Here is a 55,386-nt window from a genome sequence, read left to right as displayed (position 1 = left end):
CGAGTCGGCCTCACCGGCCGGTTCTGCGGCGGTTCGACGCATCAGACCCCCGGCCCTGATCTTCTCGACGCGCTCCAGCGCCTTCAGCGCACGGCTTACGGGGTCGGTGGGGCTCTGGGGTTCGGAACTCATGCAGGATTATCGTCGCTTGCGTATGACGTTAGGGCTTTTCCCTAACATGCCACCATAAAAACATCCCGGATTTGCGGTCAACCGCGGACGGTGCCTGCGGTGACGCCGGGCAATATTTGAGCGGGTCTACAGGTTGACGGTTGCGATGCGCGTCGGCATTTTGCCGCGCGATTCCGGGGGGGTACGCGGCCGCCAGAGGGCGATCATCCCTCGAACCCCCTGCCGGGTGGCAAGGTTCCGGGGACCCCGACGTCCCGCAATACCGAGGTCCATAAGTAATGAGTGTTGATCCGCGCGAGATGGCGAACGCCATCCGGGCCTTGTCGATGGACGCGGTCCAGCAGGCGAATTCCGGCCATCCGGGCATGCCGATGGGTATGGCCGATGTGGCGACCGTGCTGTTCTCGAAGCACCTGTCCTTCGACCCGCGCCGTCCCGACTGGCCCAACCGAGACCGCTTCGTGCTCAGCGCCGGCCACGGCTCGATGCTGCTCTATTCGCTGCTCTACCTGACGGGCTATGCGGACATGACCATCGACGAGCTGAAGAATTTCCGCCAGTTGGGCGCGCGGACGGCCGGCCATCCCGAATACGGCCACGCCACCGGCATCGAGACGACGACCGGCCCGCTGGGCCAGGGACTCGCCAACGCCGTCGGCATGGCGCTGGCCGAGCGCATTCTCGCCGCCCGTTTCGGCGACGAGGTCGTCGATCACTACACCTACGCGATCGCCGGCGACGGCTGTCTGATGGAAGGCATCAGCCAGGAGGCGCTGAGCCTCGCCGGGCATCTGAAGCTCGGGAAGCTGATCGTGCTCTGGGACGACAACGGCATCTCCATCGACGGCGCCGTGAACCTGGCCTGCTCCGACGACCAGATGGCGCGTTTCGCGGCCTCCGGCTGGCATGTGCTGGACTGCAACGGCCACGATCACAAGGCCATTGCCGACGCCATCAGCGCCGCCAAGAACGAGCCGCGGCCCTCGCTGATCGCCTGCAAGACGACCATCGGCTACGGCGCGCCCAACAAACAGGGCACGGCCGCCACCCACGGCGCACCGCTGGGCGACGAGGAGATCGAGGCGGCGCGCGAGCATCTCGGCTGGCCGCATGAACCCTTCACGGTGCCCGATGACATTCTCGACGCCTGGCGGCTGGTTGGCGCCCGCGGCGCCTCCAAGTCCGCGGCCTGGGATGTGCGTCTCGCCGAGATGGACCAGGAGCGGCACGAGAACTTCAAGCGGGCCATGAGCGGCCGTCTGCCGGAAGGCTGGACCAAGGGCCTGGACGCGCACATCTCCCACCTGCTGCAGGAGAAGTCGAACGTCGCCACCCGCAAGGCCTCGCAGATGGCGCTGGAAGCGATCCAGCCGGCCCTGCCGGAACTGATCGGCGGCTCGGCGGATCTGACCGGTTCCAACCTGACCCGGACCGGTTCCATGACGCCGGTGCAGGCCAACGACTACGCCGGATCCTACGTCTACTACGGCATCCGCGAGCACGGCATGGCGGCGGCCATGAACGGGATGGCGCTGCATGGCGGCGTGATTCCCTATGGCGGCACCTTCCTGGTCTTCACCGACTACTGCCGCCCGTCGATCCGTCTTTCGGCGCTGATGGGCAAGCGGGTGATCTACGTGATGACCCACGACTCCATCGGTCTTGGCGAGGACGGGCCGACGCATCAGCCGGTGGAGCATCTCGCCTCGCTGCGTGCGATGCCGAATGTGCTGGTCTTCCGGCCCTGCGACGCTATCGAGACGGCCGAATGCTGGCGCCTGGCGCTGGAGCACGAGACCGGCCCGTCGATCATGGCCCTCTCGCGTCAGGGCACGCCGCTCCTGCGCAAGGAAGCCAGGCCCCAGTCCCAGAAGGGCGCCTATGTCATCGATCAGGCCAATGACACCGCCAAGGTGGTGCTGATCGCCACGGGCACGGAAGTTGCGCTGGCCGTTGAGGCGAAGAAGCAGCTGCAGACCGACGGTGTGCCGACCAGCGTGGTCTCCATGCCCTGCGCCGAGCTGTTCGATCAGCAGGATGCGGACTACCGCAACTCGATCCTGCCGCCGGATGCCGTGAAGGTTGCCGTCGAAGCCGCTTCCACCTACGGCTGGGAGCGCTATGTCGGGGATACCGGTGCGGTAGTCGGCATGACCGGTTTCGGCGCTTCGGCGCCCGCGCCTCAGCTATATGACTTTTTCGGCATCACTGCCGCACAGGTGGTCAAGGCGGCGAAGGACTGCCTGGACAAGAAATAGAAGGAAGGAAGCATGACTCTACGTGTCGCTATCAACGGATTTGGCCGGATCGGCCGTCTGGTGCTGCGGGCCATGGCGGAAGCCGACCGCGACGATATCGAAGTCGTGGCGATCAACGATCTCGGCTCGATCGAGGCGAACGCCCATCTGTTGCAGTACGACACGGTCCATGGCCGTTTCCCGCACAAGGTGAAGGCCACGGACACCGGCATGGACTACGGCAAGGGCGAAATCCGCGTCCTCGCCGAGCGCGACCCTGCCAAGCTGCCCTGGGGCGAGATGGGCGTCGATATCGCCTTCGAATGCACCGGCATCTTCACGGCCCGCGACAAGGCGGCCATGCATCTGGACGCCGGCGCGAAGCGCGTTCTGGTCTCCGCGCCCGCCTCCGGCGCCGACCTGACCGTCGTCTACGGCGTCAACCATGACAAGCTGACCGCCGATCACACGGTCGTCTCCAACGCCTCCTGCACCACCAACTGCCTGGCGCCGGTCGCACAGGTGCTGAACGATACGGTTGGGCTGGAGAAGGGCTTCATGTCCACCATCCACGCCTATACCGGCGACCAGCGGACCGTGGACACGCTGCACAGCGACCTGCGCCGTGCCCGTGCCGCCGCGTCCTCGCTGATCCCGACCTCGACCGGCGCGGCGAAGGCCGTCGGCCTGGTGCTGCCGGAGCTGGCGGGCAAGCTGGACGGCACCGCGATCCGCGTGCCGACCAACAATGTGTCGCTGATCGACCTGAAGTTCACCTCGTCGCGTCCGACCACCGTCGAGGAGATCAACGAGGCGATGAAGGAAGCCGCAGCCGGCCGTCTGGCGGGCGTGCTGGAGGTGAATGACGAGCCGCTGGTCTCGATCGACTTCAACCACAATCCGGCCAGCTCGACCTTTGACCTGACCCAGACCCAGGTCATCGACGGCAACTTCGTGCGCGTGCTGAGCTGGTACGACAACGAGTGGGGCTTCTCCAACCGGATGAGCGACACCGCCCTGGCCATGGGCAAGCTGCTCTGATCCGGGACTGAGGCCTATGAGCGGTTTTCGAACTCTCGACGACGTCGCCGTCGCCGGACTGCGGGTGCTTGTCCGCGTCGATCTGAACGTGCCGATCCAGGATGGCGAAGCTGCCGACCTGATCCGGATCGAACGGGTGGCGCCGACCATTCTGGAGCTTTCCGACAAGGGCGCGCGGGTGATCCTGCTCGCCCATCTCGGACGTCCCAAGGGCGAGCGCAATCCGGAGATGTCCCTGAAGCCGGTGGCCCGAGCGGTTCAGAAGGTGGTCGGACGGCCGGTCGCGTTCGCCAGTGACTGTGTCGGCGATGCGGCCGAAAAGGAAGCCGCCAAGCTGGGCAATGGCGACATCCTGCTGCTGGAGAACACCCGTTTTCATGCCGGCGAGGAGAAGAACGACCCGAAGCTGGCGAAGGAGATGGCAGCGCTGGGCGACCTGTTCGTCAACGATGCCTTCTCCTGCTCCCACCGTGCCCATGTGTCGACCGAAGGGCTGTCGAAGCATCTGGAAGCTGTTGCCGGACGCTGCATGCAAGCGGAACTCGAGGCGCTGGAGCGGGCGCTGAGCAACCCGGAGCGGCCTGCCGCGGCGCTGGTCGGCGGCGCAAAGGTGTCGACCAAGCTGGACGTTCTCGACAATCTGACCGGCAAGGTCGACATGCTGATCATCGGCGGCGCGATGGCGAACACCTTCCTGCTGGCCATGGGCAAGCAGATCGGCAAGTCGCTGGCCGAACCCGATCTGGTGGCCACTGCACAACGCATCATGACCACTGCAAAGTCGAACGGTTGCGAGATCGTGCTGCCGGTTGATGCGGTCGTCGCGTCTGCGCTGGAAGCCGACGTCGAAACGGAGACCGTCGACATCGATTCCATGCCCGAGGACCGGATGATCCTGGACGTCGGCCGCCGCAGCATCGCCGAAGTCATCGCGCGGCTCGGCGAATGCCGGACGCTGATGTGGAACGGGCCCATGGGCGCCTTCGAGGTCCCGCCGTTCGACAAGGCGACCGTGGAGATCGCCAGGGCCGCCGCAGAGTTGACGAAAAAGGGTACACTGCTGTCCGTCGCCGGTGGCGGAGACACGGGCAGGGCGCTGAACCACGCCGGTGTCACGGACGGGTTTTCCTACGTCTCGACGGCCGGCGGCGCGTTTCTTGAGTGGATCGAGGGCAAGACGCTGCCGGGCGTTGCGGCCCTGCAGGACTGAGTATCAGCGGAGAGACTGACAGATGAGCGACCGTGACCTGAAAGCCATTGCCGAGAAGATCGTTGCCGACGGGCGCGGCGTTCTGGCCGCCGACGAATCCACCGGCACCATCAAGAAGCGCTTCGACCAGATCGGGGTCGACAACACCGAGGAAAACCGCCGCGACTACCGCGAGATGCTGTTCCGCGCCGCGGGCCACGGCAAGTACACCGGCGGGGTCATCCTGTTCGACGAGACGCTGCGCCAGTCGGCGGCCGACGGCACACCGCTGGTCGAGCTGCTCCGCGCCGAAGACGTCGTTCCGGGCATCAAGGTCGATCAGGGCGCCAAGCCGCTGGCCGGCGCGCCGGAGGAGACCGTCACCGAAGGGCTGGACGGGCTGCGCGAGCGCTTCGCCGAGTATCGTGGCCTGGGCGCCGACTTCGCCAAGTGGCGGGCGGTGATCAAGATCGGCGCGGACATCCCGAGCGACTACTGCATCGACGCCAACGCCCATGCGCTGGCCCGTTACGCGGCGCTGAGCCAGGAGGCCGGCATCGTCCCGATCGTCGAGCCCGAGGTGCTGATGGATGGCGATCACGATCTGGCGCGCTGCCAGGAGGTCACCGAGGACACGCTGGATGCGGTCTTCAACGCCCTCTACAGGCAGCGGGTCGAGCTGGAAGGCATCCTGCTGAAGCCGAACATGGTCATCTCCGGTCAGGACGCGTCCAGCCGGGCGGGCGTTCAGGATGTGGCGGCCGCCACGTTGGCGACGCTGAAGCGCTGCGTCCCCTCGGCGGTGCCGGGCATCGTGTTCCTCTCCGGCGGCCAGTCCGAGGAAGAGGCGACCGAGCATCTGGACGCCATGAACCGGATGGGCCCGCTGCCCTGGAAGCTCAGCTTCTCCTACGGCCGTGCCCTGCAGCAGTCGGCGCTGAAGGCCTGGTCGGGCAAGACGGAGAACGTGGCTGCCGGCCAGCGCGCCTATCTGCACCGCGCCCGCATGAACTGGGCCGCGGCCCGCGGCGAATGGGCCGCCGAGATGGAGAAGGCGGCCTAGAGACCGTCGATCTCGGCGATCGCCCAGGTTTCGGCGGCGGCGTCCTGCCGCCACTCCTGCATGTAGCTGTGGTCCCACACCGCGCCGCAATAGGCGCGGATGTCGTCGGGCATGCCGTCTCGATATGACAGGAAGCGGCTGACGACCGGCGCGTACATGGCGTCGGCCGCGCTCCAGGCCCCGAACAGGAAATTGCCGCCGGCGCCGAAGCGGTCCCGGCAGTCGCGCCAGATCGCGTCGATCCGGGCGATATCGGCCGAAGTCGCATCGTCCGGCGGCAGGGCCTGTCCCATGCGCTTCAGGTTCATCGGCCAGGCCCCGCGCAGCGCCTGGAAGCCGCTGTGCATCTCCGCCGAGACGGAGCGCGCCACGGACCGCGCCGCAAAGCCTGACGGCCAGATCCCCGCGCCTGGCGCCCGCTCGGCCAGATATTCGGCCATTGCCAGGCTGTCCCAGACCAGCAGGCCGTCATCGATCAGCAGCGGCACCTTGCCGGCCGGCGAATGGGCGCGGATCCGCGCGGAGGTGTCGGGCTGGCGCAGTGGTAAGACCTCGATCTCGAGCGGCAGACCGCTCTGCCGCGCCAGCAGCCAGCCGCGCAGCGACCATGACGAGTAGATCCGGTTCCCGATGACGAGTTTCATGCCGTGTCCCCTGCGAAAGTCCGGAAGATACCGCGTTGATTCGAAAGGGACAGTCTACATCCCGTATGCATCTCTGATTCGTTATCCACAAGATATTGTGTCTTCTGGCCAGAATCGCGTTGGCCCGACCTGCCCCTTCCCGTATCTTGTGGGTGCTGCAAATGCCTATCACGAAATGTGGATGGAGGGAGTGATGTCGGCAGGTTGGACAGACGAACGGGTGTCGCGCTTGAAGGAGCTTTGGGGCACTGGCATGACGGCGGCTCAGATCGCCGACGAGCTGGGCGATGTCACGCGCAACGCCGTCATCGGCAAGGCCAACCGGCTGGGGCTGTCGAAGCCCGGCCGACCGCGCGCGCCCAAGCCGAAACCGGCGCGGAACCGGACGCTGAACCGTCCGATCCAGCCCAGGCCCGAAGTCCGGGACGAGTTGCCGCCCGAGCCGCTCGCGCCGCCGCCGCCGCCGGGCGCGCTGCCGCAGCACCGCCGCTGCCAATTCCCGATCGGCCATCCGGGCGAGGACGATTTCCATTTCTGCGACCACGAGACCGAGACCGGCAAGCCCTACTGCGCCTATCACTGCCGGGTCGCCTACCGTCAGCGCGTCGCCGCGGCCTGACCTGTTGCTGCCGGCGCCGGGGTTTCACCTCCGGCGCCGGCGCTGCGACCGCCGGCCACATGGGCCGGCCGGGCCCACCGCGCCATTTTCCCGCGCATGGGAACACATGATTTCGCCGATCAGGAACCGCGCTCGATCCTGCAGTCGCTGGTGCGCGGGCTCAGCCGCCGCTGTCCCAGCTGCGGCGAAGGCCGCTTGCTCCACAGCTATGTGAAGGTGAACGATCATTGCCCGGCCTGTGGCGAGGCGATGCATCATCACCGTGCGGACGACATGCCGCCCTACCTGACGATCTTCATCGTCGGTCACCTGATCATACCCTTCGTGTTGATGACCGAGCAGGCCTACGCACCGCCGACCTGGGTGCACTGGATGCTCTGGATCCCGCTGGTCATCGTGCTGTCGCTCTGGCTGCTGCCGCGCCTGAAGGGCGCCGTCGTCGGGCTGCAATGGGCCAACCGCATGCACGGCTTCGGCGGCGAAGAGGACCTGCCGGTCGAGCCCTGACCCTGTGATCTAGTGGATGTCCGCGGGGCTGTGGTGGGTGTCCAGATCGCGGAAGATGGTGAATTCCGGCTCGAAGAAGACCTCCACCGTACCCGTCGGGCCATGGCGCTGCTTGCCGATGATGACCTCGGCGCGGTTGTAGATCTGCGCCATCTTCTCCTGCCACTTCTCGACCTCGGCGAAGTTCTCCTCGTCCGGCTTGTCCTTCTGGGCGTAGTAGGCCTCGCGGTAGACGAACATCACCACGTCCGCGTCCTGCTCGATCGAACCTGACTCTCTGAGGTCGGAGAGCTGCGGGCGCTTGTCGTCGCGCTGCTCGACCTGACGGGAGAGCTGGGAGAGCGCCAGCACCGGCACGTTCAGCTCCTTGGCCACGGCCTTCAGGCCCTGGGTGATCTCGGTGATTTCCTGCACCCGGTTCTCGACCCGCTTCTGTCCCGAGGGGCGCATCAGCTGGATGTAGTCGATGATGATCATGCCGAGGCCGTGCTGGCGCTTCAGCCGCCGTGCGCGGGAGCGGAGCTGGGCGATGGAGATGGCCGGCGTGTCGTCGATGTAGAGCGGCAGTTCGGTCAGTTCCTGCGTGGCGGGGACGACCTGGTTCATGAAGGCGTTCTTGTCGATCCGGCCGGTGCGCAGATCGTTGGAACTGATCCGCGTCTGCTCCGAGACGATACGGGTGGCCAGCTGTTCGCGGCTCATTTCCAGGCTGAAGACCCCGACGACGGCGCCCTCGGCGTCGACGATATCGCCGGCGTCGTTGTAGATGGGCCGGTAGGCGCGGGAGGCGTTCAGCGCGATGGTCATGGCGAGCGACGACTTGCCCATGCCCGGGCGGCCCGCGAGGATCACCAGATCGGTGCGGTGCATGCCGCCGAGACGCTGGTCCAGATCGCGCAGCCCGGTGGTGACGCCGACCAGCTGGCCCTCGCGCTTGTAGGCCGCCTCGATGCGGTCGAGGCTCTCGCCGATGGCGATGCGGAAGGATTTGAGATCGTTCTTGGCCTCGCCGGCCTCGGCGAGCGAATAGAGGCGGGACTCGGCGTCCTCGATCTGCGTCGTCGCGGTGTCGTCCAGGTCCGCGGTGCGGCTGCGGTCGGCCATCTCCTCGCTGAGCAGGATGATCTGCCGGCGGAGGAAGAGATCGTAGAGGATGCGGGCGTATTCCTCGGCCCGGATGATGGTCACCGCGCGAGCGGTCAGATCGATCAGATAGCCGGCGCCGCCCATCTCGGTCATTGCCTCGTCCTGTTCGAAGCGCATCTTCAGCGTCACCGGATTGGCCAGTTCGCCGCGTTCGATCAGGGTCAGGATGGCCTCGTAGATGCGGCCGTGGAGCGGCTGGAAGAAGTGCTCCGGTCTGAGAAAATCCAGCACCCGGGCCGCCGCGTCATTGTTGTAGAGCAGCGCGCCGAGCAACTGTTGCTCGGCCTCCAGATTGTGCGGCAGGACCTTGGGCGCGTCTTCGGCGGACTCGTCGCCGGTCGGCGCTTCGCCGGGGAAAGGTGCGATGTTGTCGGACATGCGATGACCCTACCATGAACCGGCTCGGCGGCCCCACCGCAAGCACATGGCCCCCGCCTGTGGAAAGCGGGGGCCATGTTATTCACCTGTGGAAAAACAGGGGGATAGATCGGCCGGATCAGGTCGAGGTGGCGTCCGGCTTGATCTCCTTCTTCTCGTCCTCGTCGAAGGTCTCGCGGACCGAAATCGACGGCGTCGCCGACGGCGTCCTTGAAGCTGTCCCAGGTCGAGGCGGTGGCCTCGCCAGCGTCCTCGAGGCGCTCGGCGATGGTGTCGCGCAGTTCCTTCAGCCGGGCCCGCTCGTCCTCGGTCGCGGCCCTGGCCTCGTCGGCCTGTTCCTCGGCCTCGGCGCCAAGCTCGTCGATCTTCCGGTCGATGGTGGCGATCAGGTCCTCGCCGGCCTCTACGGCGGCGTCCTTCTGCTCGATGGAGAAGTCCTTGAACTCTTCCCACGACTTCTCGACCTTTTCCGAGAAGGTCATCTCGCCATCCATCTTCGCGCCATGACTCTCCGCGGAGGCGGAGAGGGGCATGAGCAGGGCGGCGGCGATCGCGCCGGCGGCAAACGTGGTCTTCCGGTTCATCATCCTCTTGTTCCTTCTTGGTTACGATGACGATGTCCGGGATATGGTGGCGCACCCGCCCCTTTTGCAAGGTGCGGGCCGCCAACTTGTTGAAAGATTGAGGCTTTCTACTTGATCTTCTGCGCCGCGTAGATGCGGTTGTGGGTCGGGCTGATCACCAGCTCGTTGATGCAGACATGGGCCGGAAGAGCGGCCAGCCAGGCGATCACCTCGCCCATGTCGTCCATCTGCACCATCTTCTCCTTCTCCTCCATCGGCGGCGGCACCGGCAGGGCATCCATGATCGGCGTGTAGACCTCGCCGGGGCAGAGCGCGGTGCAGCGGATGCCGTTGGAGCCTTCCTCCATGTTGATCAGTTCGTTCATGGCGCTGACCGCGTGCTTGGCGGCGTTGTACGCCGCGCCGGCGAGATAGGCGGGCCAGCGGCCGGCCCAGGAAGAGACGTTGATGATCAGCCCGCCGCCCTGCGCGCGCATCATCGGCAGGACCGGATGCAGACACTGAAAGACGCCGTTCACGTCCACGTCGATGACCTTGCGCCAGTCGGCGACGCTGAGCACGTCGGTGTGCCGGTCCTTCACGTTCAGGCCCGCATTGTTGACCAGCACGTCGACCCGGCCGAGCTTGTCCCTGATGCGGGCGGCGACTGCCGCGCAGGCGTCCGGATCGGAAACGTCGAGTTGTTCGATGACGCAACTGCCGCCCGTTGCTTCGATCTTTGCCGCGGTGTCCTGCAGCGGTTCCATGCGGCGTCCGCTGGCGATGACGGCATAGCCTGCCGCGGCCAGCGCGACGGCGCCGGCCTGACCGATGCCCGTGCCCGCCCCGGTGACCCAGGCGGCCTTCTGCTGATTGTCGTTCATGCGATCCTCCCTCTGATCAGGGGAGGATATGTGGAAACCGCCTGCCGCGGCCAGCCGGTCAGAGATCGTAGATCAGATGCGGCAGCTCCCGGCCCGGGATCGACTGCGACGGCGTCATGCCCACAAGGCGCGCACCCATGCGCTGATAGAAATCCAGCGCATTCGGGTCGGCGTCGATGGTGAAGCGGGCCTCGCCCGTCTTTCGCGCCCGCTCGACGACGGCCTCGAAGAGCTTCCGGCCCAGACCGGTGCCGATCTCTGCCGGATCCACGAACATGTCGCAGAGCTCCATTTCGCCGTCCGTCCAGGCAAGTCCGGCCATGCCGGTCACACGGCCGTCGCGTTCGGCAACCAGCATGACCCGCTCGCCGATGATCTCCGGCGTCAGCGTCAGTTCGTCGACGCAGGCGGCCATGAACTCGGCGTCGTAGCCCCAGTGCGCCTTCGACGTCAGGGCGAGGGCGGTGAGGACGGCATGCTCGTCCGGGTGAGCATCTCGGATCATGACGGGACTCCCGTGGGGTCGATCGTGGCGCGTGGCCTCAGCCGGTGAAGATGGTTGCAAGGTCGGCCAGCAGCAAGCCGATACAGCTGATCGCGCCCGCGGCGGGGACCCAGGCCGGGACTGAAAATCCGGCCGGTCGGGCGCGGCCTTCGCCGAACTTGATCCGCAGCAGCGCGAGATTGGCGAGGGTGAACACGGTCAGCGCGATGCGCGATGTCCACTCCGCCAGGTGCTCCAGAGGGAAACCCAGCGCCAGCACCAGGACGCAGGCGGCGGCGGTGAAGGTGGCCGTCAGCGGCGTTCGCGTGCGGGCGTTGATGTTGCCGAACATGGCGGGCGCGCCTCCCTGCCGGGAGAGACCGTAGAGCACCCGGGACGCCATGATGATCTGGATGATGACGCCGTTCAGCGTGGCGACGATGGCGATGGCGGTCACCGCGGTCGGCGAGATGCCGGTGACACGGTCGAACAGCAGGCTGACCGGCGACCGCGACGCCGCCAGCTCGTCCAGCGGGAGCGACAGGACCGCGACCGTCGCGACCAGGAAGTAGATGGCCGTTGCAACCACGAGAGTGATGGCGATGGCCCAGGGCAGGGTGCGTTCCGGGCGCTTCACCTCCTCGGCCAGATTGACGATGTCCTCGAAGCCGATGAAGGCGAAGAAGGCCAGCAGTCCGGCCCCGGCTATGCCGATCCAGGGTGCGATGCTGTCGATCGGGGGAAGAACTGACGGCAGGCCGGACACGATCCCGGGCGACTGATCGAACCCGGCCCAGATGATCACGATCAGCGCGCCGGCCTCGACGAGGGTGAAGAGGCTCGCGAAAGCGACGGACTCGACGATGCCCCAGGCGGCGACGGCGGTGACGAAGACCACCACGGCGACGATCAGCAGGGGTTCCGGGACGCTGACGAATTCCAGGATGTAGCCGACGCTGCCGGCGGTGATGGCGGCCGACGAGACGATGCCGGAGCCGATGACGAGATAGCCTGTTACCGCCGACAGCGTCTGCGACCGAAGGCCCTCGCGGACATAGGCGGCTTCGCCGGCGCTGACTGGAAATCTGGCCGAGAGTTCGGCGAAGGATGCGGCGCTGAAGGCCATCACGACGGATGCGGCGACGAAGGCGAGAGGCGCATGGACGCCGGCCTCGGCGGCCGTCGCCGACAGCAGCACATAGATGCCGGCGCCGATGGTGACGCCCAAGCCGTACAGCACCACCAGCGGAAGTGACAGGGATCGTTTCAGTTCGGCCGTCACGCAACCCCTCCGGCCCTATCGTGGATGATGGTGGAAGGATGAGCCTCAGGCTGCCTGGCAATCAATCGGACGCCCTGTCACGCCGACCGGAAACGGAAAAGCCGCCGGCGTGAACCGGCGGCTTCCCGAAATCCCGAGGACGGCGGTCAGGTTCGACCAACCGCCCCAGGGGGTATCTGGCGTTGGCTACGCCGCGTTGTAGCCGAGCATGGCCTTGATCTCGAGGAACTCCTCGAGGCCGTGCTCGCCCCATTCGCGGCCATTGCCCGACTGCTTGTAGCCGCCGAAGGGCGCAAAGGTGTCCGGCATGGCGCCGTTGATGTGCACATTGCCGGTCCGGAGCTGGCTGGCGACGCGGGATGCGGCCTCCGGCGAACCCGAGACGTAGCCCGACAGGCCGTAGATGGTGTCGTTGGCGATGGACACTGCGTCTTCCTCGTCCTGGTAGCCCAGGATCGACAGGACCGGGCCGAAGATCTCCTCGCGCGCGATGGTCATGTCGTTGGTGACGTGGGTGAAGACGGTCGGCTTGGCGAAGTAGCCCTTGTTCAGCCCGTCCGGACGGCCCGGGCCGCCGGCGGCCAGCTTGGCGCCTTCTTCCATGCCCTTCTCGATCAGGGCCTGCACCTTGGTCCACTGCACGTCCGACGACAGCGGGCCCATGGTGGTGGCTTCGTCGGCCGGATCGCCGACCTTCACCTTGGCTGCGGCGGCTGCGGCGATCTCGCCGGCCTCGTCGATGCGGTCCATCGGCACCAGCATGCGGGTGGGCGCGTTGCACGACTGGCCGGTGTTGCCGAAGCAGGACATGGCGCCGCCGAAAACGGCCTTCTGGAAGTCGGCGTCCTCCAGAATGATGTTGGCCGACTTGCCGCCCAGCTCTTGCGCCACGCGCTTGACGGTCGGCGCGGCGTTCTGCGCCACCGAGATGCCGGCGCGGGTCGAGCCGGTGAAGGAGACCATGTCGATGTCGGGATGGCTGGAGATGGCCTCGCCGACGCCGGGACCGTCGCCATTGACCAGGTTGAAGACGCCGGCCGGCACACCCGCGTCATGCAGGATCTCGGCGAAGACCAGACCGCTCATCGGTGCGATCTCGGACGGCTTCAGCACCATGGTGCAGCCCGCGGCCAGCGCCGGGGCGACCTTGGCCGCGATCTGGTTCACCGGCCAGTTCCACGGCGTGATCAGGCCGCAGACGCCGATCGGCTCCTTGGCGAGACGGGTCGTGCCCTTGTCCTCGTTGAACTCGTAGTTGGCAAGGATCTTCGACACGGTCTTGAAGTGGCCGATGCCGGTCGCCGCCTGGACCTTCTCGGCCAGTGTCTTCGGCGCGCCCATCTCCATGCGGATGGCCTCGGCCATCTCGGCATAGTGCGCCTTGTAGCTCTCCAGGATCGCGGCGATCAGCTCCAGCCGCTCTTCCTTGGTGGTCTTCGAGAAGCTGGTGAAGGCCTTCTTCGCCGCCTGGACCGCCTTGTCGACGTCCTGCCCATTGCCCAGGGCGATGGAGGCGAAGGCTTCCTCGGTGGCGGGATTGACGACCTCGAGGGTCTTCAGCTCGACCGGATCGACCCAGGCGCCATTGATGTAGAACTGATGCTTCTCGATCATTCTCGTTCTCCCTGATCGGATGGGCGGGCATCCTCCCCGGATCCCGCCGGAAATCTTGCGCGGCGCGGGCGCGCCACCGTGGGCGCATGATTCCCAGAAAGCGCCGCGCGAGGCAAGGGCAGGGGCGGCATGCCATTGTTCGCTCTGGAACAGGGCTCGCCGGCTGCCTTCGGGCTATCATCGTTGCGCTGCACAGGAGGGGACCGATGAGCGCACCCGGCAATGCCATCCCGAACTCGGGCGTCGACCGCCTGATGCTCGGCTTTTCCAACCTGAGGGAGACCCGCGAGCGGCGTCCCATGGTGCTGGTGCAGGGCGAGGGCGTCTTCGTTGTCGACGAGGACGGACGGCGCTTTCTCGACGCCAGCGCCTCCTTCTACTGCGCCGCGCTGGGTTACTCGAACGAACGGCTGCGCGCGGCCGCCATGAAGCAGATGGGCGAGATGCCCTTCTATGTCTCGGCGCAGCAGCGCACCGTGCCGGCGGTGATCGAGCTGGCGGAACGGCTGGCGGCGCTGGCGCCTGTGGACGACGCCCATGTCGCCTTCGGCGCAACCGGTTCCGAGGCCAACGAGTTCGCCCTCAAATTCATGCGCTACCGCAACGTCTACCGCGGCAAGCCGGAGAAGCGGAAGGTGATCAGCCGGACCGGCAGCTATCACGGCGGGACGCTGATGACCGCCGGTCTCGGCGGTTCGAAGACGCTGCACGACGCCTTCGCCCTGCCGATGGAGGATCATCTGCTGGTCAGTCAGCCGGACTACTTCAACAACCGCCTCGACGGCGAGACCGAGGCCGAATTCACCGACCGCCTGATCGCGGAACTGGAGGATGTCATCGCCACGGCCGGGCCGGAGAGAATCGGCGCTTTCGTTGCCGAACCGCTCAGCTTTTCCGCCGGGCTGGTGATCCCGCCGGCGGGTTATTTCGACCGCGTCGCCGCCCTGCTGGCCGAGCACGACATCCTGTTTGTCGATGACGAGGTGATCACGGGCTATGGCCGCACGGGCCGCATGTACGGGGCCGAGACGCTTGGCTTCCGGCCCGACATCCTCTGTTCGGCCAAGGCGATGAGCGGCGCCTATTTCCCGATCTCCGCCACCATTGTCCAAGGTGGCATCTACCGCGATCTGGAAGCGCACAGCGACCTGCAGGGCATCTTCGCCCATGCGGGCACCTATGCGGGTCATCCGGTCGGGGCGGCGGTGGCGCTGGAGATGCTGAAGATTATCGAGGAGACCGACCTGCCCGGCGCGGTTCGGGCGAAGGCCCCGCATTTCGCCCGGCGCATCGAGGTGCTGGCGGATCACCCCGCGGTGGCGCAGGTGCGCACGATCGGGCTGGCTGGCGCAGTTCAGTTGCAATCATCCGAGAGCGGCACCGGCGCGGCAGGGGCGCTGGCGGAGACCGGCAAGAAGCTCGCGGCTGCGGCCGAGGCGCGCGGCCTCATCATCCGCGTCACCGGCCCCAGCGCGGTGATCGCCCCGCCGCTGATCATCTCCGAAGAAGAGATCGACCTGCTGTTCGACCGCTTCGCCGAAGCCCTGGACGAGGTGACGGCGGGCTGAAAGCCCTACCGGAACGCCGGGCCGTGTACCCAGGTGGTCATCGAGTAGCGGGAATGGCGCGTCATCGGGGTGACCCGGTGCGGCGTGAAGCTCGGGAACAGCGTGGCCGTGCCGAGCTTCCGGGAAACCGTCCGGGTCTGCCCGTCGGCGTTCAGTTCCAGGTTGCCGCCTTCGTAACTCTCGTCCGCGCTGAGCTGGACGACCAGGGTGAGCTTGCGCCGCGCGGCGAACTGGCCGTCGCCCATGTCGACATGCCAGTCGAAGTGGCCGCCCTGCCCGGCATCGTACCAGGCGACCTGGGCCTTCTCGGCGAACTCGGTGAGGTCGAAGCCGAAATGCTCCCGGTTCGCCGCGATGACCGTGTCGACCAGCCTGTCGAAGATCCAGACGGACTCGCCTTCCGAGTCCAGCCAGGCGATCCGCGCGCGGCGGATGTTGTCGTTCATCTCGCCCCGCACCAGGCCGGCGTCAGCGAAAAGGCGGCTCTCGACGACCCGGATGATCTCCCCGCATTCCTGCAGGTCGAAGACGTCGTCGATTTCAAGCGGTGTCAGCATTGTGGTCGAGCTTTCGAAGCCAGCCGCCGGCCGCCGCATGACGGGCCTGGAGGGAGCAAGGTCGGGTCCTATAGGCGATCGGGACGGGCCGCGCGCGTGCGCCAGCGACAGTTATGTCGTTTTTCGCCGCAAGCGTGCGGCGCAGCAGGCCTGGCGTGATACGTTGAGGCCATGACGGATTTTTCAGGACTGGCGCTGGTGACGGGCGCGGGTGACGGTATCGGCGCGATGCTGGCCCGGGGATTTGGCGGGCTCGGCATGCGGGTCGCGGTGCAGGACATCCGCACCGAGGCGGCCGAACGCGTCGCCGAAGAGATCGGCGGCGGCGCCTTCCCGCTCGTCTTCGACGTCAGCGACCGCGATGCCTGCGTGGCGGCGGCGGACGATCTGAAATCCCGGGGCGAGGCGCTCAACCTGCTCTGGATCAATGCCGGCGTCGGCGCGGGCGCGCCGCTGATCGGGGCGCGGCGAACATTGTCGAATGGGCCTTCTCGGTGAACGTGCTCGGCGCGATCTGGACCGCGCAGGCCTTCCGTCCGCTGATGGACGACGCTGCGGGGCTGCGCCATGTCGGCGTCACGGCCTCGGCGGCGGCGCTCAGACCGCCGGATGGCGATTTCCCGCTCTATGCGACGACCAAGCACGCGACCTTCGCCGTGGCCGAGACGCTGCGGGGCGAACTGGCGCGGGACGGGATCGGGACGACCATTCTCGGCCCCGGTCTTCTGAACACCGAAATCTGGGATGCGGCCCGCGCCCGGCCCGACCGTTTCGGCGGCGCCCGGAACCGCGACCCGGCCATCGCGGCACGCTGGCGGGAGGCGAAGTCACCCGATCTGATGTGGCCGCACATCGTCCGGACCATCGAGGCCGGCGGCGGCTACATCACGTGTCCGACCGACGGCGGTGAAACAGCCCGCATTTTCCGCGAACGTGCCGACGAGATCGCTGCGGGGATCGTCGAGATCTAGATGATGGTCCGGTGTCGCCGGGGCCGTCGGTTTACTTCTGGCCCTTCATCAGCCGTTCGAGCTGACGCTGCATCTCGTCGAGCTGGCCCTTGAGCTGGCCGATATCGTCCTCGCCCTTTTCCTCGGGCTTCTTCGGTTCCTGCTCGGTCGGGGAAGGTGTCGGAGCGCCCGGTGCGCCGGCCCGCGGGGCGAAGGGATTCCACATCGCCATCGCCTTCTCGAACATCTCCATGTTGCGGCGCGTCGCTTCCTCGAACTGCTTCATGGGCAGATCGACAGCATTGCCGAAGCGATCATGCATCTCCTCGCGGTTCCGCGCGAAGGCCTCCATCGACATGTCGAGATAGCTGGGTAGCAGGCCCTGCAGGCTGTCGCCGTAGAAGCTGATGAGTTGACGCAGGAAGTTCACGGGCAGGACATTCTGGCCCTTGCCCTCGGCCTCGAAGATGATCTGGGCCAGCACAGAGCGGGTGATGTCCTCGCCGGTCTTGGCGTCGTAGACGACGAAATCGACGTTGTCGCGCACCATCTCGGCGAGGTGGTCCAGCGTCACGTAGGATGACGACGCCGTATTGTACAATCGCCGGTTCGCGTACTTCTTGATGGTGACCGGCCCGTCGGTGTCGCGCTCGCGCTTCGCCATGCCTGACCCTTCGAAATTTGACGCAGCAATCTCTCACTATCGCCTTATCATGCTGCAACGCGCAACTTTTTTGCGCACCGCACATCAGGCGGACGGCTTGGCGTTTCTCATCCGCAATGGATAAACTGATCAGATGGAAGGCAGCGGAAACGAACCCGCCGACGCCCTGGCCCGGCGCTTCATCGAACTCTGGCAGAAGCAGGTCCGGCTGATGTCGGCGGATGGCTCCGCGGACGAACTGATGCGGCTTTGGGGCGGAACCGTCGATGGAGCAGGCAGCGCAGAAGGCGAACCGGCCGCCGCCGTTCCGGCAGATGGCGCCGCGCCCGCTCGGCCTGCATCTGGCGACGGCGATGACCGGCCTGAGCGGCGCAGCGGCGGCGGTGCCGCTGGCGCTTAGCGGCGGTCTGCCCTGGCACCCGTCGCTGAAGGACGAGGCCGGCGACCTTCTGGAAGAGATGCGGCGGGCCGGCGAACCGGTGATGTCCGCCGCCGTCTGGAACCGCGCGCACGCCATTCTCGGCGACATGATGACCGGCATCCGGCTCTATCAGGACCATCCCTACGTTCGACGTCTCGATCCGCCCGGAACCGTCTGGTCGCAGGGCTCGGCGAAGCTTTTCGACTATGGCGGCGGGGGACGGCCGGTGCTGTTCGTGCCGTCGCTGGTCAACCGCGGCTATGTCCTGGACCTCGAAGCCGACAACAGCCTGCTGCGCTGGCTGTCGGAGCGTGGCGGCGTCCGGCCCCTGCTGCTGGACTGGGGCGCGCCGGGCGACCGGGAACGGGCATTCGGACTGGGGGATTACGTCACCGGGCCGCTGGCCGAGGCGCTGGAAGCGGCCGGTGGCATCGCGGGCGCGCCGGTGCCGCTGGTCGGCTACTGCATGGGCGGCACGCTGGTCACTGCCGCGGCCCAGCTTTTCCCCGAGCGGGTCGCGGCGCTGGGGCTGCTGGCCGCGCCGTGGGACTTCCATGCCGAGATCTCCGCCCCGGCGAAAATGTTCGCCTCGACGGTGCCGACCTGGCGGCCGGTCCTCGACGCCTTCGGCGAGATGCCGCTGGACCTGCTGCAGAGCTTCTTCGCGGCCCTCGATCCCGGGCTGGCGCAGCGCAAGTTCTCGGCCTTCGCGACCATGGATCAGGACAGTGCGGCGGCCCGGCATTTCGTGGCGCTGGAGGACTGGCTGAACGACGGGGTGCCGCTGACCGCCCGTGTGGCGCTGGAGACCCTGGGCGGCTGGTTCGGTGAGAACCATCCGGCGACCGGCCACTGGCTGGTCGGCGGCCGGGTAATCGATCCGGCGGAGGTGCGGTGTCCGGCCTTCGTGGCCATTCCGTCGAGCGACCGCATCGTGCCGCCGCCCTCGGCCCGCGCACTGGCCGCGCGGCTGCCGGACGCCGAGGTCATCGAACCGCGGGCCGGCCATATCGGTATGGTCGTCGGCAGCAAGGCGCTGGACGGCCTGTGGCGGCCGCTGGAAACATGGTTAACGTCGCGGAGCTGAGTTATGCTGCGGTGCAGCAAATTTTCGCGACATTGTGAAGCAACGAAACCGGCCTATGTTTACAGTAGTGGCCGATCCGTCCATCATTGCGGCAGCGCAACATTGATTGCTGCGTCGCAGCAACGATTGTCGCTTTCGACAGCAGTTCTCGGGAGGAACTAATCATGACAGACATCGTTATTGCGTCCGCCGCCCGCACGCCGGTCGGCTCGTTCAACGGTGCGTTCGGCTCGGTGCCGGCGCACGACCTCGGCACCACCGTGATCAAGGGCGCGCTGGAGCGCGCGGCGGTGGATCCGAAGGAAGTCTCCGAAGTCATCATGGGCCAGATCCTTCAGGCCGGTCAGGGCCAGAACCCGGCCCGTCAGGCGTCGATCAACGCCGGCGTGCCGAACGAGAGCCCGGCCTGGGGCGTGAACATGCTGTGCGGCTCCGGCCTGCGCACCGTCGCGCTGGGCTGGCAGGCGATCAAGAACGGCGACAGCTCCATCGTCGTCGCCGGCGGCCAGGAAAGCATGTCCCAGGCCCCGCACGCCGCCTATCTGCGCAGCGGCCAGAAGATGGGCGACCTGAAGTTCGTCGACACGATGATCAAGGACGGGCTCTGGGACGCCTTCAACGGCTACCACATGGGCAACACCGCGGAGAATGTCGCCGAGCAGTGGCAGATCACCCGCGAGGCCCAGGACGAGTTTGCGCTGAGCTCCCAGCTCAAGGCCGAGGCCGCCCAGAAGTCGGGCCGGTTCAAGGACGAGATCGTTCCGGTCACGATCAAGGGCCGCAAGGGCGACACCATCGTCGAGGACGACGAGTACATCCGCCACGGCGCCACCATCGAGAGCATGCAGAAGCTGCGTCCGGCCTTCGCCAAGGACGGCACGGTCACCGCGGGCAACGCCTCGGGCATCAATGACGGCGCCGCCGCCGTGGTGCTGATGAGCGCGGACGAAGCCAACCGCCGCGGCCTGACGCCGATGGCCCGCATCGTCTCCTGGGCCCAGGCGGGCGTCGATCCGGCGATCATGGGCGTCGGCCCGATCCCGGCCTCCCGCAAGGCGCTCGAGAAGGCCGGCTGGACCATGGACGACCTCGACCTGATCGAGGCCAACGAGGCCTTCGCCGCCCAGGCGCTGGCCGTCGGCAAGGATCTCGGCTTCGATCCGGAGAAGCTGAACGTCAATGGCGGCGCCATCGCCATCGGCCATCCGATCGGCGCGTCGGGCGCCCGCGTGCTCAACACGCTGTTGTTCGAGATGCAGAAGCGCGACGCCAAGAAGGGCCTCGCCACGCTCTGCATCGGCGGCGGCATGGGCATCGCCATGTGCGTCGAGCGCGACTGAGCGCCGGCACACCTCTCCTGAACGACCCGCCCCGGCCTTCGCGCCGGGGCGGCTGACCTTCCCGTCTCCCCAAGAACCAAGAAACCCAGAGGAAACATCATGGCACGAGTTGCTATCGTCACCGGCGGCACCCGCGGCATCGGGCGCGCCATCTCCGAGACCCTGCGCGACGCCGGCTTCAAGGTCGCCGCGAACTACGCGGGCAACGAGGAACGCGCGAAGGCGTTCACCGACGAGACGGGCATTCCGTCCTACAAGTTCGACGTCGCCGATTTCGAGGCCTGCCAGCAGGCCTGCGCGCAGATCGCCGAAGAAGTCGGTCCGGTCGACGTGCTGGTCAACAATGCCGGCATCACCCGTGACGGCACCCTGCAGCGCATGAGCCACAAGGACTGGCAGGACGTCATCGACACCAATCTGGGCGGCTGCTTCAACATGGTGAAGGCGGTTTTCGCCGGCATGCGCGAGCGTGGCTTCGGCCGGATCGTCAACATCGGCTCGATCAACGGCCAGGCCGGGCAGTACGGTCAGGTCAACTACGCCGCCGCCAAGTCCGGCATCCACGGCTTCACCAAGGCCCTGGGCCAGGAAGGCGCGCGCTTCAACATCACCTGCAATGCGATCGCGCCGGGCTACATCGACACCGACATGGTGGCCGCCGTTCCGGCCAACGTGCTGGAGAAGATCGTCGCCAAGATCCCGGTCGGCCGCCTCGGCCATGCCGACGAGATCGCCCGCGGCGTGCTGTTCCTCGTCTCCGACGAGGCCGCGTTCGTGACCGGATCGACCATGTCGATCAACGGCGGCCAGCACATGTACTGAGCCCTCCGCTCACACGGTAGCGTGCATTCGGGCGGCGTCCTCCGGGGCGCCGCCTTTTTCGTTGATCAGAGGACCAGTGCGCCGAAGATCGAGGCTGCCAGCAGCACGGCCCAGGCGCGCCAGATCAGGTTGACGCTGCCGGCGATGTCGTCGGGCGTGGCGTCCTCGCGGCCTTCGGGGTTCATCCAGGGATCGTCGACGATCCGGCCCTCGTAGCGGCGCGGGCCGGCGAGGCGGAGGTCGAGGATGGCGGCCATGGCCGCCTCGGGCCAGCCGGCATTAGGGGACTTGTGCCCCTTCGCATCGCGCCATGCGGTCTTCAACGGCGTCAGGCTGAGATCTGCCAGCGCGAAGAGTGCCGCCGTCAGCCGGGCCGGGACCAGATTCATCAGATCGTCCAGCCGCGCCGCAGCCCAGCCGAAATGGCGATATTTCTCGTTGCGGTGGCCGATCATGCTGTCGGCCGTGTTGACCAGCTTGTAGACGATCAGCCCGGGCAGGCCTGCGACGGCGAACCAGAAGGCGGGCGCGACGATGCCGTCGGAAAAATTCTCGGCGGCGCTCTCGATGGCCGCGCGCGCGACGCCGGCCTCGTCCAGCGCTTCCGGGTCGCGCCCGACGATACGGCCGACCGCGGCGCGGCCTTCGTCCAGCCCTTTCGCCAGACCGCTGCCGACGGCCTCGACGTGCTCCACCAGCGAACGGTGCGACAGCAGCACTGCCGCGATCAGCGCCGAGAGCAGCGCGCCGAAGGGTATCGCCTCGACGATCAGGCCCAGCATCGCGCCGCCTGCCGCGAGCAGCACCATGGCGATGATCCCGGACGCTTTCTGCTGACTCGCCGAATCCCTGGACCGGTTGAGCCGCCAGTCGAGGAAGCCGATCGCCTTGCCGCCCAGCACGATGGGGTGGGGGATGCGCGAATAGAGCCATTCCGGCTCGCCGAAGACCGCGTCCAGCGCCAGCGCGATGGCCAGCAGCATCAGGATCGTGCCCGGATCGCTCACGACGTGAGCGCCGTTTCGAGCCGCGCCCAGCCGGACTCGTCGCCGGGCAGGCCGAAGCGGAGGTGGTCGGGAGCGTAGTCGAAGCTGCGGACCCAGATCCGCGCGTCGAGCAGCCGATCGAACCGTTCGGCGATGTTCCCGGCTTCGGCCGTCACGAAAAGATCGGTGCCACCCGCGATCCGCCAGCCGGCCTGTCCCAGAAGCCGGCGCAGGCGCGCCATGTCGGCGGACAGACGTTCACGCGTCGCGGCAATCCAGTCATCGTCGGAAAGGGCGCGGGCGCCGATCTCCTGCGCCGGACCGGACACCGCCCACGGGCCAAGCATCCTCTCGATGCGCCGGGCCATCGCGGGGTGCGCGACGGCGAAGCCAAGCCGAACACCAGCCAGGCCGAAGAACTTCCCGAAGGACCGCAACACGACAAGGTTCTGCGGCAGTTCGCGCGGACAGAGGGAAAGCGCCGGTGTCACGTCGCAGAAGGCCTCATCGACGACCAGCAGGCCTGACCGCCGGGCCAGCGCCAGCAGGTCGCCGGGCTCGTGTGTCCGGCCGTCCGGATTGTTCGGGTTCACAAGCACGGCTGTCCCGCCGCCGGGCATGGAGACGAACCCGCCGGCGACGGTCACGGCGAATCCGGCGTCGCGGAAGCATCCGGCATGCTCGTTGTAGGTCGGTCCGAGTACGCGGACCGGGCCGCTTCCGGCCAGCCGGGGCATGATCTGGATCAACGCCTGCGCACCCGCCGCGGCGACGATCCCGTTCGCGGGGTGGATGCCATACGCATTCCGGGCTGCGCCCAGAAGACGGTGGAGCGCGGTGCGGTCGGGCAACCGTGTCCACGCATCGTGGCTGATGTCGCCGACGGGGTAGGGGGCCGGGTTGATTCCAGTAGACAGGTCGAGCCAGTCCGCCGCCACGCCGCCATGGCGGGCGATGGCTTCTGTCAAATTCCCGCCGTGAACGCGCTCGGTCATGGCCGCTCTTCACCACGCGGACCGCAAGCGGTCAATAGCGGCGCATCCTGTCGTGAATCCGATTGCGCCCGCCGGGCCGCCGCCCTAGGTTCGGTCGCAGAGGATGGTGCCCCGAGGGAGACCGACAAGGGGCTGAAACGATTCCGGTTGCGGCCGACCCAAACCGGGGGCCTGGCCCGGACCACCCGTTGACGCCCTTGACGCGGCTTGCGCCGCGCCGGCTCTCCTTCCGCGCCGAAACGACGTTCGACCTTGAAGGGGGAACCATGCGCTTCACTGTTCCGATCCTGATTGCACTGCCGGGCAGTGCGCTCGCCCATGGCGGCCATCTTGGCGAGCTTGCCGGTCATTCGCATTGGGTGGGCGTCGCCGCGCTGGCCGGTGCCGCCGCGCTCGGCGCGCTCGCTGCGAAGCTGGCCAAGGGCCGGAAGCAGAATGAAGAGTCGGAAGAGGCCGGAGAGACCGCCGAGGCGGAGGCCGAGGGCGCAGCATGACAGCTCTGCCCGAAGGCGCCGGGATCATGGTCTGCGGCCATGGCAGCCGCGACCGCCGCGCGGTCGACGAGTTCGCGCAGGTCTCCGAACGCCTTAAGGAGCGGTTCCCCGGCGTGCCGGTGGATTACGGCTACCTGGAGTTTGCGACCCCGATCATCCGTGACGGACTGACGGCACTGAAGGCGCAGGGCGTGCAGCAGGTACTCGCCGTGCCGGGCATGCTGTTTGCGGCCGGCCATGCCAAGAATGACATCCCGTCGGTGCTGAACACCTGCGCCCGCGATCTGGATCTGGATATCGCCTATGGCCGTGAGCTGGCTGTCGATCTGAAGATGCTGCAGGCCGCCGGCGACAGGGTCGCGGAGGCGCTTGCCGCCACCCCCGGCGTGCCGCGGGAGGAAACCTTGCTGGTCGTCGTGGGCCGTGGCGCATCCGATCCGGACGCCAATTCCAACGTCGCCAAGGTCGCGCGGATGCTGTGGGAGGGGATGGGCTTCGGCTGGTGCGAGGTGGCCTATTCCGGCGTCACCTTCCCGCTTGTGGAGCCGGCGCTGGAACATGCCGTGAAGCTGGGCTACCGGCGGATCGTCGTCTTTCCCTATTTCCTTTTCACCGGCGTGCTGGTGGAGCGCATCTACGCCTACACCAACCAGGTCGCCGCCCGGCATCCGGAGATCGAGTTCGTCAAGGCGGGCTATCTCAACGACCATCCGAAGGTCATCGACACATTCGTCGACCGCATCCACGAGATCGTCGACGGCCGCAATCTGATGAACTGTCAGATGTGCAAGTACCGCGCGCAGGTTCTCGGCTTCGAGGACGAGGTCGGCCTGCCGCAGGAGAGCCATCACCATCATGTCGAGGGCATCGGCTCGGGGGACCACGATCACGGCCACAGCCACGATCATTCCCATGATCACGGGCACGCGCACGGCCACAGCCATGATCACGGCCACGACCACGGTCATCATCACCACCCGTACCCGCATGCGGACCACCCGCTGGGCCCGCGCAGCATGAAGAAGACCGGATGACACTCGCCTATGAGCGGGATCCGGCGGCGATCTACCGCCAGAGTTTCGCGACCGTTGAGGCCGAGGCCGATCTCTCCGGCCTGCCCGACGGGCTGCGCCCTGTCGCCGTGCGCCTGATCCACGCCTGCGGCATGGTCGAGATTGCCGGCGACCTGCGTTTCTCGGCCGATGTCGCGGCCTCGGCCACGGATGCGCTGCGTGCCGGGGCGCCGGTGCTCTGCGATTGCGAGATGGTCCGCTCCGGCGTCATCCGCCGCCTGTTGCCCGCCGCCAACGACGTGATCGCGACCATCGGGGCGGACGGCGTGGCCGAACGCGCGCTGTCCATCGCCAATACGCGATCGGCTGCGGCGGTCGAGCTCTGGGAAGACCGGATCGACGGTGCTGTGGTCGCCATTGGCAACGCGCCGACAGCCCTCTTTCACCTGCTCGAACTGCTGGACAAGGGCTGGCCGAAGCCGGCCGCAATCCTGGCCTTTCCCGTCGGCTTCGTCGGTGCCGTGGAGAGCAAGGCCGAACTGGCCGCCAACCCGCGGGGCGTTCCCTTCCTGACTCTCACCGGCCGGCGTGGCGGCAGCGCCATGGCCTCGGCTGCGGTCAATGCGCTTTCGCTGGCGGCGGCATGAACGGGCCGTGGCTCAACATCGTCGGTATTACCGAGGAAGGGCCGGTATCACTGCCGCCATCGGCCCGGACACTGGTCGAGGCTTCGGAGGTGCTGATCGGCGGGGAGCGGCATCTCGCGATGTTCCCCGATCATCCGGCGGAGAAGATCGCCTGGACGCGGCCGCTGAAGCATCTGGCCGAGCGCATTGTCGATTTCCGCGGCCGCCGGACGACGGTGCTGGCCACCGGCGATCCGCTCAATTTCGGCGTGGCGGCCAAGCTGCTCCAGAGCGTGCCGGTCGAGGAGACCGTGATCGTGCCCGCGCCCTCGGCCTTCAGCCTGGTCGCGGCGCGGATGGGCTGGTCGCTGCCAGATGTCGAGACCATCACCCTGCACGGCCGTCCTGCGGACCGCTTCCGGGCCTGGCCGGCGCCGGGTCTCAGGATCATCGCGCTGTCGGGCGATGCGAAGACGGTGCCCGAGGTCGCGCGCATGCTGGTCGAGTCGGGCTACGGCCCGTCGCGGATCAGCGTCTTCGGCCATGTCGGCGGCCCGAAGGAAAGCCGCGCCGACGGCACGGCGTCGGGCTGGTACGCGGACGTGCCGGACCTGAACACCATGGCCGTCGAGTGCATTGCCGATGCGGACACGGTCTTCGTTCCGCGGGTGCCGGGACTGGATGACGGGCTCTTCCGACACGACGGCAAGATGACCAAACGCGAGGTCCGCGCGATCACGCTGAGCCGTCTGATGCCCGCGCGGGGGGCGGTGCTCTGGGATGTCGGCAGCGGCTGCGGTTCGGTCGGGATCGAATGGATGCGCAGCGCGCCGGAAGCCCGCGCCATCGGTATCGAGCCGGATGCAGGGCGCCGTTCGATGGCGGCAGAGAATGCCGTCGCGCTGGGTGTGCCGGAGTTCCGCCAGATCGATGGCCATGCGCCGGCCGCATTGTCGGATCTGCCGAGGCCCGACGCGATCTTCATCGGGGGCGGGGTGTCCGACGGGGCCGTGATCGACGCCTGTGTCGAGGCGCTACCGAAGGGCGGGCGGCTGGTTGCCAACGCCGTCACCCTGGAAGGGCAGGCGCAACTCATGGCCGCGCACGGTCAGATGGGCGGCGACCTCACCCGCATCGGCATCGACCGGGCGTCGCCCGTCGGCGCCATGACGGGCTGGCGGCCGGCGATGCCGGTGATGCAGTGGGCATGGTTCCGGACATGACCGGCAGCATTCACGGGGTCGGCGTCGGTCCGGGCGATCCGGAACTGATGACGTTGAAGGCGCAACGGGTGATCGGCGCGGCCGACGCCGTCTTCTACATCTCGGCGGACGGGAAGCCCTCGCGGGCGCTCGCGACGGCGCGCAAGGCACTGTCCCCCGGTGTGGAAGAAGTGCCGATCCTGATGCCGATGCGGGCCGACCCGGCCGAAGGCGCAGCCATATACGACAGCGCGGCCGAGGAGATCGCCGAGCGCGCGCGGCATGGGCAGGCGGTGGCCGTGCTCTGCGAGGGCGATCCGCTGCTCTATGGGTCATTCCTGCATCTGCTGGAGCGTCTGCGGCCGGATTTCGAGCCGGAAGTCGTGCCGGGCATCCCGTCCTTTCTCGCTGCCGCAGCGGCGGCGGCAACACCGCTTGTGCGGCGCACCGAGTCGGTATCGCTGTTGCCCGGGACCTTGCCGAAGGCCGAACTCGCAATGCGCCTCGCGGCCTGCGATTGCGCCGCCATTCTGAAGACCGGCAAGCGACTGCCCGATGTCCGTGCGGCGCTTGAAGAAACGGGGATGGCCGATGATGCGCTGGTGATCGAGGAAGCTACCACGCCGGCAGAACGCATCCGCCGTCTCGCCGAACTGGAGGACGACCACCTGCCCTATTTCGCTCTCATTCTCGCCTGGCGCGCCGAATGACGGCCGCGCCCGCAATTCTGGTGCTCGATGCCGGGGCCATTGCGCTCGGCAGGCGGCTCGCCGAGGCCGTCGGCGGTGATCTGCACGGACTGGCGGGGCGGGCCGATGAGGCCGATGTCCGGTTCGCCTCGGTCCTCGAGCATGCCCAGGCGCTCTTCACGGCCGGTCGGCCGATGATCGGCATCTGTGCGGCTGGCATCCTGATCCGCGCGGTTGGAGGACTGGCCTCCGACAAGCATGCGGAGCCGCCTGTACTGGTAGTCAGTCATGACGGCGCGAGCGTTGTCCCCCTGCTCGGCGGTCATCGCGGTGCCAACGATCTGGCCGGTCGCATCGCCGGCGTCACCGGTGGCCATGCTGCCGTAACGACTGCAGGGGACACGGTGCATGGCGTGGCGCTGGACGCGGATTTCCCCTGCTGGCGGTTGGCGAACCCCGGTGACGCCAAACGGATCATGGCGCGGATCGTCGGCGGTGAGGCGTTCGGCATGGACGGTGAACTGCCGTTCCGCATCGAAGGCGGATCCGACGGCGCTGCCATCCGGCTCATCGGCTCGGATCGGCCTGTCGAGACGAATGGCAGTGCGCTTGTCTGGCATCCGCAGCGCTACGTGCTGGGAGTCGGTTCAGCCCGGAACTGCCCTGTGGAGGAACTTTCGGCGCTCGTCGATGGCGTGTTGAAGGATGCTGGCGTCGCGCCGGGCGCTGTGGCCTGTATCGCCAGCATTGATCTGAAGGCCGACGAACTCGCCATGCTGGAACTGTCGAGCCGGCTGGCACAGCCGTTCCGGCTGTTCGACGCGGCGGCGCTCGAAGCCGAAACACCGCGGCTCGCCAATCCGTCGGAGACCGTCTTCGCCGAGGTGGGCTGTCATGGCGTGGCCGAAGCGGCGGCGCTGGCCGCAGCCGGATCGGAAGCCGAACTTGTCGTGGCCAAGCGCAAGAGCGCCAACGCGACTGCTGCGCTGGCCCGCGCCCCGCAGCCCGTCGATCCGTTGCAGGCTGGCCGCGCCCGCGGCGCGGTGCATGTCATCGGGATCGGTCCGGGCCGGGCGGACTGGCGCTCGCCGGAGGCCGCGCGCCGGATTGCCGCCGCCGACGATATCGTCGGGTATGGCCTCTATCTCGATCTGGTGGCCGATCTCGCGCCGCGGTCGCGCATGACCGAGTTCCCGCTCGGTCAGGAGACCGAACGCTGCGCCTGGGCGCTGGAGCGGGCGGCCGAGGGCCGGACGGTGGCGCTGATCTCCTCGGGCGATGCCGGGATCTACGCGATGGCGGCGCTGGTCGAGGAACTGGTGGCGGATGGCAAGGTCTCCGAGGCCGCCCGACGTGTCGAGGTCTCGGTGACGCCGGGCATCTCGGCGCTTCAGGCGGCGGCGGCGCGGTCCGGCGCACCGCTCGGCCACGACTTCTGCGCTATCTCGCTGTCGGACCTGCTGACGCCGTGGCCAGTGATCGAACGCCGTATCCGGGCCGCAGCCGAAGGCGACTTCGTGATCGCCTTCTACAATCCGGTCTCGAAGCGCCGCCGGACCCAGCTGGCCGCGGCAAAGGACATACTTCTCGGCCACCGTCCGCCGTCGACCCCGGTCATCCTGGCGACCGATCTCGGCCGCCCCGCCGAGAACGTGCGGGTCATCGCGCTGGAGGACCTGCAGGTCGACGAGGTCGACATGCTGACCACGGTGATGGTCGGCTCTTCGGATACACGAACCTATCAGGCTGCTGGGCGCGCCCGTGTCTTCACGCCCCGCGGTTACGCCGGAAAGGACCGCACATGACCGTTCACTTCATCGGCGCCGGTCCGGGCGACCCGGACCTGATCACGGTCAAGGGCCTCAGGCTTATCCAGACCTGCAGGACCTGCCTCTATGCCGGTTCGCTGGTGCCGCCGGCGATTGTCGAGGCCGCGCCGGACGGCGCGCGCGTGATCGACACGGCGCCGCTGGCGCTGGACGAGATCATCGCCGAGATGGAAGCCGCGCACGCCCGTGGCGACGATGTCGCCCGCGTCCACTCGGGCGATCCGTCGCTGTATGGCGCCATCGCCGAACAGATCCGCCGGCTCGACAGCCTGGGTATCCCCTGGGATATCACGCCGGGCGTGCCCGCCTTCGCCGCCGCCGCTGCGGCGCTGGGCAAGGAGCTGACGGTGCCTGAAGTCGCGCAGACCGTGGTGCTGACCCGGACCTCGATGAAGGCGTCCGCGATGCCGCCCGGCGAAGATCTTGAGACCATCGGCCGGACCGGTGCCACGCTGGCCATCCATCTGTCGGTGCGGAACCTGCGCGAGATCGAAGCCAGGCTGATCCCGCTTTACGGCGCGGACTGCCCGGCCATCATCGCCTACCGGGTGGGCTGGCCCGACGAGGCCTTCATACACGGCACCCTTTCCGACATCCGTCAGAAGGCGCGGGATGCGCGGATCACGCGGACAGCGCTGATCCTTGTCGGCCCGGCGCTGGCGGCCGACGGGTTCCGGGACTCGGCGCTCTACGACAGTTCGCACGCCCATGTTCTCCGCAACCAGGGTGGAAAACGCTGAGCCGTCGAAGCCCGGCAAACAGAGTCTGATGGCGGGCAAGTATTGAACGAATTCGGCTTCGCCGCCCCGCCGCGCCCCGACCCCTGCGGCAAAAACTCAGGCTTTTTCCGTCACTTTCGGTTAAGATTTGAGGGTGGCTCTTAAGAGAAAATTAAGGACAGAGTAGCGACAGTCCGATTCGAATGAAGGGGCGCATTCGGCGATGACGATTTTCGACAATCGCATGACGGATCAGGATGACGAAAGATCATCGTCCGTTGGCAACGATGTGGAGCCTGTCGGGCTCAACCGCATCGTATTGCGTTTCAAGGACCGTGAGATCGAGGACCGGTACAGGCGGGAGCATCTCGTCCGGGTCCTGCCTTTCGTGCGGCTGGCGCTGTTCTGCGGCGCCGTGCTCTACGCGTTCTTCGGGGTGCTGGACATGTACCTGATCGAACGCAACCTGGGCGCCGTCCTCGCGATCCGCTACGTGCTGGGCTGCGGCACGCTTCTGCTGGCCTTCGCTTCCACCTGGACCCGCTTCTTCCAGCGACGTTCCCAGCTCGTACTGACGATCGCCATGCTGAACACCGGCCTCGGCATCGTCGGAATGGTGGCGATCACCGATCCGCCGGCCGCCGGCACCTATTACGCGGGCCTGATCATGGTGATCATCTACGCGTCCATGCTGGTGCAATGCCGGCTGGTCTATGCGGTGGCCGTATCGGTCGCCCTCTACGTCGCGTATCTGGCCGTCGCCGTCGTCGTCAATCCCCTGCCCGAATGGACCCTGGTCAACAACATCTTCTTCCTGACCATGTCGCTCGGGGTCTCGATCTTCGCCTGCTACGCCCTGGAACTGGGATGGCGGCAGAAGTTTTCCCGCTACCTCGCCCTGGAACGTGCGTCCGAGATCGCCATCGAACTGAAGAACGAGGCGGTCGGCGCGAACCAGGCCAAGACGGAGTTTCTCGCCACCATGAGCCACGAACTGCGCACGCCGCTGAACGCCATCCTGGGATTCTCCGACATTCTGAAAGCCGGCATGTACGGGCCTCTGGGGTCGCCGAAGTATCAGACCTACGCCGAGGACATTCACCACAGCGCCCATCACCTGCTGTCGATCATCAACGACATTCTCGACTACTCGAAGAGCGAGTCGGGCGTGATGTCGATCGACGAGCGGGACGTGAACATCCGGGAGATGGTCACGCGCTCGGCCCGCATGTGCCAGCAGATGGCCAGCGCCAAGGGCGTCCGGCTCTCCGTCGAGCCGAGCGAGTGGACGCCGATCCTGCGCGCCGACCGCCGCCTGATGCAGCAGGTCATGGTCAATCTTCTGTCCAACGCCATCAAGTTCACGCCGTCGGCCGGCGCGATCCGCATCCGCTACTGGCGGGACAATGACGGCGCCTGCAAGATCTCGGTCGCCGATACCGGCATCGGCATCGCGCCGGAAGACCAGGAACGGATCTTCGAGCCCTTCACGCAGATCCAGAACGCCTTCGCCCGCGACCATGGCGGTACCGGCCTCGGCCTGCCGCTGGTGCGCCACATCGTCGGCCTGCATGGCGGGACCGTGGAACTGAAAAGCCGGCTGGGCGAGGGCACGGAGTTCACCGTCTCGCTGCCCGCTTCCCGGTTCAGCGGCTTTGCCGAGTTCGACGATTCGCCGGAAGGCGGGATGCGCAAGGCATCCTGAGGCGGAACGCGGCTCAGGCGGGCTTCCGAACGTAGAGCATCCACACCCGGCCGGTCTGTTCGCGCCGCACCTCCACCGAGGCGTTCGGGCAAAGCACGGCCATGTCCGTCATCTCCTCCCGGCTCCGGTACTTCACACGCCAGTCGGCGATGAATTCCATCGGCCAGAAGTTGCTGAGTTTCGAATCGGCCATGTTGCCGACGATCAGCAGCCCGCCGGGCGCCAGCTTCTTGTAGAGCCGGAACACCATCGACCGCGCCATCGAGGCGCTGAGATAGTCGACCAGGCCGACCGTGTAGATCAGATGCTGGCCCTTGATGCTCTGGCCGGCCATGCCGCCGCGCACGACGCGCAGGAAGCTTTCGTGCAGGAGTTCGAGCTGCACGTGCGGTGACAGCCGGCGTACCTTCGGCGTCAGTCGTGTGAAGGTATCGTCCAGCGCATCGAGATCCTGGTCGATCAGGGTGAAGACGGCGGAGCCGCTCATGCGCGAGGCGCTGAGCACATTCTCGACCTCCTTCGCCGGGCCGCAGCCGAGGCTGGTGATGCGCGCCGGGCCGGCATTGCCGTGCTCGGCGATGGTCGCGGCGATCGCCTGCTGCACCAGCACCATGCGCGTGGCGATGCATTCGGCAACTTCCAGGCCGATCCGGTGGACCATGCGGTCCGTCGGCGTGGCGCCTTTCCGGGCCCAGTCGTAGACCATCTTCATGACTTCGAAGTCGCCGGGATAGTCGAGCGGCTTGCTGAAGCTGCGTTCCCAGATCGGACCGCCCATGAAGGCCGGCGTCAGCACCTGCTCGGTGTAGCGCTTGGTCGCATCGAAGGCCGCGGAGTCGGGCTGCAGGCCGCGGACGATGTCCTCGCCCCGCTGCCAGAGCTGCCGCCACTCTTCCAGCACCGGTTGCTCGATGACCTGGCAGGCGGTCTCAAGCGCTTCTTCCTCGGCCTCGTCATCGAATTGCCGGTGGAAGGTCTCGACCTGCTGCCGGTGCCAGTTCAGCAACTGCAGCACGTCCGAACAGAGAGCGCGGTAGGCCATCGGCACCTGGGCAGAGACGAGCGACGGCGTTCGCGTCGTCATGCGCTCCAGATGCGCCTGCGCCTGCTGGATGGCGATCGCCGAAAGGTCGGGCATGTCGCCCTCGAAGGCGCAGCCGATCAGGCTGACGCCGCTCAATTCCTGGGTGCGGACCAGCCGCACATTGCCGGCAAACAGTGTGTCCTCGGTCAGCCGGATGGACAGTTCCGCCACCCGTCCGATCTGACCCTGCCAGTCGAAACGGCTGGACGGATCGATGACGGAGATGCCTGAAAGGGAATAGTCGTTGATCCGTACCGGTTGCCCGGACAGGGTCACTTCCAGCAGATCCTCGCCGGGCCGCGCATCGGCGTTGCGCCGCTTCGGCCGGAAGAAAATCTGCCCGCCGCGACCCCCGGACAGGGTTTCGTAACGCGCCATCTCGCCCCTTTTCCCTCTACGCCGTCCCGCTTCCGGTTGGCCCGGATTCTCAGCGGTACGATACAAATACCACGCTAGCGGTGCCCCCAACGAACCGCCAGCACAATGTTGAACGATTCCAGAATAAGGGAATTCGAGGCAAATTGGCTACCAGCTGTTGCGCAATTCCCGCAATTTCAGAAAGACGTCCTTCGGCGACGGGTCCTTCGGCAGGTCCGGAAACTTCTCCCTGAGCGCGTCGATCACGCTCGCGCTGCGCAACCGGAAGAAGGTGTTCACCTCCTTTTCCAGGCCCATGGTGGTGACCATCGCCGCCGACGGATCCTGGCCTTCCAGCTCGGCCAGCAGGCTCTTCGCCTTCGCGTTGTCGGGTTCGCGGTCCAGGGTAAAGGCAAGGTTGTTGGTGATGTAGTCGTGGCCCGGATAGATCAGCGTGTCGTCGGGCAGCGCGTCGAGCTGCTTGACGAAGGTGTCGTAGAGTTCCGCCGGATGCCCGCCATTGTGGCAGTTGCCGGCGCCGGCATTGAACATGGTGTCGCCGCTGATCAAGGCGGGCTGGTCGGTGCGAGTCAGCAGGCAGATGTGGCACATCGTGTGGCCGGGCGTGTCCAGCGCCTCGATCTCGACGGTCTTGCCGACCTTGATGACGTCGCCGGCCTGCAGGCCGACATCGATCCCGCGGATCTTGTCCTTCGCATTGGCGTGCGCCAGCAGCTTCGCGCCCGTGGCCTCGATCACCTGCCGGTTGCCGCCGGTATGGTCCCCGTGTTCGTGGGTGTTCAGGACCTGGGTGATGGTCCATCCCTTGTCCTTCGCCGTGGCCAGACACTTCTCGTGATCCAGCGGATCGATCGCCATCGCCTCGCCGGTCTCGGGACAGACGATCAGGTAATTGAAGTTGCGGTAGGCGTTGCCGGTCCAGATCTGCTCGACGATCATCGCGAGACTCCCCTTGTTCGTGCGTGTGCGCTCGAGTCCAACATGGCGCACCCGGACTGTCAGGGGAAATCTTTACTGGTATAAGACGCAGGCAATCAGGGGAGGCTGCTCGATGAGCGACAGAATATCCGTATCGATCGCCGATGGCGTCGCCGACGTGCGGCTGAACCGGCCGGACAAGATGAACGCGCTGGACATGGCTATGTTCAACGCGCTCCGCGATACCGGCGAGGAACTGGCCGGCAATGGCAGCGTCCGCGCGGTCGTGCTGTCGGGCGAGGGCCGCGCCTTCTGCGCCGGTCTCGATTTCGGCAACTTCAAGAAGATGGGCGACGGCGAGGGGTCGTCCGTCGGCCGGCTGACGCCGCGCACCCACGGCATCGCCAACCACGCCCAGCAGGCGGTCTGGATCTGGCGGCAGATGCCGCAACCGGTGATCGCCGCGGTGACCGGCGTCGCCTTCGGCGGTGGCTGCCAGATCGCGCTGGGCGCCGACATCCGCCTCATTGCGCCGGACGCCCGCATGTCGGTGCTCGAGATCAAGTGGGGCCTGGTACCCGACATGGCGGGCCTCGCCCTGATGCGGACCCTGCTGCGCGACGACATCGCCCGCGAGCTGACCTATACCGGCCGTCAGGTGACAGGTCAGGAAGCGGTCGATATCGGCCTCGCCACCCGGGTCGAGGAAAATCCCTATGCGGCCGCGATGGCCATGGCGCGGGAGATCGCGTCGAAGAGCCCGGACGCCGTGCGCGGCTCCAAGCGCCTTCTGAACATGGTTGCCGACGCCGACGAGGCGGCGATTCTGCTGGCCGAGTCGGTCGAGCAGGAGAAGCTGATCGGCAGCCCCAACCAGATCGAGGCGGTGAAGGCCGGCCTCGGCAAGCGTGCCCCCAACTTCACGGATGTCGCATGAACGAGCAGACCAGCATGAAGAAGATGCCCGACCCGACCGAAGGCATGGATTTCGACACCCTTGTGACCTCGCGGCGCAGCGTGCGCGGCTACAAGAAGGACCCTGTGCCGCGCGAGTTGATCGACGAGGTCATCCGGCTGGCCAAGTACGCCCCGTCTTCCATGAACACCCAGCCCTGGCATGTGCACGTGCTGACCGGCGAGGCGCTGGACGAGGTGCGGCGGCGCAACATGGCGGCGATGACGCAGGCGAACGCCGAGGTGAAGCGCGACATCGTCACCCACAAGCCCTATGACGGCATCCACCGCTTCCGCCAGGTCGACATCGCCAAGCGCCTGTTCGCCGCCATGGGCATCGCCCGCGACGACAAGGAAGGCCGGCAGGACTGGGTGCTGCGTGGCTTCCGGCAGTTCGACGCCCCGGTCTCCCTGATCCTGACCTATGACCGGGATCTCGACCCTGGCGCGGTGGTGCATTTCGACATGGGCGCCATCGGCTATGGCATCGCGCTGGCCGCCTGGTCGAAGGGGTTGGGCTGCGTCACCAACGGGCAGGGCATCATGCGCTCCGACATCGTCCGCGACGTGATCGGCGTGCCGGAGGACGAGGTGATCATGACCGCCATCGCCATGGGCTGGCCCGATGACAGCTTCGTCGCCAACCACGTCCGCTCCGACCGCGAGCCGAACGAGAACTTCGTCCGCTATCACGGCTTCGATTGAACCTCTGGCTGGGCGCGCGGACTGCTTGGTTTGCAAGTCGGGAACAAAAATTGAACATTTGGCGGTGATGTGATAGTGCAATTGTAGTTTCGGAGCATTGTCATGGCGCAACGCACGTTTGGAAGCACAGGGTCTACCGGCAAGAAATTGGCGGTCATTGAGAGCTATCTGCAGAGCTATCAGATCGCGCTTTCGAGACAGCACTTCCATACAATGTATATTGACGGCTTCGCTGGCTCCGGTGAGGTGCCTCAACGGGACACATCGGGTCAGCTGTTGGGGAACCCAGAGACTCAAACCGTGCTGGCTGGGTCAGCAGTGCGCGCGGCTGAAATTGAGCCTCCCTTTGACCGATATGTCTTTATCGAAGCAAGGAGAGCGGCAATTGAGGCTCTAAGGGGCAGGTTTGCAGCACATCGCCGATTTGCTTCTATGGAATTCAAGCAAGGTGATGCGAACGCAGAAATCCAAGAACTGTGTGCAATGACCAGTTGGGCGAATACAAGGGCGATAGTTTTTCTGGATCCATTTGGAAACCAAGTTGCATGGGAAACAATTGAAGTTATTGCTGCGACAAAGGCAATCGACCTGTGGTATCTATTTCCAGCTGGTTTGGGTGTATTCCGACAGATTAGTGCTGACGGCGGTGTGACACCGGAGGCTCGGGCTTCAATAACGCGGCTTCTCGGCACGGCCGAATGGGAAACCGCGTTTGTCGATACTTCCGAAGAGCCCGACTTGTTCAGCGACTCGGTTGAAAGGCGGTCCCGCAATGTGACTTCCGAGAGCGTGGCCAAGTTCATGGCGGGGCGCATGAACCGCGTTTTCGCGGGCGGTGTTCTGGACCAGATGATACCGCTCGGTACGCGCGGGTTCCCATGGTACTACCTGATTTTCGCCCTTGCGAACCCAAGCGATCGGGCTCGTGGTTTGGCGACCAAACTAGCAAAGGGCGTGCTCAAGGCTTCACAGGGGGATTGATGGCTGGGCTATCTGAGATTGAATGGACTGACGCCACATGGAACCCGGTCGCTGGTTGTTCGGTTCTCTCTGCCGGTTGTACCAACTGCTACGCAATGCGAATGGCAGGTCGACTTCAGGCGATGGGGCATGAGGCTTATGCAGGCACGACGCGCAAGAGTGGAAAACGGACTGTCTGGACCGGACAGGTCAACCTGATCGAGAGCGTACTCGATGCTCCCTTGAGGTGGCGCAGCCCAAGGTTAGTCTTTGTCAACTCCATGTCCGATCTGTTCCAGGAATCCGTACCATTCGAATTTGTGGAGCGTGTTTGGGGCACGATGGAGAAGGCCACCATTCACACGTTCCAGATTCTGACCAAACGACCGGAGCGGATGAGAGAATTCTTGGAGGATCGGCCCGGCGATCCACTGCCAAATGTTTGGTTGGGGACTTCGGTTGAGGACGCCAGGGTCGCACAGAGAGTTGAAGAACTGTCGAGATGTCCCGCCCATATCCGTTTCATTTCCTTCGAGCCTTTGATTGGCTCTGTTGGTGCAATAAATCTCAGGGACATCGACTGGGCAATCGTCGGCGGTGAGTCGGGGCCTGGATCTCGCCCCATAGACATCGAATGGGCGGATGAGATCTTCGAACACTGCGTTGCTGACGATGTTGCGTTCTTCTTCAAGCAGTGGGGCGGCCCCAACAAGAAGAAAACCGGGCGGGAGTATCGTGGACAGACATGGGACCAGATGCCAGTACCTGTCGCAAGCTAGGTTGTCTCCCATGCGGCCCGCGCGGGTTCACGTCGCCTGAATCGCGTGATTGAATGCCCGGGCAATGTTGGGGAGCATTGAGACGCGATGACGAACGAACCCGATCTGGACCTGCTGGTCGTGGGCGCCGGTTTTGCCGGCATGTACATGCTGATCAAGGGCCGTGAACTGGGCCTGAAGACGCGGGTCTTCGAGCGCGGCGACGGCGTCGGCGGCACCTGGTACTGGAACCGCTATCCCGGCGCGCGCTGCGACGTCGAGAGCATGCAGTATTCCATGCAGTTCGACCCGGAACTGGAGCAGGAGTGGGAGTGGACCGAGCGCTACGCGCCGCAGCCCGAGATCCTGAAATACGCCAACCACATCGCCGACCGTTACGACCTGCGCCCCGACATCCGTTTCGAGTGCCCGGTCAACGCCGCGCATTTCGACGAGGCTGCCGGGCTCTGGCGGGTCAGTGTCGGCGACGGCGAGGACCTGACGGCGCGCTTCGTGGTGATGGCGACCGGCTGCCTCTCGCAGCCGAACAAGCCCTCGGTGAAGGGCATGGCCGACTATAAGGGCCCGATCTACCACACCGGCGAATGGCCGAAGGACGGCGTCGACTTCACCGGCATGACCGTCGGCGTCATCGGCACCGGCTCCTCGGCGATCCAGTCGATCCCGATCATCGCCGAACAGGCGAAGCACCTGACCGTGTTCCAGCGCACGCCCAACTACGCCATCCCGGCGCACAACGCGCCGATCGACCAGGAGATGGTGAAGCGGGTGAAGGCCAACTACCGGCAGGTCAGGGAGGACGCGCGGAAGATGCCGGCCGGCATCATGCTGGATTTCCGGGATGTCTCGGCCCATGACGCAAGTGACGAGGAGCGCCGGCGGATATTCCAGAAGCGCTGGGACTATGGCGGGATCACCTTCCTCGGCGGTTTCAACGACCTGCTGCTGGACAAGAGCGCCAACGACTACGCGGCCGAGTTCGTGCGCGAGAAGATCCACGAGATCGTCGAGGACGCGGAAACCGCGGAACTGCTCAGCCCCGACAATGTGATCGGCTGCAAGCGGCTCTGCGTCGATACCGGCTACTACGCGACCTACAACCGCCCGAATGTTGATCTGGTCGATATCTCGGGTTCGCCGGTCGAATGCCTGACCGAGACCGGCGTCCGCGTCGGCGGCAAGGATCACGCCTTCGACGCCATCGTCTTCGCCACCGGCTTCGACGCCATGACCGGCGCCATCCTGAACATCGACATCCAGGGGCGTGGCGGCGAAAAGCTGAAGGACAAGTGGGACGGCGGGCCGCGCAACTATCTCGGCCTGTCGATGCACGGTTTCCCGAACATGTTCACCGTCACCGGGCCGGGCAGCCCGTCGGTGCTGACCAACATGCTGCCCTCCATCGAGCAGCACGTCGAATGGATCGCCGGCCTGATTGCCTACATGGACCGCAACGGGCTCAAGCTGGCCGAGGCCGATCTGGACGCCGAGAACGCCTGGGTGAAGCACGTGAACGACGTCGCCGGCCTCTCGCTCCGCTCGACCTGCTCGTCCTGGTATGTCGGCGCCAACGTGCCCGGCAAGCCGCGGGTCTTCATGCCATATATCGGCGGTTTCCCGGCCTATATCGAACGCTGCGCCGAGGTCGTCGAGAAGGGCTACGAGGGGTTCAGCCTGGAGGCGGCGTAGCGGCCCTTATTCGTCACCCATCCGGAGGGCGGCCATGAAGGCTTCCTGGGGGATGTCAACCTTGCCGTAGGTGCGCATGCGCTTCTTGCCCGCCTTCTGCTTCTCCAGCAGCTTCTTCTTTCGGGTGACGTCGCCGCCATAGCATTTGGCGGTCACGTCCTTGCGCAGGGCGGCGATGGTCTCGCGTGCGATCACCGAGCCGCCGATGGCGGCCTGGATCGGGATCTTGAACATCTGCCGCGGAATCAGGTCCTTCAGCCGCTCGCAGAGCATCCGGCCGCGTTCGTAGGCGCGGTCCTTGTGGACGACCAGCGCCAGCGCGTCGACGGGCTCGGAGTTCACCAGGATCGACATCTTCACCATCGCGCCCTCGCGATAGCCGATCATCTCGTAGTCGAAGCTGGCATAGCCGCGGCTGACCGACTTCAGACGGTCGTAGAAATCGAAGACGATCTCGGAGAGCGGCAGCTCATACTCGATCATCGCCCGCGCGCCGGCATAGGTCAGATTGGTCTGGATGCCGCGCTTTTCCTCGCACAGCTTCAGGACCTGGCCCAGATAATCGTCGGGACAGAGGATGGTCGCCTTGATCCACGGCTCCTCGATGCGGTCGATCTTCACCGGATCGGGCATGTCGGCCGGATTGTGAAGTTCGACCAGCGTGCCGTCGGTCATGTAGAGCTTGAAAATCACCGACGGCGCCGTGGTGATCAGGTCCAGATCGAACTCGCGCTCCAGACGCTCCTGCACGATCTCCATGTGCAGCAGGCCAAGGAAGCCGCAGCGGAAGCCGAAGCCCAGCGCCGCCGAGCTCTCCGGTTCGAAGTGGAAGCTGGAATCGTTCAGCCGCAGCTTGGCGAGGCTGTCGCGGAGGTCCTGATAGTCGGAGGTGTCGACCGGAAACAGGCCGCAGAAGACCACCGGGATCGACGGCTTGAAGCCGGGCAGGGGCTTCGCCGTCGGCTTGCCGTCCAGCGTGATGGTGTCGCCGACATTGGTCTCGGCCACGGTCTTGATGGACGCGGTCAGGAAGCCGATCTCGCCCGGACCGAGTTCGTCGACGGTCGCCATCTTGGGGCTGAAGATGCCGACGCGCTCGACCTGATGCACCGAGCCGGACGACATCATCTTGATTTTCTGACCCTTCTTCAGCACGCCGTCATGGACGCGGACCAGCACGATCACGCCCAGATAGGCGTCGTACCAGCTGTCCACCAGCAGCGCCTTCAGAGGCGCGGCGGGATCGCCGACCGGCGGCGGGATCTTGGCGATCAGCGCCTCGATGACCGCCGGCACGCCCTCGCCGGTCTTGGCCGAGATGCCCAGCGCCTCGGAGGCGTCGATGCCGATGACGTCCTCGATCTGCTCCTTCACCCGCTCGGGCTCGGCGGCGGGCAGGTCGATCTTGTTCAGCACCGGCAGGATCTCGAGATCGTTCTCCAGCGCCAGATAGACATTGGCCAGCGTCTGCGCCTCGACGCCCTGGCTGGCATCGACCACCAGCAGCGCGCCCTCGCAGGCGGACAGGCTGCGGCTGACCTCGTAGGAGAAGTCGACATGGCCGGGCGTGTCGATCAGGTTGAGCTGATAGACCTCGCCGTCCTCGGCCTTGTGCATCAGCCTGACGGTCTGCGCCTTGATTGTGATGCCGCGCTCGCGCTCCAGATCCATGGAATCGAGCACCTGCGCCTGCATCTCGCGGCTGTCGAGGCCGCCGGTCATTTCGATCAGCCGGTCGGCCAGCGTCGACTTGCCGTGGTCGATATGGGCGATGATCGAGAAATTGCGGATATTCTTCGGGTCCATGACCCGGCTATCTAGTCCTTCCCGGGGCGGTCGTCCACGTGGATTTCCGGGTCCTTGTCACTTGATCGGGAACCGGCAGTGGCGTCCACCCAATCGAGGATCTCGCCGTTCAGGTCGGCGGCGTAGGTGTGGCTCAGATCCGGGATTTCCCGGTAGGTGACGCGGGCGCCGGCCTGCTGCAGCCATTCGTGCGCCATCCGCGCCATGTCGGCCGGGAACATCCAGTCGAGCCCGCCATGGACCACATGGACCGGCAGTTCCCTGACCCGCGCGGCCTCGGCGAACATGCCGAGCATCGGATGGAACGCGGCGGAGAACGGCGCCAGATGGGTGAAGGGCGAGCCGGCGAGCAGGCCGGAGACATAGGTAAAGGTGCCGCCGTCGCTCATGCCGGTCATCAGCATGCGGCGCTCGTCGATGGTCCAGCGCTCCCGGGCGAAATCGACGATGCGGGCGAGGTGAGGACTGTCGATGTCGTCGCCCTGCAACGCCCAGGTGCCGCCGAGCGAGGTCGGCGCGATCAGGATGGCGCCGCGGCTGCGGGCGGTGCGCAGCCAGCTGTAGAGGAAGGTGCGCCCCTTGCCGCTGCCGCCGTGCAGGGCAACCACCAGCGGATGCGCCGTCGCCGGGTCGTAGGTCTCCGGAACATAGGCCCAGAAGGTCTCCCGGCTATCGACATCGGGTCCGAAGGCCAGAACGCCGGTGCCCTCCGGCGCGACGCCCGACAGACGTTCCTGGAGCGCATTATCGGCGCGTTGGTCTGGCTCGAGGAAATGGCGGCTCACCGGCGCCAGCAGGCCGGCCAGCGGATACATCGCCTCCAGCGCCCGCGGCAGATGCCGCAGCGCCTTGTAGGCAAGCAGGGTGGCGTTCTCGGACCCGGCGGCCTCTCGCAGACCTGCGAAGGCCGCTGTGGCGTTTTCGGCGGCGGCATCCATCTGCCGACCCAGCGGCGCCAGATGATCGGGCCAGTCCGGCGCCGCGGCGACGGCCGATTTGAGCGCCTCGCCGGTCGGCGCTGCGGCCTCGACCAGCGCCTGCAGCGCGGGCGGGTGGAGCCGGCGGGAAATCTCCTCCAGCACCTGCAGCGCCTCCAGCAGCGGCGCCAGCACCGCACCGATCTGCTGGATGTCGGCCCCGGAGGCCTGCTGCGGCCCGTCCGGCGTTTTCGGTTCGTCGGACATCGGGTCTCCCCCTCGCCGGTCCAAACGGCTTAGATTGGCCCCGATTGTCGCCTGCCGGCGGCGGAAATGACAGGACCATCATGCCCGACCAGTCCCTTCGCGATTTCATGCAGCGCCTCGAGAAGGCCGGCGATCTCGTCCGCGTCACCGAACCGGTCTCGACCGAACTCGAGATGACCGAGATCCAGACCCGCCTTCTGGCCGAGGGCGGGCCGGCGGTGCTGTTCGAGAACGCCGTGAACCCCGACGGTTCGAAGGCGGCCATGCCGGTCCTGGTGAACCTTTTTGGCACGGTCGAGCGTGTGGCGATGGGCATGGGCCGCACGCCGGATGAACTGCGCGGCGTGGGCGAGATGCTGGCCTTCCTGCGCCAGCCGACTCCGCCGGAGAGCCTTGGCGATGCCATCGACAAGTTCCCACTGCTGAAGACGGTGCTGGCCATGAAGCCGCGGACGAAGGGCTACGGTCCGGTCCAGGACGTCATCCAGACAGGAGACGCCATCGACCTGTCGCATCTGCCGGTTCAGACCTGCTGGCCGGGCGAGCCCGCGCCGCTGATCACCTGGCCTCTGGTGGTCACGAAGGGGCCGACGGGGAAGGGCGCCGACGACTTCAATCTGGGCATCTACCGGATGCAGGTGATCGGCCGCGACCGCACGATCATGCGGTGGCTGAAGCACCGCGGCGGGGCGCAGCATCATCAGCGCTGGAAGGCCGAGAACCCGGAACCGTTACCCGCGGCTGCCGTCATCGGCGCCGACCCGGGCACGATCCTGGCCGCCGTGACGCCGGTGCCTGACACGCTGTCGGAATACCAGTTCGCCGGGCTGCTGCGCGGCAAGAAGGTCGATCTGGTCGACTGCCAGACCGTGCCGCTGAAGGTGCCCGCCGAGGCCGAGATCGTGCTGGAGGGTCATGTCAGCCTGACCGACTACGCCGACGAAGGCCCCTATGGCGACCACACCGGCTACTACAACGCCGTCGAGAAGTTCCCGGTCTTCACCGTTACCGCGATCACCCGGCGCAAGGACCCGGTCTATCTGTCGACCTTCACCGGTCGGCCGCCGGACGAGCCGAGCGTGCTGGGGGAGGCGCTGAACGAGGTCTTCGTGCCGCTGCTGATCCAGCAGTTCCCGGAGATCGTGGATTTCTGGCTGCCGCCGGAGGGCTGCTCCTACCGCATTGCCGTGGTCTCGATGAAGAAGGCCTATCCGGGTCACGCCAAGCGGGTCATGCTGGGCGTCTGGTCCTATCTCCGGCAGTTCATGTACACGAAGTGGGTGATCGTCGTGGACGATGACATCGACGCCCGGAACTGGAAGGACGTGATGTGGGCGATCTCGACCCGCATGGACCCGGCTCGCGACATAACCGTGGTCGAGAGCACCCCCATCGACTATCTCGACTTCGCCAGCCCAGAGGACGGGCTCGGCTCCAAGATCGGGCTCGACGCCACCAACAAGTGGCCGCCCGAGACCAAGCGGGAATGGGGCACCAAGATCCGCATGACCGACGCGGTGATCGAGACCGTGAACGAGAAGTGGCCGCGCCTCGGCCTGCCGGGTTCCGGCAAGGCGATCTGGAAGTGATCGGCAATCGCCCGCCACCTTATGAGGGCGGCTGTGCCTGCGGGGCAGTCCGTTACAGGATTACGGCCGAAACGCTGGGCAGCCGCGCCTGCCACTGCCGTATCTGCCAGCAGGTGACGGCCGCGCCGTATCTGGCGCAGGCCCAGTTCGCGGAACGTGCAATCACATGGACAGGCGCCACGTCCGTCTGGGCGTCGTCGCCACGGCTGCGCCGTCATTTCTGCCCGGTCTGCGGCACGCATCTGTTTCTGGAGCCCCGGGATGCGCCCCGGATCGGTGTTCCGCTCGCGACGCTGGACGATCCGGAAGCCATCCGCCCGGAGATGCACTACTGGACGGCTTCGGCACTGTCCTGGGCCCCGATACCGGGCGATGTGCCCTGCTTTGCGGAAGCTTCGCCAACACCTTACCGCGAGCCCTGAACAGCCGCTGCCCGGCTTCGGTTGAATTCGCCGCATTGCCGTATATATTCCCGGCACTTTTCGGGAAGGCAGGCCCTTGGGCCCGGGCCTTCGCTTCGCTTCCCCAATGATGGAGCCCTTTGACATGTGGATTTCCCCGGCCTTTGCGCAGGATGCCGGTGGCGGCGGCGGTCTCATGACCTTCCTGCCGCTGATCCTGATCTTCGTCGTCTTCTACTTCCTGCTGATCCGTCCGCAGCAGAAGAAGGCGAAGGAACACCGCAACATGGTGGACAATGTGCGCCGCGGTGACGAGGTCGTGACCGGTGGCGGCATCGTCGGCAAGGTCACCAAGGTGAAGGACGACCAGCACATCCAGATCGAGATCGCCGAGGGCGTGCGCATCAATGTCGTCAAGGGCACGCTGGCCGATGTCCGCACCAAGTCCGCGCCGGCGGCCGCCAATGACTCCGGTCCGGCCAAGCCGGAAGGCGAGAGCGGTGGCATCATGGGCAAGCTGGGCCTGAAGAAGTAACGACCGACCACCGCCCGCAAGGGACGCCGAATGCTGCATTTCGAGAAATGGAAGATCGCGGTCATTGCCGTGATCTGTCTGCTGGGGGTGGCCTATACCATCCCCAACTTCCTTACCCAGGACACGCGGGAATCGATCCCGTCGTGGCTGCCGAGCCAGTCGATCAATCTGGGGCTCGACCTGCAGGGCGGTTCCCACATGCTGATGGAGATCGACACCGACGCGGTGATCGACGACCGGCTCAATGATCTGGTCGAGTCCATCCGCAACGACCTGCGCGAGGTGCGCCCGCGCATCCAGCGCTCGGGCTTCCGTGTCGAGGAGCGCACGATTTCATTCGAGGTGCGCGATCCGGGCCGGATGGATCAGGTGCTCGGCATTGTCCGAGACATCGCCCGCAGCAGCAGCGCGACCCAGGGCTTCGGCACCGGCGGTCCGGAAGTCGAGGTCTCGACGGATGGCAACTTCATCCGCGTGACGCTGACGGAAGAGGGGGTCACGTCGCGCCTGACCGCCGTGGTGCAGCAGTCGGTCGAAATCCTTCGCAACCGCGTCGATGAACTCGGCGTCTCCGAACCGACCATCCAGCAGCAGGGCGCCGACCGCGTTCTGGTGCAGGTGCCGGGCGTGGAGCCCGACCGCCTCAAGGCGATCATCGGCAAGACCGCGAAGATGACCTTCCATCTGGTCGACATGCAGGCGGACCCGTATGCCGACCGCATTCCGCCGGGCACGATGAAGGTCTTCGAGGAGCCTGAGGTCGAGGGCGGGCAACCCATTCCCTACATCGTCAGGAAGAAGGTCGAGGTCTCGGGCGAGCATCTGGTCGATGCGCAGCCGACCTTCGACCAGGGCCAGCCGGTGGTGGCCTTCCGCTTCGACAGCGTTGGCGCCAAGCAGTTCGGCAAGGTGACGATGGAGAATGTCGACCGGCTGTTCGCCATCGTGCTCGACGGCGAGATCATTACCGCGCCGCGGATCAACAGCCCGATCCTGCAGGGCAACGGCATCATCACCGGCAATTTCTCGGTCCAGTCGGCCAACGACCTGGCGATTCTGCTCCGCGCCGGCGCGCTGCCTGCGCCGCTGACCATTCTGGAAGAGCGGACCGTCGGCCCGGATCTCGGCCAGGATTCGATCGACGCCGGCACGCTGGCCTGCATCATCGGCTTCGCGGGCGTCATCGTGTTCATGTTCCTGGCCTACGGGCCGGTGTTCGGTCTCGCCGCCAACACGGCGCTGGTGACCAACCTGTTCCTGATCATGGGCGCGCTTTCCAGCCTGCAGGCGACCCTGACCCTTCCGGGCATCGCCGGCATCGTGCTGACCATCGGCATGGCGGTCGACGCCAACGTGCTGATCTTCGAACGCATCCGCGAGGAACTGGCCAATGGCCGTTCGCCGTTGAATGCGGTCGAGAGCGGCTACAAGCGCGCCTTCACCACCATCGTCGACGCCAATGTCACAACGGGCTTCGCCGCCGCCATCCTGTTCGCGATGGGCTCCGGCCCGGTGAAGGGCTTCGCGGTCACGCTGGCGCTCGGCATCATCTCTTCGATGTTCACGGCGACCCTCCTGAGCCGGTTGATCGTCGCCACCTGGCTGCGGCGCAGGCGCCCGGCGACGCTGGCTATCTGAGGGAGCACGAGGATGATCCGTCTCACGCTGGTCCCGCAGAAGACCAACATTCCGTTCATGAAGTTCCGCCTGATGGCCTTCGTGCTGTCCGGGTTCCTCGCCATCTCCTCGCTGGGCCTGTTCGGGGGCATCGGTCTCAACAAGGGTATCGACTTCGAGGGCGGTATCCTGATCGAGGTGGGCACCGAAGGACCGGCCGATCTCAGCCAGATGCGCGATGCCCTCGGCGGACTCGGGCTGGGCGAGGTGGCCCTGCAGGAGTTCGGCGCCGTCAACGACGTCCTGATCCGCGTCGAACGTCAGGAGGGCGAGGCCCCCGCGCAGCAGGCGGCGGTCGATGCCGTCAAGAAGGCGCTGGAAGCCGACAATCCGGGGATTTCCTATCGCCGCGTGGAGTTCGTCGGGCCGAAGGTCTCCGGCGAACTGGTCGAGAGCGCGCTGCTCGCGGTCGCCACCGCCGTGGTCGCGATGCTGCTCTATATCTGGCTGCGCTTCGAATGGCAGTTCTCGGTGGGCGCGGTGCTGGCGCTGGTCCATGACGTCGTACTGACGATCGGCTTCTTCGCGATCACGCGGATCGAGTTCAACCTGGCATCGGTGGCCGCGATCCTGACCATCGTCGGCTACTCGATCAACGATACCGTCGTCGTCTACGACCGCATCCGCGAGAACCTGCGCAAGTACAAGCAGATGCCGCTGGGCGACCTGCTGTCGCTGTCGATCAACGACACGCTGTCGCGCACGGTGATGACCTCTGTCACGACGCTGCTGGCGCTTGCCGCGCTGTTCTTCTTCGGCGGCGAGGTGATCCGCGGTTTCTCGGCCGCCATGATCTGGGGCGTCGTCATCGGCACCTATTCGTCGATCTTCATCGCCGCGCCGCTGCTGCTGATCCTCGGATTGCAGCGCAGCAGCCGCGACGACGAGGAAGAGGCGGAGAAGGAAGAGATCCGGGAAACCCTCTGATGGATCTGATGCCCGACATTCCGGCCGGGCGTCAGGTTCTCGAGGCCTACGGAGACGGCGGATTCCGCGTCTCCGGCGCACGCATCGAAGGCTCGCTGCTGGTGTTGCCGGACGAGACGGTCAACTGGCCTGTCGCATCTGTAGACGACCTGTCCGACGATGTTTTCGCCCCGATCGTCGAACGGGCCGGCCGCATCGAGGTGCTGCTGTTCGGCTGCGGCGAGTCCATCGCATTCCTGAAGCCCGGGTTCCGCGCCCTGCTGAAGGAACACGACATCGCCGTCGATATCATGGACACCGGCGCCGCGTGCCGGACCTACAATGTGTTGATGGCCGAGGACCGGCGCGTCGCCGCCTGTCTTATTGCAGTCTAGCTCCGGCCGGGCTTGCAGAAGGGCAGGCTGGTCTCGGCGGCCTCTCTCACGCCCGCCGGTGTGGTGACCCGGAAGGCGGCGTCCGGCGCGGTGGTGTTGTCGATCAGCGCGATCGCGATGTTCCGTTTCAGCCTCGGCGACCAGACGGCGATGGTGCAGATGCCGACACGCCGGTTGCCCACGAAGACGGGCCAGTGATCCTCTGCAGTCGGCAGACGCGGGCCGTCGATGAACAGGCCAGTGCGCCGCCGCCTTGGCCCTTCGGCGCGGATGCGGGTCAGCGCGGTCTTGCCGACGAAATCGGCGTCCATCTCCAGATTGACGAACTGCTCCAGCCCGACCTCGAAGACGTTGGCGTCCGGATAGGTGTCAGTGCCGAAGGACAGCAGCCCGCTCTCGGTGCGCTCGACCGTGTTCGGCGCACCGGGACCGATCCCGAAGGGTTGGCCGGCCTCCTTGACGATGTTCCACAGGTCGCCTCCGCGGCTGCCGTCCTTCAGATAGATCTCGAACCCGCCCTGGTGGCTCCAGCCCGAACGGGCGACGACCACGGGGATGTCGTCGATGGCGGTCTCGTGGAAGGCGAAGAAGGGGACGGTCCTGACCCAGTCGCCGAAGATGGCGGCGGCGACGTCGAAGCTCTTCGGCCCCTGGATTGCGAGCGGCGAGACGTCGGGTTCGTCGATCACGACATCGAGGCCGAAGCCGTAGGCGACGCCGCGCGCCCAGAGCCAGATGTCGCTGTCGGCGAGAGACAGCCAGTAGCGGTCCCGGTCCAGTTTCAGCAGCACCGGGTCGTTGAGCAGCCGCCCCTGATTGTCGCTCAGCGGCGCATAGCGGCCCTGACCTATGCGGATCTTCTCGACGTCGCGCGGCACCAGAATCTGCGTCAGGCGCGCGGCGTCCGGCCCGGTGATCTGGACCTGCCGCTCCACCGAGACGTCCCACATCGACACCCCGTCGATCAGCCGCCAGTACTCGCCCTCAGGATCGCCGTAATGCACCGGCATCAGCATGTGGTTGTAGGAGGTGAAGCCCTTCACCCCCTCGGCCACCGTCTGCGGGAAGAAGGGCGACTTGCGAAGTCGGGCGCCGATGGGAAGTTCGTAGCTCATGGGGTCTCGGATCTCCGGCTGAAACCGCGGCGATAAGTGCCGATCTAACGCATTGCGGACGCTTGGGGCGGCTGACAAATTCCGTCACCATGAAGATGATGCGCGACATTCAGCCCGTCGTCGCCTCGTTTGCAGTGATCGCCATGGTCCTGCACGCGGCGTTCTGGGTCTCGTGCGCGCTTCAGTTCCCGCCGGGGACCGTGAAGATCTCCGCCGGCTCGCTGCTGGTGCCGATCTGTACGCCGGACGGCGTCCGCACCGTCGAGATGGATTTCGGCCGGGCCGGCGCCCCCGTGGACGGCGAGGCGATGCAGGAATGCCCGGCCTGCGCCCTTGTCTGCGGTGTTGATGCCGCGCCGGGCCAGACCGGCTTCACCTCGCCGGTCGGTCTTGCGGCGGCCCTGCCGCCCGCCATTGTCGAAGCCGAGCATCGCGCCCGGCTCATCGCCCGAACCGGACTCGTCCCCCGCGCACCGCCGGCGGTTTTCTCGACAGCCTGACAATCGAGACAACCAACGGATGGACCGGCACGCCCGGTCCGGGGAGAACACCATGAAGACCATTTCCTTTGTCGCCAGTCATGTGGCTGCCGCCGCGATGCTGCTTTTCGCGCTGTCGCTCAATCACGGCCATGCTCATGAATACAAGGCCGGCAACATCGTCATCGGCCATCCCTACGCCTTCGCCTCCATCGGCCAGGTGCCGAACGGCGCGGGCTTTCTCAGCCTGAAGAACGAGGGCAGCGAGGACGACGCCCTGATCGGCGTCCGGTCGGGTTTCGCGGCCCGGAACGAGCTGCACACACACATCAACGAGAATGGACGGATGATGATGCGTCCGGTCGAGCGTGTGGAGGTGCCGGCCGGCGCCATCGTCCTGCTGGAGCCCGGCGGTCATCACCTGATGCTGATGGGACTCGACGCCCCGCTGAAGGAGGGCGAGCGGAGGACCGTGACGCTGGTCTTCGAGAAGGCCGGTGAGATCGACGTCGAGCTTGCCATCGAGGCGCGCAAGGCCGGCGGCGGCCACGGCGGTCACGGCAGTCACAACTAGGCTGACGGGCGGGCCGGCCCTGTTGCAGGATGGGGCCGGCCCGCCATATCCCGGCGGGCTGCCGGCCGGGGAGCCCGCCCATGAATTTCGATGCTTTCATCACCTGCGCGGTGACCGGATCCGGCGACACCGCTGGCAGGTCGGAGCATGTGCCTGTGACTCCGGCCGAGATTGCGAACGCCGCCATCGAGGCCGCCAGGGCCGGGGCCGCCATTGCCCATATCCACGTCCGCGATCCCGAAACCGGCAGGGGCAGCCGCGATGTCGCCCTGTATCGCGAGGTCGTCGACCGCATCCGGTCGTCGGACACGGATGTCATCATCAATCTCACCGCCGGGATGGGCGGCGATATCGTCTTCGGTCCCGGCGAGTCGCCGCTGCCGCCCGATCCGGCAGGCACCGACATGGCGGGGCCGCTGGCGCGGCTGGCGCATGTCGAGGAATTGCTGCCGGAGATCTGCACGCTCGACTGCGGCACCATGAACTTCGCCGAGGCCGACTACGTCATGACCAACACGCCAGGTACGCTCCGGACGATGGCAAGGCGGGTGCAGGAACTCGGCGTGCGGCCGGAACTGGAGGTCTTCGACACCGGGCATCTGGTCTTCGTCAACGAGATGGTGCGCGAGGGGCTGATCGACGACCCGGTGATGATCCAGCTCTGCATGGGCATTCCCTATGGCGCGCCGGACGATCCGCAGACCCTGATGGCGATGGTCAACCGGCTGCCGGCTGGCGCGGTCTTCTCGGCCTTCTCACTGGGCCGGATGCAACTGCCCTTTGTTGCAATGGCGGCGCTTGCCGGGGGCAATGTCCGCGTCGGCCTGGAGGACAATCTCTGGCTCGAAAAGGGTGTTAAGGCCACGAATCGCAGCCTGACCGAACGTGCAGCGGAAATCCTGGGCGCGATGAATGTACGCCTGCTCGGACCCGCCGAAGTCCGCGAGAAACTGAAGCTGACGAAGCGGGGCTGACGCCCGGCAGCCGCGGCGCCGATGCAGCCGATCCTGTCGGAACAAGGATCGCCGTCAGCCGTGCTTGTCCAGAAGTGATCATCGGAAATGATACGCGCGCCATCGGATTAGCCCGACAAATGAAGCGCTTGACTCCCCCGGCGCGACCACGGACGATTTGTGCACTGCACCCGAAACGCCGGACCCGCGAGGTATCGGCGTACGGGTGTCTCTGGCGCCGGAGGGGAGAACCCGCGCTGCCGGAGGTGGCGTCTGGAGGGTCCGATGGGCTGGCTTGTAGCAATCGTCGTGGCGATCATCGCGCTGATCGTCGCCATTCTGTTCCTCAACCGCTTCTACAAGAAGGGCAGCCGCGACGTCGCGCTGATCCGGACCGGTTTCGGCGGCCAGCGCATTGTCATGGAGCGCGGCTGCATCGCGCTGCCGATCGTTCACCGTATCTCCGAAGTCAACATGAAGACGATGCGGCTGGAGATCGAGCGCAAGGGCGAGCGGTCGATCATCACCAGAGACCGTCTGCGCGTCGACGCCTCTGCCGAATTCTATGTCCGGGTGAATCCTCGGCCGAAGGTGTGACGACCGCGGCCCAGGCGCTGGCAGGCAAGTCCTTCCGCGCCTCCGACCTGGCCGAAACCCTGGAAGGCAAGCTGGTCGACTCCATGCTTTCGGTGGCCGCCCGCTACACCATGGACGAGTTGCAGGACCGCCGCGGCGAGTATGTGCGTGAGATCTCCGAGGCGCTGTCGCCGACGCTCGCCATGAACGGGCTGCTGCTGGAGAACGTGGCGCTGACCCGCCTGGACCAGACGCCGTTCAGTTCGCTGGACGAGAACAATGCCTTCAACGCCGTCGGCATGCGGCGCCTGTCGGAGATCATCGCGACCTCGAAGAAGGAACGCGCCCAGATCGACGCCGATGCCGATGTTGCGGTGCGCCAGAGTCAGCTGCAGGCGACCAAGCAGCGCTTCATCATCGAACAGGAATCCGAACTGGCCCAGCAGGCGCAGCAGAAGGAGATCGAAAGCCGCCGCGCCGAGAGCCAGGCCGAGATCGCCGAACAGCAGGCGCTTGCAGAGCGGCGCCGCGAGGCCGCGCGTATCGAGCGGGACAAGGCGGTGAAGGAAGCCGAGATCCAGCGCGACCGCGCCGTGCGCCGCATGGAAGTGGAGAGCGAACTCAATACCCAGACCGCGCGGCACGAGCGTGAGGTGGCGCTGGCCGCCAAGCGGATCGACGAGGCCAAGGCCCGCGCCGCCGCCCTGCTGGAGGAAGCCAAGCGGGTCGAGGCGGAGGCCGGTGTCGAGACCGCAAAGGTCATCGCCGAGGCCGAGCGCCAGAAGAACCTGGCGATCATCCGGGCGCACGAGGAAGCCGAGGTCGACGACACCCGGGTCAAGAGCGAGACGGAAACCATCCTGGCCATGGCGCGGGCGAAGGCCGAGGCCACCGATATTTCCGCGACCGCGAAACGCATCGAGATGCTGACCGAGGCCGAGGGCCGCAAGGCGCTGGTGGAGGCCGAGAACGGCCAGAGCGAGCAGCTGATGCGGCTGAAGCTGGACATGGCGAAGATCGAGGCGCTGCCGGAGGTCGTCAGCCGCATGACGAAGCCGGCGGAGAAGATCGATTCGATCCGCATCAACCACATTTCAGGCTTTCCCGGCACCGGCGGCAGCGGCAACGGGGCCGGCAAGGGTGCGTCGGGCGAAGGTTCGGCCGTGAACCAGGTCGTCGACAGCGTACTGTCGATGGCGCTGCAACTGCCCGCCATCCGCAAGCTGGGCGAGGATATCGGCATGAATGTCGGCGACGGTCTCAAGGGGCTGACGGACACGATCGACGGCGACGCCGCGGCCGGCAAGGACAGCGGCGACTGATCATCTACCGAACCGCCGCGTGCGGTTCCCCGCGGCATGCTCGTGCATCCGCAAACACAGGAGTGGGCTAAATGAATTCGACTCGCAGAACGTTTCTGAAGGGCTCGGCGGCGACGGCGGCGGTCCTTTCGGCGCCGGCCATCATCGGCCGTGCGGCGGCGGCCGATCCGATCAAGCTGGTCAGCATTCTCGACCAGTCGGGCGGCCTCGACATCTATGGCCGTCCGATGGTCAGCGCGACCGAGATGGCCGTCGACGAGATCAACGAGGCTGGCGGCCTGCTGGGCCGGCGGTCGACCTGAAGATGTACGATCCGCAGTCGACCATTCAGCTCTACACCCAGTATGCGACTCAGGCGGCCGCGTCCGACAAGGCCGATGTCGTCCATGCCGGCATCACCTCGGCCTCCCGTGAGGCGATCCGGCCGACGCTGGACCGCTTCCGCACCCTCTATTTCTACAACGTGCAGTACGAAGGCGGCGTCTGCGACCGCAACGTCTTCTGCACGGGCTCCACGCCGGCGCACACGGTCGAGAAGCTGGTGCCACATGTGATGAAGAAGTGGGGCAAGAAGGTCTACATCGTCGCCGCGGACTACAATTACGGCCAGATCATCGCCGACTGGGTGGAGAAGTTCGTCCGCGACGAGGGCGGCGAGACCGTGGCCACCGAATTCTTCCCGCTGGACGTGACCAATTTTGGCCCGACCATCCAGAAGATCCAGGCCGCCAAGCCGGATCTGGTGTGGTCGGCGCTGGTGGGCGGCGCCCACATCTCCTTCTACCGCCAGTACGCGGCAGCCGGTCTGAAGGACAGCATCCCGGTCGCCTCGACCACCTTCGGCCTGGGCAACGAGCATCAGTCGATCTCGGCCGAGGAAGGCAATGGCATGCTGACCTCCTACACCTACTTCCAGGAAATCGACACGCCGCAGAACATGGATTTCGTGAAGCGCTTCCAGGCCCGGTTCGACGGCGACGCGCCGTATCTGAACGAACTGGCCGTACGCTCATACGAGGGCATCCACCTCTGGGCGGAAGGCGTGAAGAAGGCCGGTACGCTGGACCGGATGGCGGTGATCGAGGCCCTGGAAGGAGATGTCAGTTTCGACGGGCCGAGCGGTCTCATCTCCATCGAGCCGAAGACCCATCACGCGACGCTCAACGCCTATATCGCCGAGGTTCAGGACCAGAAGTTCAACGTCCTCGAGACCTTCCCGAAGCAGGAACCGCGCGACACCATGCTGGTCTGCGATCTGGAGGCGAACCCGAACGAGGCCAAGTTCTACTTCGAGAACGGGCTGAAGGCCGCCGGCATCGAATAAGCGCCGGTACAACCGCCACGACCTGTCCCGGCGGCTTCGGCCGCCGGGACGCCTGTACAATTGCTGAGGGGCCGATCCTTGGACCTCTACGTCGCCCTGCTGCTGCAGATCGTCTACGGCGTCGCCAATCTGGTGCTGATCTCGCTCGGCCTCGCCATCATCTTCGGCATGATGCGGGTCATCAATCTGGCCCATGGCGAGTTCCTGATGCTGGGCGGCTACACGGTGGTCATCTCGACCAATGCCGGCGTGAACATCTGGCTCGCCATGCTGATCCTGGCGCCGCTGGTGGTCGGCGTCGTCGGCATCATCGTCGAGCGGGTGATGATCCGTTTCCTCTACGGACGCATGGTGGACACGCTGCTGGCGACATGGGGGCTGTCGCTGGTGCTGATCGGCCTGATCACGACCATCTTCGGGGCGCAGACCGCGACCACGATCTCGCCGCCCATCGGCGCGATCAAGATCGGCGAGTTTTCCTCGTCGGGATATGAACTGTTCCTGATCGGCGTCACCATCGTGCTGTCGATCGCGGCGTGGCTTGTCCTGCGCCACACGAAGCTCGGCCTGCTGGCGCGCGGCACGATGCAGGGCGCGGAGATCGCCTCGGCCCTCGGCGTCTCCACCAAGCAGATCTACGCCGTCACCTTCGGCATCGGCGCCGCCGTGTCCGGGCTCGCCGGCGGCCTGCTCGCACCCGTTACCGGCGTGCTGCCGACCATCGGCGCGACCTACATTGCCAAATCCTTCATCACCGTGATCTCCGGCGGTCAGGCGATCCTGGCCGGTACGCTTTCGGCGTCCGGGCTGCTCGGCAGCGTCAACTCGATCCTGAGCTATATTACCGGGCCGACGGTCGGCGAGGTGGGACTGCTGGTCGTGGCGATCGTGCTGCTCCGGCTGATGCCCCAGGGCATCACGTCGAAGCTCTTCCGGAAAAGCCTGTGACACGCGCCCGCGAGAACCGCTGGCTGGCGATCATCGGCATCGTCGGCCTGATCTTTCTCTTCGGCGCGCCCGAAGTGCTGGAACTCTTCACCGTCATCAACCTGACCACGGCGATCGCGCTGGCGCTGCTGGCGCTCAGCCTCGGTCTCGTCTGGGGCTTCGGCGGCATTCTCTGTTTCGGCCAGACCGCCTTCTTCGGCCTGGGCGCCTATGCCTACGTCATCGCCGCCATCAATTTCGGCGGGACCAGTTGGGCCGTGGTCGTGGCAGTGCTCGTCGCCGCCGCCTTTGCATCGGTGCTCGGCTATTTCGTCTTCTACGGACGGGTCTCGGACGTCTATCTCGCGGTTATCACGCTGACCGTGACGCTGATCTTCTACAACCTGCTGCGGCGCACCTCCGGGCCGGAATACAAGATCGGCGATGCGTTGCTGGGCGGCTTCAACGGCATCAATGCGCCACCGCTCAACGTGCCGGGCGACGCAAGCTGGTTCCTGTTCCCGGAGGACCTCTTCTACGTCGCGATGGCGGCGCTGATCCTCGCCTATTTCGGCTGCGTCTGGCTGATCCGGAGCCATTTCGGCCGTGTCGCTGTCGCCATCCGGGAGAACGAGCTCCGCGCCGAACTGATCGGCTACGACATCCGGCTGAACAAGCTGCTTCTCTTTTCGGTCGGCGGCGGCAT

General features: G+C 66.2%; 55 protein-coding genes and 1 pseudogene (2 of these 56 only partly in view). 40 read left to right on the top strand and 16 right to left on the bottom strand.

Annotation, left to right across the window (positions count from 1 at the left end; genetic code table 11):
* Positions 1-132, bottom strand: partial view of a hypothetical protein gene (locus ACMVY4_RS21525; protein WP_416897992.1) — the 5' portion only. 156 nt of this gene lie to the left of the window's left edge; only the first 132 of its 288 coding nucleotides appear in the window; its start codon is at positions 130-132; its stop codon lies beyond the left edge, outside the window.
* A 278-nt stretch (positions 133-410) separates the two neighbouring features.
* Here ACMVY4_RS21525 and tkt point away from each other — a divergent pair, with 278 nt between their 5' ends.
* From tkt to ACMVY4_RS21505, 4 genes are read left to right on the top strand one after another with little or no spacing between them, the layout of a single operon-like run.
* On the top strand, positions 411-2,390 hold the full coding sequence (tkt, locus tag ACMVY4_RS21520) for a transketolase (protein ID WP_416897991.1): 1,980 nt from the start codon (positions 411-413) through the stop codon (positions 2,388-2,390).
* Between the two features lie 12 nt (positions 2,391-2,402).
* Entirely contained in the window at positions 2,403-3,410 is a 1,008-nt protein-coding gene (gap, locus tag ACMVY4_RS21515) for a type I glyceraldehyde-3-phosphate dehydrogenase (RefSeq protein WP_416897990.1), read from the top strand.
* 16 nt (positions 3,411-3,426) lie between these two features.
* A complete protein-coding gene (locus ACMVY4_RS21510; RefSeq protein ID WP_416897989.1) occupies positions 3,427-4,620 on the top strand; it encodes a phosphoglycerate kinase in 1,194 nt (397 codons plus the stop codon).
* 22 nt (positions 4,621-4,642) lie between these two features.
* The gene (locus ACMVY4_RS21505) at positions 4,643-5,662 is read left to right on the top strand and encodes a class I fructose-bisphosphate aldolase (RefSeq protein WP_416897988.1); all 1,020 of its coding nucleotides are present in this window, start codon (positions 4,643-4,645) and stop codon (positions 5,660-5,662) included.
* Here ACMVY4_RS21505 and ACMVY4_RS21500 read toward each other — a convergent pair.
* Positions 5,659-6,306, bottom strand: coding sequence for a glutathione S-transferase family protein (locus tag ACMVY4_RS21500; protein WP_416897987.1), 648 nt, complete (start codon positions 6,304-6,306; stop codon positions 5,659-5,661). The genes ACMVY4_RS21505 and ACMVY4_RS21500 overlap by 4 nt on opposite strands.
* Before the next feature lie 175 nt (positions 6,307-6,481).
* On the opposite strand from ACMVY4_RS21500, the gene ACMVY4_RS21495 reads away from it, so the two are divergent.
* Both ACMVY4_RS21495 and ACMVY4_RS21490 read left to right on the top strand, forming a co-directional pair.
* The gene (locus ACMVY4_RS21495) at positions 6,482-6,925 is read left to right on the top strand and encodes a GcrA family cell cycle regulator (RefSeq protein ID WP_416897986.1); all 444 of its coding nucleotides are present in this window, start codon (positions 6,482-6,484) and stop codon (positions 6,923-6,925) included.
* A 96-nt stretch (positions 6,926-7,021) separates the two neighbouring features.
* On the top strand, positions 7,022-7,432 hold the full coding sequence (locus ACMVY4_RS21490; protein WP_416897985.1) for a DUF983 domain-containing protein: 411 nt from the start codon (positions 7,022-7,024) through the stop codon (positions 7,430-7,432).
* Positions 7,433-7,441: 9 nt separating this feature from the next.
* Here ACMVY4_RS21490 and ACMVY4_RS21485 read toward each other — a convergent pair whose 3' ends face one another.
* Positions 7,442-8,956, bottom strand: a complete 1,515-nt coding sequence (locus ACMVY4_RS21485) for a replicative DNA helicase (RefSeq protein WP_416897984.1) — start codon at positions 8,954-8,956, stop codon at positions 7,442-7,444.
* Between the two features lie 14 nt (positions 8,957-8,970).
* Between ACMVY4_RS21485 and ACMVY4_RS21480 the strand changes: the two genes are divergently transcribed.
* Positions 8,971-9,570 carry a hypothetical protein gene (locus ACMVY4_RS21480; RefSeq protein ID WP_416897983.1) on the top strand — a complete coding sequence of 200 codons (600 nt, stop codon included), beginning with the start codon at positions 8,971-8,973 and terminating at the stop codon, positions 9,568-9,570.
* Between the two features lie 77 nt (positions 9,571-9,647).
* On the opposite strand, the gene ACMVY4_RS21475 is transcribed toward ACMVY4_RS21480, so the two are convergent.
* The 4 genes from ACMVY4_RS21475 to ACMVY4_RS21460 all read right to left on the bottom strand — a co-directional run bounded on the left by ACMVY4_RS21475 (position 9,648) and on the right by ACMVY4_RS21460 (position 13,783).
* Positions 9,648-10,403, bottom strand: coding sequence for an SDR family oxidoreductase (locus ACMVY4_RS21475; RefSeq protein ID WP_416897982.1), 756 nt, complete (start codon positions 10,401-10,403; stop codon positions 9,648-9,650).
* A gap of 58 nt (positions 10,404-10,461) precedes the next feature.
* Positions 10,462-10,908, bottom strand: a complete 447-nt coding sequence (locus ACMVY4_RS21470; RefSeq protein WP_416897981.1) for a GNAT family N-acetyltransferase — start codon at positions 10,906-10,908, stop codon at positions 10,462-10,464.
* A gap of 37 nt (positions 10,909-10,945) precedes the next feature.
* Positions 10,946-12,169 carry an APC family permease gene (locus tag ACMVY4_RS21465; protein ID WP_416897980.1) on the bottom strand — a complete coding sequence of 408 codons (1,224 nt, stop codon included), beginning with the start codon at positions 12,167-12,169 and terminating at the stop codon, positions 10,946-10,948.
* A gap of 186 nt (positions 12,170-12,355) precedes the next feature.
* Positions 12,356-13,783 carry an aldehyde dehydrogenase family protein gene (locus tag ACMVY4_RS21460; RefSeq protein WP_416897979.1) on the bottom strand — a complete coding sequence of 476 codons (1,428 nt, stop codon included), beginning with the start codon at positions 13,781-13,783 and terminating at the stop codon, positions 12,356-12,358.
* 206 nt (positions 13,784-13,989) lie between these two features.
* Here ACMVY4_RS21460 and ACMVY4_RS21455 point away from each other — a divergent pair, with 206 nt between their 5' ends.
* Positions 13,990-15,351: an aspartate aminotransferase family protein gene (locus ACMVY4_RS21455; RefSeq protein WP_416897978.1), complete on the top strand. Its 1,362-nt coding sequence runs from the start codon at positions 13,990-13,992 to the stop codon at positions 15,349-15,351.
* A 5-nt stretch (positions 15,352-15,356) separates the two neighbouring features.
* Here the strand turns inward: ACMVY4_RS21455 and ACMVY4_RS21450 are convergent, their stop codons facing one another.
* Positions 15,357-15,908: a 2OG-Fe(II) oxygenase gene (locus ACMVY4_RS21450; RefSeq protein ID WP_416897977.1), complete on the bottom strand. Its 552-nt coding sequence runs from the start codon at positions 15,906-15,908 to the stop codon at positions 15,357-15,359.
* 171 nt (positions 15,909-16,079) lie between these two features.
* Between ACMVY4_RS21450 and ACMVY4_RS21445 the strand changes: the two genes are divergently transcribed.
* A complete protein-coding gene (locus ACMVY4_RS21445) occupies positions 16,080-16,406 on the top strand; it encodes an SDR family oxidoreductase (protein ID WP_416897976.1) in 327 nt (108 codons plus the stop codon).
* On the top strand, positions 16,403-16,879 hold the full coding sequence (locus ACMVY4_RS21440; RefSeq protein ID WP_416897975.1) for an SDR family NAD(P)-dependent oxidoreductase: 477 nt from the start codon (positions 16,403-16,405) through the stop codon (positions 16,877-16,879). The genes ACMVY4_RS21445 and ACMVY4_RS21440 overlap by 4 nt, the downstream gene beginning before the upstream one ends.
* 31 nt (positions 16,880-16,910) lie before the next feature.
* Here ACMVY4_RS21440 and phaR read toward each other — a convergent pair whose 3' ends face one another.
* Positions 16,911-17,522, bottom strand: a complete 612-nt coding sequence (gene phaR, locus ACMVY4_RS21435; RefSeq protein ID WP_416897974.1) for a polyhydroxyalkanoate synthesis repressor PhaR — start codon at positions 17,520-17,522, stop codon at positions 16,911-16,913.
* A gap of 266 nt (positions 17,523-17,788) precedes the next feature.
* Here phaR and ACMVY4_RS21430 point away from each other — a divergent pair, with 266 nt between their 5' ends.
* The 3 genes from ACMVY4_RS21430 (at position 17,789) to phbB (ending at position 21,192) form a co-directional block, all read left to right on the top strand.
* Complete coding sequence (locus tag ACMVY4_RS21430; protein ID WP_416897973.1) at positions 17,789-19,030, top strand: alpha/beta fold hydrolase; 1,242 nt, start codon at positions 17,789-17,791, stop codon at positions 19,028-19,030.
* A gap of 161 nt (positions 19,031-19,191) precedes the next feature.
* Complete coding sequence (locus ACMVY4_RS21425) at positions 19,192-20,370, top strand: acetyl-CoA C-acetyltransferase (RefSeq protein ID WP_416900374.1); 1,179 nt, start codon at positions 19,192-19,194, stop codon at positions 20,368-20,370.
* Positions 20,371-20,469: 99 nt separating this feature from the next.
* Positions 20,470-21,192, top strand: a complete 723-nt coding sequence (phbB, locus tag ACMVY4_RS21420) for an acetoacetyl-CoA reductase (protein ID WP_416897972.1) — start codon at positions 20,470-20,472, stop codon at positions 21,190-21,192.
* A 65-nt stretch (positions 21,193-21,257) separates the two neighbouring features.
* Here the strand turns inward: phbB and cbiB are convergent, their stop codons facing one another.
* Both cbiB and cobD read right to left on the bottom strand, forming a co-directional pair.
* Complete coding sequence (cbiB, locus tag ACMVY4_RS21415; RefSeq protein WP_416897971.1) at positions 21,258-22,199, bottom strand: adenosylcobinamide-phosphate synthase CbiB; 942 nt, start codon at positions 22,197-22,199, stop codon at positions 21,258-21,260.
* Complete coding sequence (gene cobD, locus ACMVY4_RS21410; protein WP_416897970.1) at positions 22,196-23,173, bottom strand: threonine-phosphate decarboxylase CobD; 978 nt, start codon at positions 23,171-23,173, stop codon at positions 22,196-22,198. The genes cbiB and cobD overlap by 4 nt, the downstream gene beginning before the upstream one ends.
* 188 nt (positions 23,174-23,361) lie before the next feature.
* Between cobD and ACMVY4_RS21405 the strand changes: the two genes are divergently transcribed.
* From ACMVY4_RS21405 to ACMVY4_RS21370, 8 genes are all read left to right on the top strand, one after another.
* Positions 23,362-23,667: a DUF6732 family protein gene (locus ACMVY4_RS21405; protein ID WP_416897969.1), complete on the top strand. Its 306-nt coding sequence runs from the start codon at positions 23,362-23,364 to the stop codon at positions 23,665-23,667.
* On the top strand, positions 23,664-24,701 hold the full coding sequence (locus ACMVY4_RS21400; protein WP_416897968.1) for a sirohydrochlorin chelatase: 1,038 nt from the start codon (positions 23,664-23,666) through the stop codon (positions 24,699-24,701). The genes ACMVY4_RS21405 and ACMVY4_RS21400 overlap by 4 nt, the downstream gene beginning before the upstream one ends.
* A complete protein-coding gene (locus ACMVY4_RS21395) occupies positions 24,698-25,327 on the top strand; it encodes a precorrin-8X methylmutase (protein WP_416897967.1) in 630 nt (209 codons plus the stop codon). Before ACMVY4_RS21400 ends, ACMVY4_RS21395 begins: the two co-directional genes overlap by 4 nt.
* On the top strand, positions 25,324-26,529 hold the full coding sequence (gene cbiE / locus ACMVY4_RS21390) for a precorrin-6y C5,15-methyltransferase (decarboxylating) subunit CbiE (protein WP_416897966.1): 1,206 nt from the start codon (positions 25,324-25,326) through the stop codon (positions 26,527-26,529). The genes ACMVY4_RS21395 and cbiE overlap by 4 nt, the downstream gene beginning before the upstream one ends.
* Positions 26,526-27,218 (top strand): precorrin-2 C(20)-methyltransferase, encoded by a 693-nt coding sequence (gene cobI / locus ACMVY4_RS21385; RefSeq protein ID WP_416897965.1) that lies wholly within the window; start codon positions 26,526-26,528, stop codon positions 27,216-27,218. Before cbiE ends, cobI begins: the two co-directional genes overlap by 4 nt.
* Positions 27,215-29,002 carry a precorrin-3B C(17)-methyltransferase gene (gene cobJ / locus ACMVY4_RS21380; protein ID WP_416897964.1) on the top strand — a complete coding sequence of 596 codons (1,788 nt, stop codon included), beginning with the start codon at positions 27,215-27,217 and terminating at the stop codon, positions 29,000-29,002. Before cobI ends, cobJ begins: the two co-directional genes overlap by 4 nt.
* A complete protein-coding gene (cobM, locus tag ACMVY4_RS21375) occupies positions 28,999-29,766 on the top strand; it encodes a precorrin-4 C(11)-methyltransferase (protein WP_416897963.1) in 768 nt (255 codons plus the stop codon). Before cobJ ends, cobM begins: the two co-directional genes overlap by 4 nt.
* Before the next feature lie 202 nt (positions 29,767-29,968).
* A complete protein-coding gene (locus ACMVY4_RS21370) occupies positions 29,969-31,450 on the top strand; it encodes a sensor histidine kinase (protein ID WP_416897962.1) in 1,482 nt (493 codons plus the stop codon).
* A 13-nt stretch (positions 31,451-31,463) separates the two neighbouring features.
* On the opposite strand, the gene ACMVY4_RS21365 is transcribed toward ACMVY4_RS21370, so the two are convergent.
* Together ACMVY4_RS21365 and ACMVY4_RS21360 are read right to left on the bottom strand one after the other, a co-directional pair.
* Positions 31,464-32,912 (bottom strand): hypothetical protein, encoded by a 1,449-nt coding sequence (locus tag ACMVY4_RS21365; RefSeq protein WP_416897961.1) that lies wholly within the window; start codon positions 32,910-32,912, stop codon positions 31,464-31,466.
* A gap of 147 nt (positions 32,913-33,059) precedes the next feature.
* Complete coding sequence (locus ACMVY4_RS21360; RefSeq protein WP_416897960.1) at positions 33,060-33,851, bottom strand: hydroxyacylglutathione hydrolase; 792 nt, start codon at positions 33,849-33,851, stop codon at positions 33,060-33,062.
* Positions 33,852-33,963: 112 nt separating this feature from the next.
* Between ACMVY4_RS21360 and ACMVY4_RS21355 the strand changes: the two genes are divergently transcribed.
* The 5 genes from ACMVY4_RS21355 (at position 33,964) to ACMVY4_RS21335 (ending at position 38,917) form a co-directional block, all read left to right on the top strand.
* Complete coding sequence (locus ACMVY4_RS21355) at positions 33,964-34,767, top strand: crotonase/enoyl-CoA hydratase family protein (protein WP_416897959.1); 804 nt, start codon at positions 33,964-33,966, stop codon at positions 34,765-34,767.
* A gap of 44 nt (positions 34,768-34,811) precedes the next feature.
* Positions 34,812-35,489, top strand: coding sequence for a nitroreductase (locus tag ACMVY4_RS21350; RefSeq protein WP_416900373.1), 678 nt, complete (start codon positions 34,812-34,814; stop codon positions 35,487-35,489).
* 102 nt (positions 35,490-35,591) lie between these two features.
* The gene (gene tcmP, locus ACMVY4_RS21345; protein ID WP_416897958.1) at positions 35,592-36,470 is read left to right on the top strand and encodes a three-Cys-motif partner protein TcmP; all 879 of its coding nucleotides are present in this window, start codon (positions 35,592-35,594) and stop codon (positions 36,468-36,470) included.
* A complete protein-coding gene (locus ACMVY4_RS21340; protein WP_416897957.1) occupies positions 36,470-37,228 on the top strand; it encodes a DUF5131 family protein in 759 nt (252 codons plus the stop codon). The genes tcmP and ACMVY4_RS21340 overlap by 1 nt, the downstream gene beginning before the upstream one ends.
* Before the next feature lie 87 nt (positions 37,229-37,315).
* Positions 37,316-38,917, top strand: coding sequence for a flavin-containing monooxygenase (locus ACMVY4_RS21335; RefSeq protein WP_416897956.1), 1,602 nt, complete (start codon positions 37,316-37,318; stop codon positions 38,915-38,917).
* A gap of 6 nt (positions 38,918-38,923) precedes the next feature.
* Here ACMVY4_RS21335 and lepA read toward each other — a convergent pair whose 3' ends face one another.
* Positions 38,924-40,723, bottom strand: coding sequence for a translation elongation factor 4 (lepA, locus tag ACMVY4_RS21330; RefSeq protein ID WP_416897955.1), 1,800 nt, complete (start codon positions 40,721-40,723; stop codon positions 38,924-38,926).
* An 11-nt stretch (positions 40,724-40,734) separates the two neighbouring features.
* Positions 40,735-41,907 carry a phospholipase gene (locus ACMVY4_RS21325; protein WP_416897954.1) on the bottom strand — a complete coding sequence of 391 codons (1,173 nt, stop codon included), beginning with the start codon at positions 41,905-41,907 and terminating at the stop codon, positions 40,735-40,737.
* A gap of 80 nt (positions 41,908-41,987) precedes the next feature.
* Between ACMVY4_RS21325 and ACMVY4_RS21320 the strand changes: the two genes are divergently transcribed.
* From ACMVY4_RS21320 to ACMVY4_RS21295, 6 genes are all read left to right on the top strand, one after another.
* On the top strand, positions 41,988-43,496 hold the full coding sequence (locus ACMVY4_RS21320) for a UbiD family decarboxylase (protein ID WP_416897953.1): 1,509 nt from the start codon (positions 41,988-41,990) through the stop codon (positions 43,494-43,496).
* A complete protein-coding gene (locus ACMVY4_RS21315) occupies positions 43,493-43,918 on the top strand; it encodes a GFA family protein (protein WP_416897952.1) in 426 nt (141 codons plus the stop codon). Before ACMVY4_RS21320 ends, ACMVY4_RS21315 begins: the two co-directional genes overlap by 4 nt.
* A 124-nt stretch (positions 43,919-44,042) precedes the next feature.
* Positions 44,043-44,432: a preprotein translocase subunit YajC gene (gene yajC, locus ACMVY4_RS21310; protein WP_416897951.1), complete on the top strand. Its 390-nt coding sequence runs from the start codon at positions 44,043-44,045 to the stop codon at positions 44,430-44,432.
* 30 nt (positions 44,433-44,462) lie between these two features.
* Positions 44,463-46,070 carry a protein translocase subunit SecD gene (gene secD / locus ACMVY4_RS21305; protein WP_416897950.1) on the top strand — a complete coding sequence of 536 codons (1,608 nt, stop codon included), beginning with the start codon at positions 44,463-44,465 and terminating at the stop codon, positions 46,068-46,070.
* A gap of 12 nt (positions 46,071-46,082) precedes the next feature.
* Positions 46,083-47,036, top strand: coding sequence for a protein translocase subunit SecF (gene secF, locus ACMVY4_RS21300; RefSeq protein WP_416897949.1), 954 nt, complete (start codon positions 46,083-46,085; stop codon positions 47,034-47,036).
* Entirely contained in the window at positions 47,036-47,410 is a 375-nt protein-coding gene (locus ACMVY4_RS21295; protein ID WP_416897948.1) for an Mth938-like domain-containing protein, read from the top strand. The genes secF and ACMVY4_RS21295 overlap by 1 nt, the downstream gene beginning before the upstream one ends.
* On the opposite strand, the gene ACMVY4_RS21290 is transcribed toward ACMVY4_RS21295, so the two are convergent.
* On the bottom strand, positions 47,407-48,525 hold the full coding sequence (locus ACMVY4_RS21290; protein WP_416897947.1) for a glycine cleavage T C-terminal barrel domain-containing protein: 1,119 nt from the start codon (positions 48,523-48,525) through the stop codon (positions 47,407-47,409). The two genes, ACMVY4_RS21295 and ACMVY4_RS21290, sit on opposite strands and share 4 nt — an antisense overlap.
* 62 nt (positions 48,526-48,587) lie before the next feature.
* Here ACMVY4_RS21290 and ACMVY4_RS21285 point away from each other — a divergent pair, with 62 nt between their 5' ends.
* From ACMVY4_RS21285 to ACMVY4_RS21250, 8 genes and pseudogenes are all read left to right on the top strand, one after another.
* Entirely contained in the window at positions 48,588-49,025 is a 438-nt protein-coding gene (locus ACMVY4_RS21285; protein WP_416897946.1) for a hypothetical protein, read from the top strand.
* 52 nt (positions 49,026-49,077) lie between these two features.
* Entirely contained in the window at positions 49,078-49,578 is a 501-nt protein-coding gene (locus ACMVY4_RS21280) for a copper chaperone PCu(A)C (protein WP_416897945.1), read from the top strand.
* An 80-nt stretch (positions 49,579-49,658) separates the two neighbouring features.
* Entirely contained in the window at positions 49,659-50,552 is an 894-nt protein-coding gene (locus ACMVY4_RS21275; protein ID WP_416897944.1) for a 3-keto-5-aminohexanoate cleavage protein, read from the top strand.
* A gap of 264 nt (positions 50,553-50,816) precedes the next feature.
* Entirely contained in the window at positions 50,817-51,128 is a 312-nt protein-coding gene (locus ACMVY4_RS21270) for an SPFH domain-containing protein (protein ID WP_416897943.1), read from the top strand.
* Positions 51,125-52,429 (top strand): flotillin domain-containing protein, encoded by a 1,305-nt coding sequence (locus tag ACMVY4_RS21265; protein ID WP_416897942.1) that lies wholly within the window; start codon positions 51,125-51,127, stop codon positions 52,427-52,429. The genes ACMVY4_RS21270 and ACMVY4_RS21265 overlap by 4 nt, the downstream gene beginning before the upstream one ends.
* A gap of 71 nt (positions 52,430-52,500) precedes the next feature.
* Positions 52,501-53,753, top strand: a pseudogene (locus tag ACMVY4_RS21260) (ABC transporter substrate-binding protein).
* Positions 53,754-53,831: 78 nt separating this feature from the next.
* The gene (locus ACMVY4_RS21255; RefSeq protein WP_416897941.1) at positions 53,832-54,701 is read left to right on the top strand and encodes an ABC transporter permease subunit; all 870 of its coding nucleotides are present in this window, start codon (positions 53,832-53,834) and stop codon (positions 54,699-54,701) included.
* Positions 54,698-55,386, top strand: partial view of an ABC transporter permease subunit gene (locus tag ACMVY4_RS21250; protein WP_416897940.1) — the 5' portion only. It continues 370 nt past the right edge of the window; 689 of the gene's 1,059 nt are visible here — the first part of the coding sequence; it begins with the start codon at positions 54,698-54,700; its stop codon lies off the right edge, out of view. The genes ACMVY4_RS21255 and ACMVY4_RS21250 overlap by 4 nt, the downstream gene beginning before the upstream one ends.

This window comes from Minwuia sp. (assembly GCF_048007105.1).
Classification (GTDB): Bacteria; Pseudomonadota; Alphaproteobacteria; order Minwuiales; family Minwuiaceae; genus Minwuia.
This window is presented reverse-complemented; position numbering and strand designations above follow the sequence as displayed.

Bases quoted from the DNA above. Each gene is read 5' to 3' on its own strand.
- ACMVY4_RS21470 (WP_416897981.1), bottom strand. From the start codon at position 10,908: ATGATCCGAGATGCTCACCCGGACGAGCATGCCGTCCTCACCGCCCTC.
- ACMVY4_RS21460 (WP_416897979.1), bottom strand. From the start codon at position 13,783: ATGATCGAGAAGCATCAGTTCTACATCAATGGCGCCTGGGTCGATCCG.
- ACMVY4_RS21280 (WP_416897945.1), top strand. From the start codon at position 49,078: ATGAAGACCATTTCCTTTGTCGCCAGTCATGTGGCTGCCGCCGCGATG.
- cobM (WP_416897963.1), top strand. From the start codon at position 28,999: ATGACCGTTCACTTCATCGGCGCCGGTCCGGGCGACCCGGACCTGATC.
- ACMVY4_RS21400 (WP_416897968.1), top strand. From the start codon at position 23,664: ATGACAGCTCTGCCCGAAGGCGCCGGGATCATGGTCTGCGGCCATGGC.
- tkt (WP_416897991.1), top strand. From the start codon at position 411: ATGAGTGTTGATCCGCGCGAGATGGCGAACGCCATCCGGGCCTTGTCG.
- ACMVY4_RS21340 (WP_416897957.1), top strand. From the start codon at position 36,470: ATGGCTGGGCTATCTGAGATTGAATGGACTGACGCCACATGGAACCCG.
- ACMVY4_RS21455 (WP_416897978.1), top strand. From the start codon at position 13,990: ATGAGCGCACCCGGCAATGCCATCCCGAACTCGGGCGTCGACCGCCTG.
- ACMVY4_RS21445 (WP_416897976.1), top strand. From the start codon at position 16,080: ATGACGGATTTTTCAGGACTGGCGCTGGTGACGGGCGCGGGTGACGGT.
- ACMVY4_RS21505 (WP_416897988.1), top strand. From the start codon at position 4,643: ATGAGCGACCGTGACCTGAAAGCCATTGCCGAGAAGATCGTTGCCGAC.
- ACMVY4_RS21320 (WP_416897953.1), top strand. From the start codon at position 41,988: ATGCCCGACCAGTCCCTTCGCGATTTCATGCAGCGCCTCGAGAAGGCC.
- ACMVY4_RS21510 (WP_416897989.1), top strand. From the start codon at position 3,427: ATGAGCGGTTTTCGAACTCTCGACGACGTCGCCGTCGCCGGACTGCGG.
- ACMVY4_RS21350 (WP_416900373.1), top strand. From the start codon at position 34,812: ATGGATTTCGACACCCTTGTGACCTCGCGGCGCAGCGTGCGCGGCTAC.
- secD (WP_416897950.1), top strand. From the start codon at position 44,463: ATGCTGCATTTCGAGAAATGGAAGATCGCGGTCATTGCCGTGATCTGT.
- ACMVY4_RS21290 (WP_416897947.1), bottom strand. From the start codon at position 48,525: ATGAGCTACGAACTTCCCATCGGCGCCCGACTTCGCAAGTCGCCCTTC.
- ACMVY4_RS21500 (WP_416897987.1), bottom strand. From the start codon at position 6,306: ATGAAACTCGTCATCGGGAACCGGATCTACTCGTCATGGTCGCTGCGC.
- ACMVY4_RS21490 (WP_416897985.1), top strand. From the start codon at position 7,022: ATGGGAACACATGATTTCGCCGATCAGGAACCGCGCTCGATCCTGCAG.
- ACMVY4_RS21395 (WP_416897967.1), top strand. From the start codon at position 24,698: ATGACACTCGCCTATGAGCGGGATCCGGCGGCGATCTACCGCCAGAGT.
- phaR (WP_416897974.1), bottom strand. From the start codon at position 17,522: ATGGCGAAGCGCGAGCGCGACACCGACGGGCCGGTCACCATCAAGAAG.
- ACMVY4_RS21335 (WP_416897956.1), top strand. From the start codon at position 37,316: ATGACGAACGAACCCGATCTGGACCTGCTGGTCGTGGGCGCCGGTTTT.
- ACMVY4_RS21325 (WP_416897954.1), bottom strand. From the start codon at position 41,907: ATGTCCGACGAACCGAAAACGCCGGACGGGCCGCAGCAGGCCTCCGGG.
- ACMVY4_RS21475 (WP_416897982.1), bottom strand. From the start codon at position 10,403: ATGAACGACAATCAGCAGAAGGCCGCCTGGGTCACCGGGGCGGGCACG.
- cobJ (WP_416897964.1), top strand. From the start codon at position 27,215: ATGACGGCCGCGCCCGCAATTCTGGTGCTCGATGCCGGGGCCATTGCG.
- ACMVY4_RS21295 (WP_416897948.1), top strand. From the start codon at position 47,036: ATGGATCTGATGCCCGACATTCCGGCCGGGCGTCAGGTTCTCGAGGCC.
- cobI (WP_416897965.1), top strand. From the start codon at position 26,526: ATGACCGGCAGCATTCACGGGGTCGGCGTCGGTCCGGGCGATCCGGAA.
- gap (WP_416897990.1), top strand. From the start codon at position 2,403: ATGACTCTACGTGTCGCTATCAACGGATTTGGCCGGATCGGCCGTCTG.
- secF (WP_416897949.1), top strand. From the start codon at position 46,083: ATGATCCGTCTCACGCTGGTCCCGCAGAAGACCAACATTCCGTTCATG.
- ACMVY4_RS21430 (WP_416897973.1), top strand. From the start codon at position 17,789: ATGGAGCAGGCAGCGCAGAAGGCGAACCGGCCGCCGCCGTTCCGGCAG.
- ACMVY4_RS21480 (WP_416897983.1), top strand. From the start codon at position 8,971: ATGAACCGGCTCGGCGGCCCCACCGCAAGCACATGGCCCCCGCCTGTG.
- ACMVY4_RS21355 (WP_416897959.1), top strand. From the start codon at position 33,964: ATGAGCGACAGAATATCCGTATCGATCGCCGATGGCGTCGCCGACGTG.
- tcmP (WP_416897958.1), top strand. From the start codon at position 35,592: ATGGCGCAACGCACGTTTGGAAGCACAGGGTCTACCGGCAAGAAATTG.
- cbiE (WP_416897966.1), top strand. From the start codon at position 25,324: ATGAACGGGCCGTGGCTCAACATCGTCGGTATTACCGAGGAAGGGCCG.
- cobD (WP_416897970.1), bottom strand. From the start codon at position 23,173: ATGACCGAGCGCGTTCACGGCGGGAATTTGACAGAAGCCATCGCCCGC.
- ACMVY4_RS21270 (WP_416897943.1), top strand. From the start codon at position 50,817: ATGGGCTGGCTTGTAGCAATCGTCGTGGCGATCATCGCGCTGATCGTC.
- ACMVY4_RS21485 (WP_416897984.1), bottom strand. From the start codon at position 8,956: ATGTCCGACAACATCGCACCTTTCCCCGGCGAAGCGCCGACCGGCGAC.
- ACMVY4_RS21360 (WP_416897960.1), bottom strand. From the start codon at position 33,851: ATGATCGTCGAGCAGATCTGGACCGGCAACGCCTACCGCAACTTCAAT.
- yajC (WP_416897951.1), top strand. From the start codon at position 44,043: ATGTGGATTTCCCCGGCCTTTGCGCAGGATGCCGGTGGCGGCGGCGGT.
- phbB (WP_416897972.1), top strand. From the start codon at position 20,470: ATGGCACGAGTTGCTATCGTCACCGGCGGCACCCGCGGCATCGGGCGC.
- ACMVY4_RS21365 (WP_416897961.1), bottom strand. From the start codon at position 32,912: ATGGCGCGTTACGAAACCCTGTCCGGGGGTCGCGGCGGGCAGATTTTC.
- ACMVY4_RS21450 (WP_416897977.1), bottom strand. From the start codon at position 15,908: ATGCTGACACCGCTTGAAATCGACGACGTCTTCGACCTGCAGGAATGC.
- ACMVY4_RS21370 (WP_416897962.1), top strand. From the start codon at position 29,969: ATGACGATTTTCGACAATCGCATGACGGATCAGGATGACGAAAGATCA.
- lepA (WP_416897955.1), bottom strand. From the start codon at position 40,723: ATGGACCCGAAGAATATCCGCAATTTCTCGATCATCGCCCATATCGAC.
- ACMVY4_RS21495 (WP_416897986.1), top strand. From the start codon at position 6,482: ATGTGGATGGAGGGAGTGATGTCGGCAGGTTGGACAGACGAACGGGTG.
- ACMVY4_RS21275 (WP_416897944.1), top strand. From the start codon at position 49,659: ATGAATTTCGATGCTTTCATCACCTGCGCGGTGACCGGATCCGGCGAC.